51 protein-coding genes, 4 tRNA genes and 1 pseudogene (1 of these 56 cut by a window edge) are annotated in these 57,671 nt (G+C 37.8%); 26 read left to right on the forward strand and 30 right to left on the reverse strand.

Annotation, left to right across the window (positions count from 1 at the left end; genetic code table 11):
* Window positions 1-3: 3 nt before the first annotated feature.
* Complete coding sequence (locus AC4CUY_RS00860) at window positions 4-1,038, reverse strand: lipase secretion chaperone (RefSeq protein WP_419358982.1); 1,035 nt, start codon at window positions 1,036-1,038, stop codon at window positions 4-6.
* Window positions 1,039-1,176: 138 nt separating this feature from the next.
* Here AC4CUY_RS00860 and truB point away from each other — a divergent pair, with 138 nt between their 5' ends.
* From truB to AC4CUY_RS00875, 3 genes are all read left to right on the forward strand, one after another.
* Window positions 1,177-2,082, forward strand: a complete 906-nt coding sequence (gene truB, locus AC4CUY_RS00865) for a tRNA pseudouridine(55) synthase TruB (RefSeq protein ID WP_336952276.1) — start codon at window positions 1,177-1,179, stop codon at window positions 2,080-2,082.
* 110 nt (window positions 2,083-2,192) lie between these two features.
* A complete protein-coding gene (locus AC4CUY_RS00870; protein ID WP_419327026.1) occupies window positions 2,193-2,960 on the forward strand; it encodes a sulfite exporter TauE/SafE family protein in 768 nt (255 codons plus the stop codon).
* 152 nt (window positions 2,961-3,112) lie between these two features.
* Entirely contained in the window at window positions 3,113-3,574 is a 462-nt protein-coding gene (locus AC4CUY_RS00875; protein WP_336952273.1) for a hemerythrin domain-containing protein, read from the forward strand.
* 390 nt (window positions 3,575-3,964) lie between these two features.
* On the opposite strand, the gene AC4CUY_RS00880 is transcribed toward AC4CUY_RS00875, so the two are convergent.
* Window positions 3,965-4,834 carry an EamA family transporter gene (locus AC4CUY_RS00880; RefSeq protein ID WP_336952271.1) on the reverse strand — a complete coding sequence of 290 codons (870 nt, stop codon included), beginning with the start codon at window positions 4,832-4,834 and terminating at the stop codon, window positions 3,965-3,967.
* A 169-nt stretch (window positions 4,835-5,003) separates the two neighbouring features.
* Between AC4CUY_RS00880 and AC4CUY_RS00885 the strand changes: the two genes are divergently transcribed.
* Complete coding sequence (locus AC4CUY_RS00885) at window positions 5,004-6,440, forward strand: tetratricopeptide repeat protein (RefSeq protein WP_336952270.1); 1,437 nt, start codon at window positions 5,004-5,006, stop codon at window positions 6,438-6,440.
* Between the two features lie 14 nt (window positions 6,441-6,454).
* Window positions 6,455-7,174: pseudogene (locus AC4CUY_RS00890) on the forward strand (metallophosphoesterase).
* 41 nt (window positions 7,175-7,215) lie between these two features.
* On the opposite strand, the gene AC4CUY_RS00895 reads toward AC4CUY_RS00890, so the two are convergent.
* Both AC4CUY_RS00895 and serA read right to left on the reverse strand, forming a co-directional pair.
* Complete coding sequence (locus AC4CUY_RS00895; RefSeq protein WP_336952268.1) at window positions 7,216-8,088, reverse strand: EamA family transporter; 873 nt, start codon at window positions 8,086-8,088, stop codon at window positions 7,216-7,218.
* A 281-nt stretch (window positions 8,089-8,369) separates the two neighbouring features.
* Complete coding sequence (serA, locus tag AC4CUY_RS00900) at window positions 8,370-9,602, reverse strand: phosphoglycerate dehydrogenase (protein ID WP_336952267.1); 1,233 nt, start codon at window positions 9,600-9,602, stop codon at window positions 8,370-8,372.
* 373 nt (window positions 9,603-9,975) lie between these two features.
* Between serA and AC4CUY_RS00905 the strand changes: the two genes are divergently transcribed.
* The 6 genes from AC4CUY_RS00905 (at window position 9,976) to AC4CUY_RS00930 (ending at window position 16,406) form a co-directional block, all read left to right on the forward strand.
* A complete protein-coding gene (locus AC4CUY_RS00905; protein WP_336952266.1) occupies window positions 9,976-11,385 on the forward strand; it encodes an FAD-binding oxidoreductase in 1,410 nt (469 codons plus the stop codon).
* Window positions 11,386-11,537: 152 nt separating this feature from the next.
* Window positions 11,538-12,353: a DMP19 family protein gene (locus AC4CUY_RS00910; protein WP_490773556.1), complete on the forward strand. Its 816-nt coding sequence runs from the start codon at window positions 11,538-11,540 to the stop codon at window positions 12,351-12,353.
* 77 nt (window positions 12,354-12,430) lie between these two features.
* Window positions 12,431-12,802 carry a hypothetical protein gene (locus AC4CUY_RS00915; protein WP_004818679.1) on the forward strand — a complete coding sequence of 124 codons (372 nt, stop codon included), beginning with the start codon at window positions 12,431-12,433 and terminating at the stop codon, window positions 12,800-12,802.
* A 57-nt stretch (window positions 12,803-12,859) separates the two neighbouring features.
* Window positions 12,860-13,957 carry a D-alanine--D-alanine ligase gene (gene ddlA / locus AC4CUY_RS00920; protein WP_419327028.1) on the forward strand — a complete coding sequence of 366 codons (1,098 nt, stop codon included), beginning with the start codon at window positions 12,860-12,862 and terminating at the stop codon, window positions 13,955-13,957.
* Window positions 13,958-14,728: 771 nt separating this feature from the next.
* A complete protein-coding gene (locus AC4CUY_RS00925; RefSeq protein WP_419819678.1) occupies window positions 14,729-15,493 on the forward strand; it encodes a nucleotidyltransferase domain-containing protein in 765 nt (254 codons plus the stop codon).
* Window positions 15,494-15,524: 31 nt separating this feature from the next.
* Window positions 15,525-16,406 (forward strand): pirin family protein, encoded by an 882-nt coding sequence (locus AC4CUY_RS00930; RefSeq protein ID WP_336952584.1) that lies wholly within the window; start codon window positions 15,525-15,527, stop codon window positions 16,404-16,406.
* A gap of 34 nt (window positions 16,407-16,440) precedes the next feature.
* On the opposite strand, the gene AC4CUY_RS00935 is transcribed toward AC4CUY_RS00930, so the two are convergent.
* A complete protein-coding gene (locus AC4CUY_RS00935; RefSeq protein WP_490773557.1) occupies window positions 16,441-16,833 on the reverse strand; it encodes a hypothetical protein in 393 nt (130 codons plus the stop codon).
* Between the two features lie 347 nt (window positions 16,834-17,180).
* Here AC4CUY_RS00935 and craA point away from each other — a divergent pair, with 347 nt between their 5' ends.
* A complete protein-coding gene (gene craA / locus AC4CUY_RS00940) occupies window positions 17,181-18,422 on the forward strand; it encodes a chloramphenicol efflux MFS transporter CraA (RefSeq protein WP_419358969.1) in 1,242 nt (413 codons plus the stop codon).
* A 62-nt stretch (window positions 18,423-18,484) separates the two neighbouring features.
* Here craA and AC4CUY_RS00945 read toward each other — a convergent pair whose 3' ends face one another.
* From AC4CUY_RS00945 to yccS, 3 genes are all read right to left on the reverse strand, one after another.
* Window positions 18,485-18,772, reverse strand: coding sequence for a DUF3817 domain-containing protein (locus AC4CUY_RS00945; protein WP_336952259.1), 288 nt, complete (start codon window positions 18,770-18,772; stop codon window positions 18,485-18,487).
* Between the two features lie 165 nt (window positions 18,773-18,937).
* A complete protein-coding gene (locus tag AC4CUY_RS00950) occupies window positions 18,938-19,492 on the reverse strand; it encodes a hypothetical protein (protein WP_419358968.1) in 555 nt (184 codons plus the stop codon).
* Window positions 19,493-19,522: 30 nt separating this feature from the next.
* Complete coding sequence (gene yccS, locus AC4CUY_RS00955) at window positions 19,523-21,673, reverse strand: YccS family putative transporter (protein ID WP_336952257.1); 2,151 nt, start codon at window positions 21,671-21,673, stop codon at window positions 19,523-19,525.
* A gap of 183 nt (window positions 21,674-21,856) precedes the next feature.
* Between yccS and AC4CUY_RS00960 the strand changes: the two genes are divergently transcribed.
* Window positions 21,857-23,080, forward strand: a complete 1,224-nt coding sequence (locus tag AC4CUY_RS00960; protein WP_336952256.1) for a DUF2252 family protein — start codon at window positions 21,857-21,859, stop codon at window positions 23,078-23,080.
* A 45-nt stretch (window positions 23,081-23,125) separates the two neighbouring features.
* On the opposite strand, the gene sodC is transcribed toward AC4CUY_RS00960, so the two are convergent.
* The 3 genes from sodC to AC4CUY_RS00975 form a co-directional block, all read right to left on the reverse strand.
* Window positions 23,126-23,680, reverse strand: a complete 555-nt coding sequence (gene sodC / locus AC4CUY_RS00965; RefSeq protein WP_490773558.1) for a superoxide dismutase [Cu-Zn] SodC — start codon at window positions 23,678-23,680, stop codon at window positions 23,126-23,128.
* A 276-nt stretch (window positions 23,681-23,956) separates the two neighbouring features.
* Window positions 23,957-25,075: an AI-2E family transporter gene (locus AC4CUY_RS00970; RefSeq protein ID WP_336952254.1), complete on the reverse strand. Its 1,119-nt coding sequence runs from the start codon at window positions 25,073-25,075 to the stop codon at window positions 23,957-23,959.
* A gap of 100 nt (window positions 25,076-25,175) precedes the next feature.
* Window positions 25,176-25,820 (reverse strand): ParA family protein, encoded by a 645-nt coding sequence (locus tag AC4CUY_RS00975; RefSeq protein ID WP_336952253.1) that lies wholly within the window; start codon window positions 25,818-25,820, stop codon window positions 25,176-25,178.
* A gap of 129 nt (window positions 25,821-25,949) precedes the next feature.
* Between AC4CUY_RS00975 and AC4CUY_RS00980 the strand changes: the two genes are divergently transcribed.
* Window positions 25,950-26,417 (forward strand): Holliday junction resolvase-like protein, encoded by a 468-nt coding sequence (locus AC4CUY_RS00980; RefSeq protein ID WP_336952252.1) that lies wholly within the window; start codon window positions 25,950-25,952, stop codon window positions 26,415-26,417.
* Window positions 26,418-26,863: 446 nt separating this feature from the next.
* On the opposite strand, the gene AC4CUY_RS00985 is transcribed toward AC4CUY_RS00980, so the two are convergent.
* Window positions 26,864-27,487, reverse strand: a complete 624-nt coding sequence (locus AC4CUY_RS00985; RefSeq protein ID WP_336952251.1) for a class I SAM-dependent methyltransferase — start codon at window positions 27,485-27,487, stop codon at window positions 26,864-26,866.
* Between the two features lie 183 nt (window positions 27,488-27,670).
* On the opposite strand from AC4CUY_RS00985, the gene AC4CUY_RS00990 reads away from it, so the two are divergent.
* Window positions 27,671-28,261 (forward strand): hypothetical protein, encoded by a 591-nt coding sequence (locus tag AC4CUY_RS00990; RefSeq protein ID WP_336952250.1) that lies wholly within the window; start codon window positions 27,671-27,673, stop codon window positions 28,259-28,261.
* Window positions 28,262-28,339: 78 nt separating this feature from the next.
* The gene (locus AC4CUY_RS00995) at window positions 28,340-28,747 is read left to right on the forward strand and encodes a protease inhibitor I42 family protein (RefSeq protein ID WP_336952249.1); all 408 of its coding nucleotides are present in this window, start codon (window positions 28,340-28,342) and stop codon (window positions 28,745-28,747) included.
* Window positions 28,748-28,828: 81 nt separating this feature from the next.
* Here AC4CUY_RS00995 and AC4CUY_RS01000 read toward each other — a convergent pair whose 3' ends face one another.
* A complete protein-coding gene (locus AC4CUY_RS01000) occupies window positions 28,829-29,386 on the reverse strand; it encodes a hypothetical protein (RefSeq protein WP_336952248.1) in 558 nt (185 codons plus the stop codon).
* A 29-nt stretch (window positions 29,387-29,415) separates the two neighbouring features.
* Entirely contained in the window at window positions 29,416-30,192 is a 777-nt protein-coding gene (locus AC4CUY_RS01005) for a class I SAM-dependent methyltransferase (protein ID WP_490773559.1), read from the reverse strand.
* An 89-nt stretch (window positions 30,193-30,281) separates the two neighbouring features.
* Between AC4CUY_RS01005 and AC4CUY_RS01010 the strand changes: the two genes are divergently transcribed.
* Window positions 30,282-31,571, forward strand: coding sequence for a hypothetical protein (locus AC4CUY_RS01010; RefSeq protein WP_336952245.1), 1,290 nt, complete (start codon window positions 30,282-30,284; stop codon window positions 31,569-31,571).
* Between the two features lie 77 nt (window positions 31,572-31,648).
* On the opposite strand, the gene AC4CUY_RS01015 is transcribed toward AC4CUY_RS01010, so the two are convergent.
* Together AC4CUY_RS01015 and AC4CUY_RS01020 are read right to left on the reverse strand one after the other, a co-directional pair.
* The gene (locus tag AC4CUY_RS01015) at window positions 31,649-32,092 is read right to left on the reverse strand and encodes a hypothetical protein (RefSeq protein WP_419819673.1); all 444 of its coding nucleotides are present in this window, start codon (window positions 32,090-32,092) and stop codon (window positions 31,649-31,651) included.
* A gap of 121 nt (window positions 32,093-32,213) precedes the next feature.
* Window positions 32,214-33,317 (reverse strand): fatty acid desaturase, encoded by a 1,104-nt coding sequence (locus AC4CUY_RS01020; RefSeq protein WP_490773560.1) that lies wholly within the window; start codon window positions 33,315-33,317, stop codon window positions 32,214-32,216.
* A gap of 82 nt (window positions 33,318-33,399) precedes the next feature.
* Between AC4CUY_RS01020 and AC4CUY_RS01025 the strand changes: the two genes are divergently transcribed.
* Both AC4CUY_RS01025 and AC4CUY_RS01030 read left to right on the forward strand, forming a co-directional pair.
* Window positions 33,400-34,098 (forward strand): TetR/AcrR family transcriptional regulator, encoded by a 699-nt coding sequence (locus AC4CUY_RS01025; protein ID WP_056516975.1) that lies wholly within the window; start codon window positions 33,400-33,402, stop codon window positions 34,096-34,098.
* Between the two features lie 35 nt (window positions 34,099-34,133).
* On the forward strand, window positions 34,134-35,090 hold the full coding sequence (locus tag AC4CUY_RS01030) for a 2-hydroxyacid dehydrogenase (RefSeq protein WP_336952241.1): 957 nt from the start codon (window positions 34,134-34,136) through the stop codon (window positions 35,088-35,090).
* 151 nt (window positions 35,091-35,241) lie between these two features.
* On the opposite strand, the gene AC4CUY_RS01035 is transcribed toward AC4CUY_RS01030, so the two are convergent.
* Both AC4CUY_RS01035 and AC4CUY_RS01040 read right to left on the reverse strand, forming a co-directional pair.
* Complete coding sequence (locus AC4CUY_RS01035; protein WP_419819671.1) at window positions 35,242-35,895, reverse strand: hypothetical protein; 654 nt, start codon at window positions 35,893-35,895, stop codon at window positions 35,242-35,244.
* Between the two features lie 205 nt (window positions 35,896-36,100).
* Window positions 36,101-36,814, reverse strand: coding sequence for a hypothetical protein (locus AC4CUY_RS01040; protein ID WP_004818715.1), 714 nt, complete (start codon window positions 36,812-36,814; stop codon window positions 36,101-36,103).
* Between the two features lie 313 nt (window positions 36,815-37,127).
* Between AC4CUY_RS01040 and AC4CUY_RS01045 the strand changes: the two genes are divergently transcribed.
* On the forward strand, window positions 37,128-37,520 hold the full coding sequence (locus AC4CUY_RS01045) for a hypothetical protein (protein WP_336952238.1): 393 nt from the start codon (window positions 37,128-37,130) through the stop codon (window positions 37,518-37,520).
* Between the two features lie 53 nt (window positions 37,521-37,573).
* Here AC4CUY_RS01045 and AC4CUY_RS01050 read toward each other — a convergent pair whose 3' ends face one another.
* The 3 genes from AC4CUY_RS01050 to glyQ all read right to left on the reverse strand — a co-directional run bounded on the left by AC4CUY_RS01050 (window position 37,574) and on the right by glyQ (window position 41,175).
* Window positions 37,574-37,957 (reverse strand): hypothetical protein, encoded by a 384-nt coding sequence (locus AC4CUY_RS01050; RefSeq protein ID WP_419819669.1) that lies wholly within the window; start codon window positions 37,955-37,957, stop codon window positions 37,574-37,576.
* Between the two features lie 171 nt (window positions 37,958-38,128).
* Window positions 38,129-40,198 (reverse strand): glycine--tRNA ligase subunit beta, encoded by a 2,070-nt coding sequence (gene glyS, locus AC4CUY_RS01055; protein WP_419819668.1) that lies wholly within the window; start codon window positions 40,196-40,198, stop codon window positions 38,129-38,131.
* Complete coding sequence (gene glyQ / locus AC4CUY_RS01060) at window positions 40,198-41,175, reverse strand: glycine--tRNA ligase subunit alpha (protein ID WP_004718182.1); 978 nt, start codon at window positions 41,173-41,175, stop codon at window positions 40,198-40,200. Before glyQ ends, glyS begins: the two co-directional genes overlap by 1 nt.
* Before the next feature lie 914 nt (window positions 41,176-42,089).
* Here glyQ and AC4CUY_RS01065 point away from each other — a divergent pair.
* Entirely contained in the window at window positions 42,090-43,400 is a 1,311-nt protein-coding gene (locus AC4CUY_RS01065) for a tetratricopeptide repeat protein (protein ID WP_490773561.1), read from the forward strand.
* 56 nt (window positions 43,401-43,456) lie between these two features.
* On the opposite strand, the gene AC4CUY_RS01070 is transcribed toward AC4CUY_RS01065, so the two are convergent.
* The gene (locus AC4CUY_RS01070) at window positions 43,457-43,975 is read right to left on the reverse strand and encodes an exonuclease (protein ID WP_490773562.1); all 519 of its coding nucleotides are present in this window, start codon (window positions 43,973-43,975) and stop codon (window positions 43,457-43,459) included.
* A 153-nt stretch (window positions 43,976-44,128) separates the two neighbouring features.
* On the opposite strand from AC4CUY_RS01070, the gene AC4CUY_RS01075 reads away from it, so the two are divergent.
* From AC4CUY_RS01075 to AC4CUY_RS01085, 3 genes are all read left to right on the forward strand, one after another.
* A complete protein-coding gene (locus AC4CUY_RS01075; RefSeq protein WP_490773563.1) occupies window positions 44,129-45,613 on the forward strand; it encodes an FAD-binding oxidoreductase in 1,485 nt (494 codons plus the stop codon).
* Between the two features lie 439 nt (window positions 45,614-46,052).
* Entirely contained in the window at window positions 46,053-46,469 is a 417-nt protein-coding gene (locus AC4CUY_RS01080) for a lysozyme inhibitor LprI family protein (protein ID WP_419327036.1), read from the forward strand.
* 122 nt (window positions 46,470-46,591) lie between these two features.
* The gene (locus tag AC4CUY_RS01085; protein WP_336952230.1) at window positions 46,592-47,692 is read left to right on the forward strand and encodes an HPP family protein; all 1,101 of its coding nucleotides are present in this window, start codon (window positions 46,592-46,594) and stop codon (window positions 47,690-47,692) included.
* A gap of 90 nt (window positions 47,693-47,782) precedes the next feature.
* Here the strand turns inward: AC4CUY_RS01085 and AC4CUY_RS01090 are convergent, their stop codons facing one another.
* Window positions 47,783-48,043, reverse strand: coding sequence for a PspC domain-containing protein (locus AC4CUY_RS01090; protein WP_004718168.1), 261 nt, complete (start codon window positions 48,041-48,043; stop codon window positions 47,783-47,785).
* Between the two features lie 325 nt (window positions 48,044-48,368).
* Between AC4CUY_RS01090 and AC4CUY_RS01095 the strand changes: the two genes are divergently transcribed.
* Entirely contained in the window at window positions 48,369-49,040 is a 672-nt protein-coding gene (locus AC4CUY_RS01095; protein ID WP_336952229.1) for a hypothetical protein, read from the forward strand.
* Window positions 49,041-49,381: 341 nt separating this feature from the next.
* On the opposite strand, the gene AC4CUY_RS01100 is transcribed toward AC4CUY_RS01095, so the two are convergent.
* From AC4CUY_RS01100 to AC4CUY_RS01130, 7 genes are all read right to left on the reverse strand, one after another.
* Complete coding sequence (locus AC4CUY_RS01100; RefSeq protein ID WP_336952228.1) at window positions 49,382-49,576, reverse strand: TorF family putative porin; 195 nt, start codon at window positions 49,574-49,576, stop codon at window positions 49,382-49,384.
* Between the two features lie 789 nt (window positions 49,577-50,365).
* Window positions 50,366-50,441: transfer RNA gene (locus AC4CUY_RS01105), tRNA-Lys, on the reverse strand.
* 161 nt (window positions 50,442-50,602) lie between these two features.
* A tRNA-Lys gene (locus tag AC4CUY_RS01110) sits at window positions 50,603-50,678 on the reverse strand.
* A gap of 93 nt (window positions 50,679-50,771) precedes the next feature.
* A tRNA-Lys gene (locus AC4CUY_RS01115) sits at window positions 50,772-50,847 on the reverse strand.
* 92 nt (window positions 50,848-50,939) lie between these two features.
* Window positions 50,940-51,015, reverse strand: a tRNA-Lys gene (locus AC4CUY_RS01120).
* Window positions 51,016-51,209: 194 nt separating this feature from the next.
* Window positions 51,210-53,051: a long-chain-acyl-CoA synthetase gene (locus AC4CUY_RS01125; protein WP_336952227.1), complete on the reverse strand. Its 1,842-nt coding sequence runs from the start codon at window positions 53,049-53,051 to the stop codon at window positions 51,210-51,212.
* Window positions 53,052-53,258: 207 nt separating this feature from the next.
* Entirely contained in the window at window positions 53,259-56,678 is a 3,420-nt protein-coding gene (locus tag AC4CUY_RS01130) for an Rne/Rng family ribonuclease (protein ID WP_336952226.1), read from the reverse strand.
* 768 nt (window positions 56,679-57,446) lie between these two features.
* On the opposite strand from AC4CUY_RS01130, the gene AC4CUY_RS01135 reads away from it, so the two are divergent.
* Window positions 57,447-57,671: the 5' end (the start) of an RluA family pseudouridine synthase gene (locus AC4CUY_RS01135; RefSeq protein ID WP_336952225.1), read on the forward strand. The gene runs 714 nt beyond the window's last position; the window shows 225 of its 939 coding nt (coding positions 1-225); the start codon lies at window positions 57,447-57,449; the stop codon falls past the right edge of the window.

The following is a 57,671-nucleotide window of genomic DNA, read 5'->3' on the forward strand; positions in this document are numbered from 1 at the left end:
AGACTAATTCGCAAAAGGTAGTTTGCCTCCTTGATCATGCACTGTTTCGAAAGTTTGTAATCTGAGTTGTTCTTGCTGATTTGCAAATTGTTGTGCTCTTAATTGTTCTACAGCACGCTGTTTGGCTGAGTCACTCAGATTACTTTTGAGGATGTTGTCACGCGCAGCAAGGTATTGATTAACTTTGCCTTTCCAATCACTTCTTTGTACATCAAGTGTTTCTAAGCGTTGTGTCGCTTCTGGTCCCACTAGATTGGTGCGCATTTGACGAAGCTCTTCCGCAGAACCACCACGTGCCTTAATCTCCGCTGTCAATTTTCTTAAGTCTTCAAGTTGATTTAGTTGTTTTAAGTTTTCTTTCCAGTCTTCTGGAAGTTGCTCGAAAAGTTCTTTGAGTTTTTGCGCTTTTTCAGCCGTAGATAATTTTTGATTATCCATAATTTCTAGACGGTCTACAGTATATTGGTCATAGGTGTCCTGTGTACCGAATAAGCCTTGAATTTCATAATTTGAGAAGAATTTTTTTCTTAAGTTTTGAGTGTTGACCAAGATCTGCTGATAGTACTTTGCACTTTCTTTATCTGCAGTGGGTGCTGGTAAATCGCCTAATTTACTTCTGTAATCGATATAACGTGTCCATAGATTATTTAATTGCGATAACACAGGCTCTTTATAGCTGATTTTGGTATAACTGAGAAAATCTGCTTTGATTTGCTCAATGGTTTTTTCACCATATTGTGTAATGAAATATTCAAAACAATCTTTGGTCTGCTCATTAACAATTAAACGATTGGAAGCATCAGCGCGGATTTGACAATTGATTTGCGTATCTTGTTGGCTTTTACTGGCAAAGTTCTGTGCTTCAGATGCAGCGAGCTGAGTTGAAGTCAATGGTCCAGTCTGCTGCTGAAGTGCTTTTTCAGATGTTGATGTTGTTTCAGTAGACTCTGTATTGGGTTTTAGCCAAAAAATCACGGCTAAAAGAATGATCAAGAGACTACCAATGATTATCCCAATCATTTTTTTAGATAGATCCATCTAATATTCCTACAATTTTTAGTCTTTTTATTGAAAATAAAATTTGCCATAGAATTCTAAATTTCAAACAGAAAATTTGTAAAAATAGACGAATGGTTTTTGCTAAAATAGCGCATTATTCTCCGTATTCAGACCAATATGTCTTCAAAAGCTCAGAAAATACCGCGTCGCCATATCAGTGGTGTTTTTTTATTGAATAAGCCTTTGGGCATTAGTTCAAATGCCGCGTTACAAAAAGTACGTTGGTTATATCGAGCTCAAAAGGCAGGGCATACAGGAGCGCTTGATCCTTTGGCATCAGGACTGTTACCAATCTGCTTAGGTGAAGCGACTAAATTTTCACATTATTTGTTAGATTCTACCAAGCGCTACCAAACAACCATTCAGTTAGGCCATAGCACGACAACTGGTGATGTAGAAGGCGAAGTTTTACTTGAAAAAGATGTCCCTGAATTAAGCCAAGAAAGTATTCAACAGGTTCTGGCTCAATTTACTGGGGATATTCAACAAGTTCCTCCGATGTATTCAGCCTTAAAAAAACAGGGTCGTCCTTTATATGAGTTGGCTCGTCAGGGAATTGAAATTGAACGTGATGCACGGCCGATTCATATTTTTGCCATTGAGTTGCTTGAGTTTACCCCACACAGCCTGACTCTGGATATTACCTGTTCTAAAGGAACTTATATTCGTGTTTTGGGCGAAGACATTGCCAAAGCACTGGGGACATTTGGTCATTTAACATATTTAAATCGAACTCAAACTGGTCATTTTGATTTGATTCCGGAATATACCATTGAATATCTGGAAAGCCTGACTGAACAAGCGCGTGAAGCTTTGTTGCTACCTGTATATGCACCAATCGATCATTTCCCTAAAGTTCAAGTACCTGAAGGACGTGCGGAATATTTTTGCCGCGGTATGGAAAGCAATATTGAACATGTTGCCTCAACCGAAGTCTTGGTTTTTGATGCTGATAAATGTTTAGGATTGGCAGAAATTACAGATACAAAACGTTTAGTGCCTAAACGTGTTTTAAATCTTTAATTCCGTTTCATCGTTAGAAAATTACTCAGTTTAAATTTAAGCCTGATTAAGCCAAAGTACGGTTAAGTCTCCCAGCGTTAATAGACGCCTTTAAAAGATAAGTGAATGTTATGGAATTTGATATCATCCTCAGTTTGGTGTTCTTTGCCTTTTGTGCAGGGGCAATTGATGCTGCCGTTGGAGGTGGAGGGCTGATTCAAATTCCTGCATTAATGGGGGCTTTACCGCATTATCCTACTGCTACAGTTTTTGGAACCAATAAACTGGCTTCGATTTGTGGAACAGCATCGGCTGCTTTTTCATATTTAAAACAAGTCAAAATTCAGTGGAAACTGTTGGCGGTGATTGGAATCACGGCATTTATTAGCTCATTTGCTGGCGCTGCTTGTGTCTCACTTATCCCCCAAGAAATTTTGCGACCATTTGTATTGTTTATGCTGATTGTGATCGCAATCTATACATTTTTTAAAAAGCAATTTGGACAAGTCCATTTTCAACAAGAAATCACCCATAAAATGTTATTGATCGCGGGTGTGGGTGGCTTATTAATTGGCTTTTATGATGGGATATTTGGACCGGGCACAGGTAGTTTTTTCATCTTCTATTTTATTCGTTATCTGAAAGTTGACTTTTTACATGCGTCGGCGCTTTCAAAAATTGGTAATTTCATGACTAACTTTGCCGCACTGAGTTTCTTTATTCCCACTGGACATGTGTTATTTCAATTGGGTCTACTGATGGCTGTTGCCAATGTATGTGGTTCATTGGTTGGTGTGAAAATGGCGCTGAAATATGGCAGTGGTTTTATTCGAATTTTATTTTTGATTTTGGTCAGCATTTTGATTTGTCGCTTGGCCTATCAAATGTTTATTGCGTAATTTCGCAGATGCTCTCGTTAATTTTTTTGATACAAAAAAGCTTAAATTTTGTCAGGATTTTTTTTGATTAGTCTTCTAATATTGTTGGTTTCTTGATCGAAAATTACAAACCGAAGCAATGGAAGGCAAATATCATAAAAAGAGGGATTTAGATGAATATATTTGAGGCTTTGAGAGAAAGCCATATCATTCAGAAGGATTTGTCAGAACAGTTAGCGCATACCTCAGGCGATAGCCCTGAACGAAGGAAAATTTTTAATTTATTAAAAAATGAACTATTTGCCCATGCGGTTGCGAAAGATCGCTATTTTTATATGCCGTTAATGATGACGGATTCAGGTTTAAATATTACCCGTTTGGCACTTGCTGAACATCATGAGATGGATGAAATATTACAGTCGCTAGAACAAACTGATTTTAGCCACTCACGTTGGTTGGTTTTAGCGAAACGATTATCTGAAATCATCGCGCATCATATTCAACAAGAAGAACATTCTTTTTTTCAAAAAGCCGTAAAAATTTTAGATGAAAATCAAAAATTAATCTTAGCGAAGAAGTATTTATCCGAATATAAAAAGTATAAAGCAAAAGACCTTATCCGCTTGGTGGGCTAAACCTGTTGGTTATCAATTCATTTTTGTACGTTTAAATCATAGATGATTATCCTACCGTGGAGCGACATGGATGTTGCCGTGGGACGGGGGTACATGATGTATCTCTCGCCCAACATGAGCAAAAACAAAGCAGGGCTTTGTTTGCAGCGCAAGATTTGGTATCCCCTACGAAAAGTGTGGCATTCCAAATTTTTATAATTAAATAATTTATTTCTACATATCATTGATTTAATTTGGAATATTAAGTAATAAGAATTATGCTCTTGTGTCTGAGTTTATTGACAGGTTGGCTATATCATTTATTTACGCTGATCTTCTTTTCTTCCTAAAAACCGCGTAAATATGGTCGGGATTATGTATTACTGGCAGTGTGTTAGCATTGATAATGTTTTAATGAGCATTTGAGCTTTTCGCCGCTCTAAATGTTACTCCTACCGATGCAATCATAATGCAGACTAAAGCAACGGTTTGCCAAGCAGTAATATGTTCATTCAGTAATACCATACCTGAAATTGCGGCAAGAGCTGGAGATAGACTCGATAAAGTACCATAGCTCATTTTGCTTAATTGTTTTAAAGCAAGCAGATCTAAGGCATAAGGAATGGCGGTTGCTAAAAGTGCAATCAGCAAGGCTTTGCCCCAGTACTGTGTTTGTAGTAAGGCATCTGGGTTGTGAACGGCACTGATTGGCAGCATAACCAAGGCAGACAAGACGATTGCAATACTAAGCGCATGCATACCAATATTTTGTCGTACAACTTTTTGCCCGAAATAGATATAACTCGCCCAGCATATGCCCGCACCCAAAGCAAAAGCAGCACCAAGATAGGAAAAATTATGTTGTGTCGCATCTTGCCAAGGCACCATCAGTGTAATACCGATGATGGCAAGAAACACCCAAATATAGTCACCTTTTCGCTTAATCGAAAGTAGTGCCAAAGTTAATGGACCTAAAAACTCTAAACCAACTGCAATGCCTTGAGGTAATTTTCCTAAAGAGGCATAGAACAGCACATTCATCAAACAGACTGAACCACTATAGTAGAGCAGTTCATTCCATCTGAGATAAGGTAAACGTTTTATAATTTTCCAAGAACGGAACATTAAAATAATTAAAATAGAAGCAAAACATAATCTTAAGGTAACCACAGTAATCGGATCTAAAACCTCAAATAACTGTTTTGCAAATGAGGCACTGATCTGATAAGCCACCATAGATAAGACCATGAAAAGCACAGCAGTGAGTTGAGAGTTTGGCATATCTAAGGTGAAGAAAAATATTGCGCAGATTTTAACACTTTCTAGGTTTTATTTAAGTATTTCGAGAATAGATGAATGTTGATTCAACATTTCCCTTTGAGATTCAGCTAACTCATCTGTAAGATGGGGATGATTATACTTGCAATGGCACATGTGTTAGGAATAAAAGATGTCAGGAAATACGAATAAAACTGAAAATTTAGACTTAAATGGAACAGAACATTCACAAGCAGAAGCTTGGTATATCGACGTACTTAAACTAGAACAACAAGGGGTTGCTCAAAATGAGCAAGATGCCCAAGCACGTGTTGATTTGTTGGTCAATGCATCCAATCAGAATTTTGCACCTGCAAGTACCTTGTTAGGGCAGTGGCATGTTTTAGGCCGTTATCTGAATCAAAGTGTTCAGTCTGCCATTCTTTTTTTTCAACATGCAGCAAAGCTTAATCATGCACTTGCCCATTTAGAACTTGCTTATCTAGGGTTGAATAATGCCACCGATCATCTGACAAAAGCACAAGCATTAATTCATTTACAACGGGCGGTTCAACTGAATCACCCAGAAGCGATTTTTGTTTATGCCCAACAGCAATTGTCACAAGATTTACAGTTAGCTTATCAACTACTTTTAGATAATTATTTAAAAAATCAGCATCAAAATAGTTTGAAGTTTTTGGTCGAATTTTCAGGCTTTGATCCAATCAAAGTTCAAAATGAATTATTGAAAATTGCAGAAAAAGATTATTTTGCCTGTGCTTTATTGGCATTTAGTTATTTAAAACAAAACAACCCTGATGTCGCTTTTAAATATGCCAATTTCGCACAAGAAAACAATGATCCATTTGGTTGCTATGTTTGTGCACTTATCGAACAGCAAAGTGCTAAAGTGGATGCCACAGTTGTACAAGAACATTTACTTAAAGCGGCAAAAAATGGACATATTGAATCCGCCTATTTAGCCGCCGTGACGCTGTTAAAAAACTCGGAAAATGCCAAAACTGAGCAAAAGCAAAAAGAATATGCAACGCTGGCTTTTGATTTATTATTACATGCTGCGGTTTCAGGCAATGTTCCAGCTCAATACTCTTTAGCGCAGTGTTTACGTTATGGGATGGGAACTGAGAAAAATCTTGATCAAGGTATTTCTTGGTTAGAACGTGCTGCAATGCAAAACCATCCAGACGCACAGTTTGAATTGTCGATGTTATTACCGTTAGAACATGAACATCATCTCCCATTATTAAATTCAGCTGCAGAGAAAGGGCATGTGCAGGCTATGCTGTGTATGGCGATTTTTGAACAACGTCAAAACAATGCGGATGGTGCACTACTTTGGTTAAATAAAGCCAAAGAACTAAAAGTTCCACGTGCATTCTTTCTGCTGGCGCAAATGTATCAGGAAGGCAAGTGTGTCGAGGTGGATCTAAGCCAAAGTGCAGATTTGTTTAAACAAGCGGCTGATCATGGCGATATCGACTCTTATTTTGAATTATTTAAAATTTATAAAGATGGGATCGGGGTGCGTAAAGATAAAAAAACTGCCAGCAAATATTTGGATTTAGCCAAAAAAAACCAGCATATTGAAGCAGCTTCAATTGAGTTTTAATCAAAGATCAATCTATGTCTGAGTTATCGCAACACAACCTATCTCATGTTGAAACCTATACCCATCACACAGGGCGCTTGTTTGTGGTGTGAGACCTACATGGTTGTTATGATATGTTGATGCAACAGCTTGAACGAATTCAATTTGATTTTCAAAAAGATCTATTGATTGCTGTGGGGGATCTTGTTGATCGAGGTCCTGACAGTTTGCAATGTCTGCAACTGATTACTGAGCCTTGGTTTAAAGCCATTTTAGGTAATCATGAAGAAATGTGCTTACTGTCGCAGATCGATCCAATGATGAAAGATATGCATACGCATCATGGTGGAAAATGGTTTTATGCATTAAGTTCAGAACAGCAACAACAAGTCATAGATCAATTAAACACTTTACCCATACTGTTAGAAGTCATTTATCAAAATAAGAAATATGGTTTTGTGCATGCGGATATTGATGTAAATGATTGGGATGCATTTAAAGTTGCAACACGGTCTAAAAGTAGAGAGTTGGCTTTATGGGGCAGAGGGCGAATTAAAAATAAACGCTTTATGCGTTATTCAACTGTTGTTGGTGTGGAACAGGTTTTTCTAGGGCATACAGTAGTTGATTTTGTCACCAAGAAGCATAATTGCTATTTTTTAGATACAGGTGCTTGTTTTGGAAGTGAATTAACGCTTGTTGAAATAGATCAAAATGTGCCAATAGAAAACCAAGTCTTTGTGCTCAAATCATGAGTTAACACTCATCCATCATTTATTTCAATTTTCGGCATGGTTTATTCTATATCCCGTGCTTTTTGTGCGGTTACGGTGCAACCAATCGATGCACTAATGATAGTGGCTAAGGCTAACCATTGTGTCCATAATAATTGTTCATTTAAGAAAATAAATCCTGAAAATGCTGCAATTGCAGGTTCTAGGCTCATTAACGTGCCAAAGCTTAAAGCAGATAAATTTCTTAATGCAATCATTTCCAATGAAAACGGCAATGCACTTGCTAAGATCGCCAACGCAATAAAATAAATTAAATTTGAAGGTTCAAAAACTTTTAAAGGCATCCCTGAAAATAAGGCAATTGGCATTAAACACAACATACCTACAAACATCCCCAAGCATACGGTATGGTTTCCAGAAACTCCTGAAGGTCGTTGACCTGCAATAATATACAGCGCCCAGCAAGCGCCAGCAGCTAAGGCAAAGGCAATGCCAATAGGATCGAGAGTTTGCTTTGCCTGATCAAATGGAAACAGTAAAACTAGTCCAAGTATCGCAAGTCCGACCCAAATAAAATCGAATTTTTGCCGTGCATGAAATAGAGCCACACTGAGCGGGCCAATAAATTCAAACGCTACGGCGATTCCGAGCGGAATACGATGAATCGATAAGTAAAATAAAGCATTCATTCCTGCAAGGGCAATACCATAACTGATGATGGATGACCATTTCACCTGTTTAAAATTGACCTGCCAAATTTTAAAAATCACGGCTAAAATCAATGAGCCGAGTAATAAACGCATAGCGGAAATGGTTATTACTGGAAATTGATCAAATAATGTTTTTGCTAATGCACCACTACTTTGCATACTGATCATGGCAATGAACAATAAAACTATAGCTTGAAGGTGTGGTGCATTTTTAAAATTTGGCATTCTTTCTAGAATTTAGACTCAGGACTTGGCGGAAAATATCTGCAATAGACTTCTTATTTAAAACAATTTATATGAAAAAGTAATGTAATTTGAAAGCCTATTGAGTTCTAGATAGTACACTGTCTTTGTAGAGTAGAGGGAGAGAAGATGCTAAATAGTTTATTGATCAAATCATTTAACTAACGAAAGAAGTCATTTGAAAGAGAACGACCTCAACCAGATTTATAAGCCCAATAAAAAAACCACAGGCAAATACCTGTGGTTTTCTAGCTTTCGTCGTCTTAGAACAATACGCGAACGCGGATTGTGCCTTCAACTTCCTGAAGTGTATCAAGCGCTTCTTGAGATGCAGTTGCGTCTACATCCATCACCAAGTAACCCACATCACCTTTAGTCATTAATGACTGACCAGAAATGTTGATGCCGTGTTCAGCAAACAGGTTGTTAATTTTAGATAACACGCCTGGCACGTTTTTATGAATGTGCAGTAAACGGTGTTTACCTTCAGTTAATGGAAGTGCGATTTCAGGGAAGTTTACTGCAGATAAAGTCATACCTTTATCTGAATAAGCAACAAATTTTTCAGCAACTTCTAGACCGATGTTAGCTTGCGCTTCCATGGTTGAACCACCAACGTGAGGTGTTAAAATCACATTGTCTAGACCACGAAGTGGAGAAACAAACTCTTCACCATTGGCTTTAGGCTCTTTCGGGAACACATCAACAGCCGCACCAGCAATATGGCCAGATTTAATTGCATCTGCTAAATCTTCAATAACTACACATGTACCACGTGCAGCATTGATGAAGATTGAACCTTCTTTCATTTTCGCAAATTGAGCTTTTGCAAAGAAGTTACGTGTTGAAGGAACATCGGGTACATGCAGTGTAACAACATCTGCATTTGCAAGGAGTTCATCTAAAGAACCGACTTGACGTGCATTACCCATAGGAAGCTTAGTCACTGCATCATAATAAATGACGTGCATACCCATGCTTTCAGCTAAAACTGAAAGTTGAGAGCCAATAGAGCCATAACCCACGATACCTAAAGTTTTACCACGCGTTTCAAATGAACCTACAGCAGACTTGTTCCAACCACCACGGTGAGTTGAAGCAGATTTAGCAGGCACACCACGAAGTAAAAGAATAGATTCTGCAAGAACCAATTCAGCAACTGAACGAGTGTTTGAGTATGGTGCGTTAAATACAGGAATACCACGAATCATGGCTGCATTTAAATTCACTTGGTTTGTTCCAATACAGAAACAACCCACTGCGATCAATTTATTCGCAGCTGCAAAGACTTCTTCAGTTAATTGTGTACGGGAACGAATACCAATGAAGTGTGCATCTTTAACCGCTTCTTGCAACGCTTCACCCTCAAGCGCAGTTTTACGGGAATCGATATTGGTATATCCGGCAGCATTTAACGTGTCGATTGCGTTTTGATGAACGCCTTCTAACAACAAGAAACGAATTTTATCTTTAGGTAGTGAAAGATGTTGGCTCATTACGGCTCCGCTACAAAGGCCAAATTTAGTCGCAATATGATACCATAGACCTTGTTCTATAGATATTTTGATTGTGACAGGACAGTGGATATTTTATCTACGATTTCTGATAAGCATTATTCAAAAATTAAATGAAATGCTAATGCATTGATTTTTATAGTGCTTGCAGCCACTTTATACACAAAGTGTGGATAATGTGAATCAAATCTGTGCTTTATCCTCAGCAGTCATCTAGGTAAAATACTGCTAAAATCAGTAAAATTGACGATTTCAGCTGTAAAAAAATGCTGAAAAATTTTCACAGACTGATTTAAAATCTCGAATGTTATAGTACGACAACCACTTATTTACTTCTTGCTAGGTCCGCAAAACGATGAATGCTCCAGTAACGATAGCACCTGAATTATTGACCCAATTGACGCAAATCGTCGGTGAAAACCGGATTAAAACCGATGCTGACAGCTTAGAAAATTGGGGCAAAGACCATACTAAGCATTTTGATCCTCAGCCATCGGTCATCGTTTTTCCATCGAGCACAGAACAAGTGCAAGCTATTGTTCAATTGGCTAATCAATTTAATGTTGCGATTACTCCATCGGGTGGACGTACAGGTTTATCGGCAGGTGCTGTTGCTGCCAATGGTGAAATTGTCGTGAGTTTCGACAAAATGAACCAAATTTTAGAATTTTATCCAGCTGATCGTATGGTGCGTATTCAGGCGGGTGTGGTGACTGAACAGTTGCAGAACTATGCAGAAGAACAAGGGATGTATTATCCCGTTGATTTCGCTTCTGCGGGCTCATCACAATTGGGTGGTAACATTGGAACCAATGCCGGCGGGATTAAAGTCATCAAATATGGCATGACTCGTAATTGGATACTTGGTCTGACTGTGGTGACGGGTAAAGGTGATGTATTGCGTTTAAACAAAGGCATGATTAAAAATGCTACAGGTTATGCAATGCAACATTTATTTATTGGTAGTGAAGGGACTTTAGGTTTAGTGACCGAAGCTGAAATTAAACTTGAACGTCAACCACATGATCTACAAGTGATGGTATTGGGAGTTCCTGATTTTGATGCAATCATGCCAGTATTGCACGCATTCCAAAGCAAAATTGATTTAACTGCTTTTGAGTTCTTTGGTGAACTTGCGATGAAAAAAGTTTTGGATCGTGGTCATGTGCAACGTCCATTTGAAACAGAATGCCCATTCTACGTTTTACTTGAATTTGAAGCACCATATGAGCCGATTATGGATGCTGCGATGGAAATTTTCGAGCATTGTATGGAACAAGGTTGGGTGCTTGATGGGGTGATGAGCCAAAATCTTGAACAAGTTCAAAGCTTATGGCGTTTACGTGAAGATATTTCTGAAACGATTGCACCATTTACCCCATATAAAAATGATATTTCAGTATTGATTACACATGTTCCTGCTTTTATTAAGGAAATTGATACGATTGTCGCTGAAAATTATCCTGATTTCGAAATCTGCTGGTTCGGCCATATTGGGGATGGAAACCTGCACTTAAATATTCTAAAACCTGTGAATTTATCTAAAGATGAATTCTTTGCCAAATGTCAGGTAGTAAATAAGTATGTATTTGAAACTGTGAAGAAATATGACGGTTCAATTTCTGCAGAGCATGGCGTAGGCATGACCAAAAAGCCTTATCTGGATTACACGCGGACTGCTGAAGAAATTGAATATATGAAAGCCTTGAAGAAAGTGTTTGATCCAAATGGCATCATGAACCCAGGTAAGTTATTTGATCTGTAATGATTTAAATAGCTCGCTTGTACAAGCGCTTCGAGAGAAGCGCTTTTTTATTGCCAAACAAAAGATAAAATAAAGTTACATGCTTGTCGCCATTTGTTGCCGAAAATTTGTTATGTTGATTGCGCTTAAATATTGATAAGAAACTGAAAACTATGCTCATTGATAAGATTTTAATTTCTAAACAAAGTTTAGATAGTGATGATCACTCTGATGTGATTATGTCCAATATTGATACCTTAAATGGCTTATTTGAACATTATGTTGAATATGATGAAGTATCCGCAGAGGCTTTATATAGTTATTTTGTCGATTACTATCTTGCTCAAGTGAATAATGGTGGTTTTTCACAATTTGTTTATAACACAGGTTGGGATGCGTTCATGGTGAAACATGTTCGTGAAGGATTAAAAGCCATGAATGCGTCTGGGCATTCGGCTCTCTTTGAGCAAAGTGCGGATTTAATTGATCAATTTACGGATGAGCAATTAGAACAGTTCTTAGAGGGTGAATACTTTGGAGAAAATGAGCAGCGAGATATTCTCAATGCTTTTGATGACCAATTTTATGCATTGAATGATAGTGAAGATTTGATTGAAATCAATAGTCGATGGTTAAAACAGCATCCAAAGCTACAGGTTGTCGATGAAGATCAAATCTTGGCGATTATCGAGCAAGTTACAGCCAAAATTCCAAATTTAGAACAACGTAAACAGCAGGCAGCTGAAAACAGCCCCCGTTATTTTAAAATTATTCAAGCCTTATGCCAGCAAGCAGGTCAGGAACTAGATCGTATTACCATTGGTGATCCATCACATGAGTATAATGGGCAAGAGATTGTTGCTTGGCATTTTCTAACCAATGTAGGGTATTTTTATATGCTGGATCTAGGTAATCAAGCCTTGATGTTTGATGAAAATGATCAACAAATCATAGTGCTCGATGTTAGCCATATTGCAGCTGAGTCATAAAGACACAGTTTTTAAATAGTGTACGTTTAAAAAGCATAGCATCATTAGGCTATGCTTTTAGTTTTAGGGTGATCAGAATGAATCGTTTGAGTTTAATTTCAGTATTTTGTTTAGTGACTTTATCTGGCTGTGCAACAACACAAAATTTAATGAATAAAGTGGGTGGTTCAGAGACCCCATTAAGTCAGGTTTTAAATGAACGTCCTGATTTACGTAAGGATCTCGCGACTGTTGAGTTGCGCCAATATTTTAATAGTGTGGAATCACCTACTGTTGCAGAAGTGAAGTTGACTGAAACGGGTTTGATGGATGATTCAGTACGTTCTATTCGTAGCGTATATAGCTTTAAAAATATTGATGGTCAGTGGAAACGTATAGATATGCAGAAGGAATATCAGTGTTATCGTGGTAAGAACACCAAGACCTTCCAAAAGGCAAAATGTCCTTGATCAATTATTTATCGGGATTTAAAGATTTGGAAGATTAAAATCAGGGTACAAACAAAAATGGCAAAAACTAGAGTTGGAATAATTTTTGGTGGAAAATCATCAGAACATCGTGTGTCACTACAATCAGCACAAAATATCGTGGATGCAATAGATCTGCAAAAGTTTGATCTTAGTTTGATTGGAATAGACCAAGATGGTGCTTGGCGTATTTTGGATGTTACTCATTATTTAGAATATGGCCACGATCCTAAATTAATTTCTCTAGCCCCTCGTGAACATGAAGATTATTTGCAGTCAAAACAATCTCAAATCTTTGAAATTGAAAATGCGCAAGGATTACCACCCATAGATGTTATTTTTCCTATCATTCATGGGACTTTAGGCGAGGATGGTGCATTACAAGGCATGCTTAAAATTTTAGATCTACCTTTTGTTGGTTCAGATGTTTTAAGTTCTGCAATTTGTATGGATAAAGATGTCACCAAGCGTTTGTTACAAGGATCTGGGATTGCGGTTGCACCATTTTTAACTGTTCATGCTTACCAGCCAGACGCAGTGAGTTTCCATGAGGTTCAAAATACTTTAGGACTTCCAGTCTTTGTGAAACCTGCGAATCAAGGTTCTTCAGTGGGTGTCAGTAAAGTTGAAAACGAACAAGAGTTTATTGTTGCTTTAGAAAACGCATTTCAATATGACAGCAAAGTATTGATTGAAAAGTTTATTAAAGGTCGTGAAATTGAATGCGGTATTTTGGGTAATTACAATCCAAAAGCCAGTGTTTGTGGTGAAGTGGTTGTAAAGTCTAGTTTTTATTCTTATGAAGCAAAATATATAGATAATCAATCTTCTGAAGTGGTGATTCCTGCTTCAATTTCAGAAGAGGAAAGTAATAAGATTCGTGAGATTTCGATTAAAGCTTTTAAAGTTTTAGGTTGTTTGGGACTTGCACGTGTCGATTTTTTCTTGACTGAGCATGGCGATGTTTTACTAAATGAAGTAAATACTTTACCTGGCTTTACTAATAACAGTATGTATCCAAAGCTTTGGGAGGTAAGTGGAATCACTTATTCTGAATTAATTACTCAACTCATAGAATTAGCATTAGAGCGTCATGAAAATGTATTAAGAAATTCAAAATTTGTAGCTAAAGGATAATTATCTTTGGCTATTTTATATTTCTTATTGAAAATAGATAGAAATGCTGGATAAAAACGTATCAGATTTGGTACGTTTTTTATTTGGCAAATCACAATAAATGAATATTTTAATTGTAGGTAATGCTTTTGATCCTTCGCATTTTTGACTGATACAAGAAGTTGAATGATAGTCAATCTGTCAAAAAACTCATACACAAGAATATAACTTCTCTTGATTGATATTTTTAATTAAATCAATCACATGTAAAAATCAATTGTTTGATTATAAAAAAGCTTGCAATGCCACACCCTATATTCAAAGTTTAAATACCATTGCATAGGCGATGCCTCACTTTTCGTAGGTGATACCAAACCTTGCGCTGCAAACAAAGCCCTGCTTTGTTTTTGCTCATGTTGGGCGAGGGGTACGTCCAGTTACCCCCGCCCAACGGCGACATCCATGTCGCCCCACGGTAGGACAATCATCTAGGGTTTAAAAGTACAAAAAATGAATTGATAACCAACAGTTTCTAAAAGTTCATACAAAAAATAAGCTTTATTTATGATCAATGGCTTGATGTAAATCACTTGTATGAATAATTAGGAGGCTTGGCTATATATCCAACATAAAGCAAATTATGCTGGTAAGTATCATGATGAATTAAAGCGATTATTGATAAAACTTTTAAATTAAAAATAAAGGGGGAGTCGATCTTGAATTCAAAGAAAATTTAAAAAGCACTGAAATTGATGTTATAAAACCTATAGATTTACCCAAAATGTGAACACAATGAACATCCAACAAGAAATTCAAAACTTATTCCAAAACCGAGATGAACATCCACTGTTTTATATCGAAAGCGGTAGTCGTTTATGGGGCATGGCAAGTCCAGACAGTGATTACGATGTGCGTGGTTTTCATCTACCCTCCAAGGCACAATATTACGATTATCGCCAACACCGTGATTTAATCGAGATCATGGATGGCGACTTTGATTTCGTTTCATTCGACTTAAATAAAATGTTTGGACTTTTGGCAAAAAGTAATCCGACTGTTTTAGAGTGGGTACGTGCACATATTGTCTATTTCAATCAATTTCCTGAATGGGAAATTTTTAGAGATGGCTTACTTGAACGAATAGACTATAAAGCTCTGTATTATCATTACTTGTCGCTGGCTAAAGGTGGTATGCATGTCATGCAAACTGCAGATAACTTTACCTATAAAAAAGTGTTTTATTCTATTCGTGGTCTGATGTCAGCAGAGTTGGCAACACAGCAAATTATGCCTGAACTCCAGATTACGCAATTGTTTGATCAAATCGACTCCCATGATCCATTACGTCATTGGGCAGAAGATTATTTAGAAATCAAAAAACAGCAAAAAGAAAAAGCACAATTACCTGTCGCTGAACAAGCACAGATCTTAAAACTGTTAGAAGATAAAATTGAAGCCCTTAATCTAAGAACGATTGAACCTACTAATGATATTGAAAAATTAAAGCAATATCTCACCGAATATAGCTTTAATTTAAAACAACATTTTTATGGCTAATGCTTTTACTCAATCAGAGAATAGTGACACTATGAAAACCCTTGCCTTTATTCATCGTAATGACACCCGATTTGCGATAGGAGATTTTTATCCTGTACTTTCTGTATTTTCGCACTATGAATTAGGCAATACGGTTTCTCCCTTTCTGTTACTGGATCATTTAGGACCTGGTGTTTTAAAACCGACCAATTTACGCAAAGGGGTGAGTGAGCATCCTCATCGTGGTTTTGAAACGGTTACCCTGATTTTTGCTGGTGAATTAGAACACCGTGATTCATCGGGTGGTGGTGGTATTGTTTCAACGGGTGATGTGCAATGGATGACCGCAGCTTCCGGTGTAGAACACAAAGAGGTCTTTAGTGAGGTATTTTCAAAAACGGGTGGCTATTTTGAAATGGTGCAACTGTGGGTGAATTTACCAGCTAAAGATAAAATGAACCCACCACGTTATCAGAGTTTACGAAAAGCAAATATTCCAGTGATTGAACTTCCGAATAGTGCTGGAACAGTACGGGTGATTGCTGGGCATTATCAAGGACAACAAGGGCCAGCAAAAACGCATTCGCCACTTCATGTTTTAGATATTGAAATCCAAGCAGGGCATAAGGTGAGATTGCCTGCTGGCGCAGGGGAAACCACACTGGTTTATTTACGAACCGGCAAGGCATTGTTTCAAGCTGAAGATGAGATTTTTGAAGAGCAAGGGCTTGCCGTCATGTCGAGCTTAGAACAAGACTTAGAAATTACGGCATTGCAACAGTGTAAATTGCTGCTGCTGACAGGCAAACCACTTCAAGAACCCATCAACGGTCATGGCCCTTTTGTGATGAATAGCTACGCTGAAATTCTTGAAGCATATGATGATATTAAACGTGGCACATTTATCAAATCAAAAGTGCTACATGATGAATAAAGCAAACTATGTGAATTATAATTTGCTTTGATAGCTAATTTATCGATTGTTGTTTGTTTTTGAGCGCAATCAAGCCTTTGATTAGCATCGCAATCCCGACACCTACGCATAATCCCATCAAGAACTTGCCAAATATACCAAAACCCAATTCTTTATGGTTGGCTGAACTAATTGCCTTTGCCGTATCTTCAGCCGACCCAGTACTATTGGCCTGAACATCCATCAAGGCCACAAAGCCTGTATCTGTTTTACAGCTTTCAATCACTGAGCTCGAATCTTCCGCATATTTCTTTTGAACCAATTGTTCACATCGAGCCTGATCTTCAGCGCTAATATTTGGTGCAGAACTTATAAAATAAAGTCCTCCACTAATCAACAATAAAATCAGACCAATAATGATCAGTGATACAGGATTTTTATTTTTCATTTAAATTATTTATATCAGCTTAACCAGTATTTAGAGTAGCTGAAGAATAATAAATGTTCAACTTCCCCTGAAAATTTGTCTGTGTTAGACTACCCAAACTTTACCCTGTGTGTACTTCTATGAGCTTTCTTATAGATCGGGTCAAGTTAAAAAATCTCACAAATATAGTTTCAGCAATTACTTTACCTATTGAATTAGACACCTTGTGAATACGGTGTTGAACTGCCTTTATTCAACGTAAATTCCACAATTTAATATTTATATTTCAGTGCTTGTCATTGGGCGTACACTTATCTTTAAAAAAAGTAGTGTGAGCGATGCAAGCCGATAATGATATGTAGAAAACAATGCAAAATTTAGTGCAAAAACAACAAACTGCAAGTTTGAGTCGCGCTACGCTTATGTTTCCATTGGCGTTGGTGTTATTTGAATTTTCAGTTTATATCGGTAATGATTTGGTCCAACCTGCGATGCTCGCAATTACCAAGGAATTTGGTGTGAGTAGTGCATGGGCACCATCATCTATGTCATTTTATCTCCTCGGCGGGGCATGCGTCGCAGGGATACTCGGACCTTTGTCTGACCGTTTAGGACGTAAGAAAGTTTTATTGTCAGGTGTTGCATTTTTTGTTATCACCTGTTTATTAATTCTGTTTACCCACAATATTGAAAGTTTTCTTGTTTTAAGATTCTTGCAAGGTTTTGGTTTATCTGTGATCGCAGCGGTAGGTTATGCTGCGATTCAAGAAACTTTTGAAGAGCGTGATGCCATTAAAGTCATGGCACTGATGGCAAATATTTCTTTGCTTGCCCCTTTGATTGGCCCAGTCATTGGTGCTTTCCTGATTGATCATGTGTCATGGCATTGGGGATTTATTGCGATTGCTTTTTTAGCTTTTCTCAGTTGGTTTGGTCTAAAAGCCAAAATGCCATCACGTACTACCAGTATTCCCAAAAAGCCTTTGAGTTATATTTGGGATGATTATATGCAAGTCCTAAAAAACAAGACTTTCATGGGCCTGACCCTCGGTTTGCCGATGGTGGCGATGCCTTTAATGCTATGGATTGCGTTATCTCCTGTGATGTTGGTTGAAGAACTGGGACTCAGTAGTATGCAATATGGACTGGCACAATTTCCTGTATTGGGTGGATTGATTCTTGGCAATATTGCACTGATTAAAGTGATTGATCGTTTGCCGCTAGGTAAAACAGTTTTGATTGGCTTACCTTTGATGCTGTTAGGTACCTCAATTGTTGTGGCAGGAATAATTTGGCGCGAATATTTTCTTTATTGCGTTATTTTAGGGATGACCTTAGTCAGTTTTGGTGAAGGAATTAGTTTTTCAGTGCTTTATCGTTTTGCGTTAATGTCATCCGAAGTTTCTAAAGGGACTGTCGCTGCTGCTGTTTCAGTGTTGATGATGTTCACTTTCTTTTTTGTAATTGAACTGATTCGAATTCTGTATGAACAGTTCCATCTCTGGGCTTATGCGTTGTCATGCTTTGCTTTAATTACTTTGTGGTTCACTATTCCACGTAGAATAGTGAAAAAAATTATGCTGCAACGTAAAGCAAATGGTGAATTTTAAGCTCACTTGAGTTCCCCTCTCCTATAAAAGGAGAGGGAGCTTTGCTTCATAAATAAAACAGGTTAAGGCTGTTGTAATGCTTTTAATTTATGATCAAAAACAAAAGGTCCAAAAGGTAAAATTGAAGCAATCAAACCTAAAATAAATATCTTAATAGACCACTTCTGTTTTCCACAGACCATCAATAAAACTGCCAAAAAAGCAAGAAATAGCACACCATGCCCCATGCCAATATATTTTACATAGATTGGTGTATCCCAAATATATTTTAAAGGCATAGCAATAAAGAGAAGAAGGAGAAAGGAGATGCCTTCGAGAAAACCAACAATACGTAAAGATTTGATATTCATGGTCACTTAATCAAATGAGAATGAAGCTTGAGTCTAACCGAATTATCTAAACTATTTTAAAAAATGAGTAAATAAAATTGATTCATTTAAATGAATTGATGATCATTCTGGAGAATAATATTTTAGCCTCCCGACCCAAAAGTTTGCTCCGATATTCAGGATAAATTATTGTAATGCTTTGATTGCTGCATCCTGCCGTTGCTGTTCAAATTCAGTGATATAAACACAACCGATATAGGTCTTATGTTCACCTTCATCTACAACTGGATTAGATTCAGCTAAAGTCAGTTTACGCAAAGATTTTTCCATTTCTTTGGTCTCAAGATCTGTTTTTACAATTTTCTCTCCTGAGAAATAAGGCATATCTTTAAAGAAAGGGTTTTGAGAAATTTGAAACTTTTTCGCGAGAACTTGGGTGTTCGCATTTTTTAAAACAGCCAGCATCCCACCAGAAACTAAGCTAATTTGATCTGTAGATTGACCGAATACCGTAATGGGGACTTTACTGACATAGCTATATTCTTCACCTTGTTTGATCCAGCCATTCTTTTTCAAATCATCCTCAAAGTCAAAACCTAAGTCATAATAATTTTTCAGTGTCTTTTTACACTCTAAAAATTGCTGTAAGTCTTGATTAAATTGAGAATCTGCAAAAGCATTGGGCATAGCACCGATAGCCAATCCAGAAAATAAAAACGTTAGGAAAATTTTAAATTTCATGTGATGTCTCAAAATATTTTGTGATTCTTGCTATTTAATTTCTAATCGAAGTAAAGTTGTTTTTAGTTTTAACAACTCAGGTAAGGTTTCCAATAATAAACTGATTTGTTTAAGCACCAAAAGTAAATTATCTGATAAATTTTCTTGATCATTGATGTTCTGAATCTCAGTGAGCTTTGTTTCAATTAATGCTTCATTTACAGCGGATTGGTTAAGCAAAACATCATTTAACGTGTCTTTACACCACAACATCAAATCTAAAATCTGCTGATCATGCACATGTTCACGATGACTGCCTAAAGCAGAAACATAACTGAGCTGGCTATGGCTATAGACCAAATATCTAAATGCATTGTGAATTAAATCCTGATTTGGATTGGGTTCAGCACTTAAACTGGAAATCATCGTGGATAATTCAATCTGTGCATTATGTGCAGCTCGGCGTGCTTTACGATAATCAATACTATTGGTTCGGCCTTGTTGATATTGCTCAACAACCGCATCGAAATAGTCTAATGTTGCTTTGCTGCTTTTACGAATATTGTTGGAAATATCACGGAAGTTCCAGTCTGGCCAAATAAAACTGACCGCAAACCATGCGATTACACATCCCAAAATAGTATCGATAATACGTGGTAAAATAATGGTATAGCCTGCACCTTTTAAATTAAAGATCAACAAAACCATTAGGGTTGCCATTAAAGTCGCCATGGCATATTTTTTTGAACGTAAGTAGAAAAAGGATACCCCAAAAATAATAGTGAGAAGTAACTGTCCTTCTATACTAGGTATAAAATATAAAATGGGAATACCTAAAAGTACGCCTAATACAGTTCCTAAAGTGCGCAGTTTTAAACGACTTTTGGTGGCAAAATAACTGATCTGGCAGACAAATAAACTCGTGAGTAGAATCCAATAGCCATTTTTTGCGAAGGGTAGTAAGGAAATTGTGTACCCGACAGCAAACACAAATGAGATTCGCACCGCATGGCGAAACAATGCAGAATTTGGGGTTAAATGTTGTTTAATCTTGAGCCAAAGGTCTGGTAGATCATGGATATCATCATCCAATAAATTTAGATTATCTCGATGGTGGCTATAACTTTGCTGATAATTACTTTGTTCAATACTCAGATTAATAAATTGATCTTGCACATTTTTGAGATTTTTTAACACCAACAGTAAGTTTTTTACTTCTAAATTATGTGGATTTTGTTGAATCCATTCCAGCATTGAGTTTTCTAAATGTGCTAAAGCAATACTATTGTCAGGATGCGTTTGAAAGATTTGACGCTTTAAAATTGCCTCAGCAAGTTGTTGGCAATTGCGCGCTTGTAAGCGGACATTTTTTTGAATGCGATAAATTAAATCTGTGCGGCTAAAGTTCTGTTGGATCTTTTCATAGTGCAAATAATTGGAAGTAACTTGCTCATGAATATCTTGGGCCAAAAAATATAAGTTGAGCCAGTAGATGGTGTTTTTATTTGCACGAGAGGCTTTTAATCGGGTGAGTAATGAGGCTTTGGTTAAATTTAAGTTTTGCACCAACTGGCTGTTTTGCAAAGATAGGTCAAATAAAAGCTGTTCAATATTGTCGACATTATCAGGATCAAATAGTTTTGCTTTTGATGTCAAAAGCTCGGAAAGAAGATTGAAACTATTAGAGAGGTTGTCTTGTACAGCCTGTGTCGGTTTTAGCAAGTAGAAAATAATAGAGGTCAAGCCATACCATAATGTACCCATGACAAAATAACTGGGTTGTTGATACCACTCAGAATATTCACCTAAGCCAAACATGGTATAAATTGACAAGAGCACAGTACCAAATGAAATGGTGGCATAGCGTTGCCCTAAGGCACCCATTAAGATAAAAGCCCCACTGGAAAGCGACAAGTAAATTAAAAATAAAAGCTTATAGGAATGTAAAAAATCTAAAATACTGCTGACAGTAAAAAACAGCACACAGACCAAGCCTAGATTTCTTAACCGAATACTGAGTCGGTCATCAAAATCAGTGAGTGCTGTTGCAATTGCGCCAAGTGTAATCGGTACAATAAGTTGATCATAACCTAGAAAATACAGGCCAAGCGTTGTTCCAGTTAAAACAATCAAAATCTGTATGCAATAAATCAAAGTCGAATTTGATTTTATATTTTGAAAGATTTGCTGATAGCTATTCACAGTGTCTATTCAGTGGCTTGGACGTTTCAATATTTTACTCGTTTCTGATAAGGCGATATGATTTATTGCATGTAGAAATGTAAAAAAGAAACGGTAATATTCAACATTTTATATACAGTTGAGCCCTTACTTAAACGCTTAAAAAAACTCAGAATAAGTGATCAAGTACTTAAAATAGTAAAAATGCCAAGAAAGCAAAACACTGAAATAAAACAACCGCGTTACCGCAATGCTGAATTAACAGAACGTCGTAATTTAAAAATGGCAGGTTCCATCCATGCCTATGTACGAGGCAATACTGCCAAATATTATGATTGGTTAAAGCAAGCGGAAATAAGTTCGATACCACAAGGACCAGCGATTTGGATTTGTGGGGACTGCCATACCGGTAATTTGGGTCCTGTAGCCAATGCAGAGGGTAAAATTGATATTGAGATTCGTGATTTAGATCAAACCGTGATTGGTAATCCAGCCAATGATGTTATCCGCTTAGGACTATCCTTAGCGACGGCTGTACGTAGCTCTGATTTACCTGGGGTCGTTACCGCACAGATGATTGAAGCGCTTTACGCGGGTTATGTTTATGCCTTAGCACACAATGGTCAGGGGATTGGTAAATTACAGCGACCTGTCCTTGTGCATAGTGCAATGCAGAAAGCACTGAAGCGAACCTGGAAAAATTTAGCAAGAGAGCGTTTAGAAGCTTTAAAGCCAGAAATCATCTTGGGGAAACGATTTTGGCCCCTATTGAAAAAAGAACATCTCGAAATCCACAGTGTTTTTAATCAGCCTGATATTCAGGACTTGGTCACAATGATTGGCCAGCGTGATCAATCCGCTCAATTGAAAGTCATCGATTCAGCATATTGGGTTAAAGGGTGCAGTTCTTTAGGCCTATTGCGCTATATCGTACTGATGGATTCATCCAATCATATTGTCAGAGATGGGAAAGGCCTATGTTTAATGGATCTGAAAGAAGCCACAACAGCACTTGCACCACGTTATTCAAATACACCGATGCCAAAAGACAATGCAGCAAGAATTGTTGAAGGTGCAAGACACTTATCACCATTTTTAGGGGAGCGGATGCGAGCAAGTAAGTTTTTAGATACTTCGATTTTTATTCGAGAGTTATTGCCACAAGATTTAAAACTCGAAATAGAAGGGGTCAATGAAGTTGAAGCCAAAGACTTGGCTTTCTATTTGGCTTTTGTGGTTGGTCGTGCACATGCTCGACAGATGGATGATCCAGTACGCAATGCTTGGATAAAAGAGTTAAAACGCAATCAATCAAAAACCATCGAGGCACCATTTTGGCTATGGCGGAGTATTGTTGAATTGATGAGTGTACATGAGGCTGGTTATTTGGAACATTGCCGTCGTTATGCGCTTTCACATCTGAAATAAAAAAGATGTGGATAAGAGCAGACTTATCCACAATTTATGATCAAATTATTGAATCACACCACATGCTATACGATCTCCACCACCACCAAGGGGTTTTGGATGATCTGAATAGTTATCCCCGCCTGCATGAATCATGATGGCTAAGCCCTGAATATCTGCCAATTTTAAACGTGGCGCAATTAAGGTTGTTTTTGCATTTCCATTGGAATCTACATTCAGTACAGGTAAATCCCCCATATGTCCATCATTCGGGGTGCCATGACCAGTTTTTTGAGGATTGAAATGCCCACCCGCAGCTAAAGCAGCGCCTATTTTTCCATCCTTTTCACCAGGTGCACATGAACCTTTTTCATGAATATGAAAACCATGATAACCCGAAGGTAAGTGGCTAAGTTGAGTGTTGATTGTTAAACCATTTGGAGAGTCTTGCAAGCTCACTGTACCAATTTTTGAACCAATGCCTTGTGCAGATACAGCATGAATATCTACTGTTTGTAATGGTGTTTTAAGCTTAGGGTTGACCGTTGTTGTACTACATGCTGCTGTAAATAGGGTGATACATGTACAAAGTATAGAAGTTTTAAAAAAAGTAGATGTCATTGAACGCATCCAAAGTATTTGATTATGATTAGTAACTATTCAAACAAAGCCCAACAGGATAAACAATGTGAATTAAATGTCTGATTGTATGAATTTATTTAACAGAGAGTTTGATTGGTATTGATTATGTTGATTAAAATAAATGAAGAAAATCATTACGTAGTATATCTGCGATATTAAAGATAGCTATACAAGATATATTCGCCAACTCATGCTTATTGGCGAATATAGTGGTTATAACTATTGCATTTTAACGTTTACTTGCTGGCATTCAGCTTAGGATTTGGTGGGTTTATCCTCATCAATGTCATAAGCCATTGTTGCATCAGGCATGAGGCTCTCTGATTCAGTAGTTTCATGTAACCACTCACGCCAAATTGCCAAGAGAATTGCAAGAATGACAGGGCCAATAAACAGTCCAACCAGTCCAAAACTTGCTAATCCACCAAGTACACCAAACATGATCAACAAGAACGGAATCTTGGTTGCACCTGAAATAACCAAAGGTCGAATCACATTATCAGCAGTACTGACAATACAAACACCCCAAGCCATTACACCAATTGCTTCCATGGTTTGACCTTGTGAGAAAAGCCATAATGAAACTGCACCATAAGCAACAGGAGGGCCGAATGGAATCAGTGCCATCAAGAACGTCACAATGGTAAGGACCATTGGATTGGGTACACCTGCAACAAAATAACTCACACCAGCAAGAAATGCTTGAGCAACGGCAGTTAAACCAACACCATAAACCACAGCCCGAGTCGTCTCAGAAATGGTATCAAGATAATGGTGAATACGTGGACCAATTAACATTTGTAAGGCTTTACTGACTTGCTCCAAAATGGTTTGACCATCTCGGTAGAAGAAGAATAAAGACATGATTGCAAAACCTAGCTTAACCAGATTTTTGGTAATTTCGTTCAAGACGAATTTACCATAGTTCATATGGCCTTGAATCCAAAGACCAATGGTTTGTGAAAGGCTGGTAGGATCAGCATTAATTTCACGTACAGTACGGCTAACTTCTTTGCCGATGATGGGGAGTTCACGGATAAAGTCTGGAACAGTCAAATGACCTGAAGATAATTGGCGTTGGAGGTCGAAATAAAGATTTCGTCCTTCATGTTGTAAAATAAAAATGGCAAAAGTCAGTGGAATTCCAACCACCAAAACCACCAGCGTAATCATGAGTGATGCACTGAGGGTAGGTCGATTCGAACCAAACATTCTTAAGATGCGTTTGTACATTGGCCAAGTCATATAGGCAATAATACAGGCCCATAACACAGGTACAATGAAGTATTTGAGAATATCGTAACCTAGAAAAATAAGGATAAACAATAATCCAAACAATAAGATACGTTGTAAGTTCGAAGTGAAATCTTGCACGAATTACTCTAAAAATTGTGAGTGATTGACTCAATATTAACTGAAAAATAAAGTGTGGCAAATTTTAACCCTACTTTATCTGATCTTTATTGAATTGGTTTTAGAACCAATCGCTTGGATCGTCTATTAAAGCATCAAGTAAGGGTTGCCATTGTTCTTGAATGGTTAAAAAGTTCTTTTGGGTTTTATCAAAAACGTTTAAACCTTGCATCGCCAATTGGCTATAGGCAGTACGTTCGGATATCCATGCAACAGGTTTTTGTTCGATTTTATCAAAGAATTGCTGAATATCTTTCGAGCTAGAGCTGTTGGCTTTCATTCGGTTGGCAACCAGATATACAGAAACTTTGCCTTTACGAATTTTTTTAATGTCTTGGATGTGTTTAAGGAAACGTCGAGTACTGTCGATATCAAAAAAAGAAGGTTGTAGCGGAGTGACTACAGCATGGCACTCACTAATCAGTTGTTCTGCATGTTCACCAGTTAAGGCACCTGGTGCATCAATCACTAAATAATCTAGGTTTTTAGGTGCATCACCAATTGATTTTTCATGACGCCAATCCAGACTTTGAATTGTTGCTGCAGTGTTAGGGCGTTGCTTTAACCATTGCAGTGCAGATTTTTGTCCATCTGCATCAGCCAAGGCCACTTTATAGCCTTTTTGTGCAAGCGCTGTCGCTAATGTTATTGCTGTAATTGTTTTCCCACAACCGCCTTTTAAATTTGCAACAAGTATTGTTTTCATGATTGATCAATTAAGTCTGTAAGCTAACCTTCACCTTACTTTAGCATTAATTTTTAGCATATAGGTTATACATGACAAAACTTTAGTAGTTGTTTACATTGTGCAAGATATCGAGTTAAAGGAAAAAGCATGTCCATCTGGATGGCGATGTTAATTGGTGCGTGTATTGGCATCGTTTTAACCACAATCGTGTTATCAAGTACGCGTAATGGCAAAATAAAAGCAGAGTACGAACAGTATATTGCTGAGTTGGAGTTAGAGCATCAGCAGGCTTTAGCAAGCGCGCAAAAGCGTAGTGTAAATACCAGTCGTGCTGTGCTGAAAGGCAAAATGGCGGAACAACTTGCACCAATCATGCCTGAGTTTCGTTATTTACCCAGTGATGCCAAGTTCTTAGGTGATCCTATTGATTATGTCGTGTTTGATGGTTATACCGATTTTCGAGATGGTGAAGGTTTGGCAGAGGATATTGAAGTGGTGTTGATTGATATTAAGAGTGGTGGGGCACGTTTGACTAAAGGACAGCAAGCGATTGCTCAAGCAATTCATGATGGGCGAGTACGCTTTGAAACGATTCGGATTGATTTTCAAGATTAGAGGATAAAAGTGTAATTGAGTGTGCAGCTTTTGGATTAAAGCAATTGTATGGAAAAAATAAATTATTTGATTATAAAAAGGCTTGCAATGCCATACTTTACAATCAAAGTTAAAGTATCTTGGCGTAGGTGATGCCTCACTTTTCGTAAGGGATACCAAACCTTGCGCTAAAAAACCGTGCTTTGTTTTTGTTCATTGGGCGAGGTGTATGTCCTGTAACCCCGCTCAACGGCGACATCTCTGTCGTCCCAGTAGGGTAGGATAACTATCTAGGATTCAAAAATACAAAAACTTATTCATTGCTAAAAACCTTTAAAAGTTCATACAAAAACATAAGCTTCATTGATGATCAATAACTTGATGAAAATCACTTGTCTGAATAATGAGGTGGTTTGACTATCTCAAATTTTCTATTAAATTTATCTATTCTATTAAACCACGAAAGCTTAGAGCTTGTGTGCTCTGGCCATAAACATACGCCGTCCAATTTTTGGCAGATCTTCAGCATCAAAATAATATTTTTCAGAAAACTTAAAATTGGCATTTAAAAGTTCAAGTTCAATATTACGGTTTAAGTGGCAACCATCGGCAATAATCTTTTGTATAGGGGTTAAAATATCTTGCAATTTTTTTAGGGTGCTATTGTCATGATATTGAACGTGTTCAATTAGATGTAGTGTACCTTGAGGTTTTAAAACCCGATGAATTTCTTGAATGGCTTTATCTAAATTGGCAATACTGCACATAGTCCATGTACTGACGATATTCTCGACTGAATTATCTGCAAAAGGTAACTTTTCGGCACTGGCTTGAATATGTTGTACATGAAAGGGTGCATCAAATACCCGTTTCTGAGCAAGTTGGTATACATCGCGGTTTGGTTCAAGTGCATAAACTTGATCAACCTCTTGGTAAAATGGCAGGTTTAAACCTGTGCCAAAACCGATTTCTAAGACTTCACCTCGAACTTTTCCAAGTAATTCTGCACGTCCATCCATCATGCTGGGTGTTTGCATCACTTGATTGAGTAAATGCGGGAAGATACGTTGTTGGTAAAATCTATAAATCATAATTTTATGCAATTAGATGGGGATAAGCTAAATTCTAACCAAAGCATACTTTGAATATAAGACAAAAATAGGACGAAATCTCTGTATTTTGTTACCGAAACTCGATTTTTATTTTAAGTTTTTATATTAATACTAGGATTATAGATTTTGTACAATTTTTAACTGTGGTTTGAGGAGCATATTATGAGTAAAAAGTTAATCTGTGCAGCGTTGATGGCACTGAGTACTTTTCAGGTATATGCTTTTCAATCTACTGATTCCTCTAAAGTTTCAACAAGTAACCCAGCATTTAATATTGCCAATGGTTTGGCGCCAATAGATCAACATCAGAAAATTTCTGTTTTAGAACCCTTTCATGGGGAGTTTCGGATTCTCGGTTCAAAAGAATATAAAGATGATGAGCAAGCAAAATTTTCTCCAATTGATTATGCGGTAACTCGTGGTTTATTTACTGAACCTGAAATTGCCCGCCAGATTTCAATCAATCAATATGACCGTTTCTTAAATTGGAAAATGGCTCGACCACCCATTCCAGCTCAATTAGCAACTCAATTGGTCAGTAACATGCATATTATCCCGGCTAATCCTAAAATTGCTCAGCAAATCAAACAGGTAAAGCGCGGGGATCTCGTTCGCTTAACAGGCGATTTGGTCCAAGTGAATGATAAAGATTTGGTGTGGAAATCTGCTTTAGATTGGAATGGTGTGGGGGATGGGGCGTGTAAACTGATTCGTGTAAATTCTATTCAGTGGTTGGAAAAGCAAAATATCTAAATTCAAATTGAGCCACATCAGAGAAGATGATAAGGTTTGCTATAATTTTAGCCAATTTGATCATAAAGAGTGTGATAAATGAAAGGTTTAGTGGGTTTTACTTTGTTGTTTTGCAGTTTGGGCTTAGTCGCTTGTCAAAGTTCAAGTCCTACAGTGGAAGGTAAAACACATGAGTATACATTGAAACAAAAGTGCCCAACTTTGATGGATATGAAAGTAGGTGAGGTACTTGTTTTCAATGCACCTGAAAATCCTAGCACAGGTTATCAATGGCAGTTATTACAACCACTTAAAATTTTTAAAACAGAAGAAACCTATTTGCAAAATGACAGTGAAGAGGGGGCAGTGGGTGTAGGTGGAACAAAAACTTTCCGGTTTAAAGCTGAAAAACCAGGACAAGACTATATTGAATTGGTGCATATTCGTTCATGGGAGTCTTCAAAACAACCTGATCAACAATGGCGTTGTCGCATTCGAGTTTCTTAGCATTGAGTTTTAATCTTGATCAGCGTTTCTGCTTTTGTGCGATCTGTTAGCGCACAAGAGCAGATTAAAGCATTTGTTTTTTTATCTTTTATCGGTCAATTGTTTCCAATGATCAAGTTGCTCATCAGCACTTAACATTTCTCCCATACCTTTGACTGCATCACTTGGATTTTTCAGTTCCCCATCTGCAGATTGCTTTTTCTCATCATAGACTTTGGCTTGATTTTCCCAATATTGATAGCGTAACCCTTGAATATAGCGTCCTTGTTCGGTTTTTAGATCCAGCTCTTTGAGCATATTCAGTGCAGATTCAATACCATCACGTTTAAGCTGACGATCTATTTCTTCAGTAAGGCTTCCATCAGAAGCACGTTTTTTAAGATCAGCTTCTAAAGCATTATTATTTTCAGTAAATTTTTGATCATATTCTTCAAGCAATGCAATATCGTGAGCATCGTCTGGTGTACTTGGAAAGGTTTTAATCGGTTTGGTTTTCAATTGATCCATGATCTCTTGAGAGGCATCTTTGGGTTCAGATGAATTATTCTGCTGTGGGCTATCTTTAGGAGAACATGCTGCCATGAAAACGACTGATGTGAGTAAACCTGAAAGGAGTAAAGGGCGAAGTATTAAATTCATGATAAACATTCCTCATTAAAGCGTTTCGATTAGCGCAGTTTCCTAAAGTTATAAACATAGGTAACGTAAGGGAAGTCTATTTCATCTTGCGCATGTTTACCCGTATATTCCAAGACAATATGTTCGAATTTGTGTTTTAGCTTGAGTTGTTCTTGTTTAGACATCGCAGCAATAAAACTGGTGGATAATAATCGCTTGCTCACTACATTTTCTACGGTTCCAGTTTGTACTTGTGAAAAGACTTTGGCTGTTTCAAGTTGGAATAAAAATTGATTTTCAAACACCAATTTCCACTGGCCACTATGGTAACGTGGCGTGTCATCTTCGATTGTTGCGAGCAAATCTGCCAATGCTTTAACCCAGTCTATCGTCTCATCACGCTGGTTCCAGACCAAACCAAGATGACCATTCTGTTTTAAAATATGGTGAATTTCATTCAAAGTTTCAATATTGGCAAACCAGTGAAATGACTGCGCGCACAAAACAGCATCAATACTTTCAGATTTTAACGGAATTTGATCACTCTTTGCTTGAAGCGTTTGCACATCAGGATGTACTATTTTCAATTGTTCCAACATTTCTGTGACGGGCTCGACAGCAATAATATTGGTCGTTGCTTGTTTGAGGTAAGGGAGAAATTTTCCAGTACCTGCGCCTAAGTCAACAACACTTGAATCTGAGCCAAGGGCTAAATCTTCTTTTAACCATTTGACCACATCTTGTGGGTAATTGGGTCTGACTTGTTGATAAAGTTCTGCAACAGTACTGAAGCCTTTTTGAGCAGCAGGATGTAAGGAATGTGTCATATTTTGCGCTTTTTTATCTGACTAGACTCTATAAAATATGACACTTGATGCAATCAATAGGCAAGTGCCTATTTATTTAATTTCAGCCAATGATAGAGCTAATGCTCGGTGTGCGAATGGATAAGCAAATAATTTTTGAAGATGATCATATTAGAGCAATCTATTTACAAGGCGATTCTGACACTTTAGTTCTGTCATTTGGTGACTTGATTTCTAGAGCCAAAGGACTTTCCATCAATGCTGAAAAGTCTTTGATGAAATATAACTATGCTGTGGTCGGGATTATGCCAAAACAGAAGTCTTGGTTTCCTGCTTCAAGCATGGTGGCATTGTTAGAGCACCTAGATCCCATTTTAAAACAATTTAAAAATATCGTGGGTTATGGCGGTTCGATGGGTGGCTATGCGGCAATCAAATATGCCAAAGCTTTAAAAATGAATCGTGTTGTTGCCATGGTTCCGCAATATTCTATCGACCCTTTAGAGGTTGAGGACAAGCGTTATACAGATTTCTATGATGCTGAATTAAATGCGGATATGCGTATTCAGGCACAAGATATCGTTGCAGACTGTGAATACATCATTGTTTATGACCCTTATTTTGAAAATGATAAAGAACATTATTTAAAAATTAAGCCATTGATCCCTCAATTGCATACGTTACATTTACCGTATACTGGTCATGATGCGATTGCAGTTTTAGCCAACTCTGCGTTACTACATGATTTTATTGAACGTGAATACGATCAAACTTATTTTTATAAGCAGATTCGTGAAGTAAAGAAAAACAGCAAATTTTATTATCGTAGTGTGATTGCTCACTTATTGGGGACACATAACGAAGCTTTGGGTAAAATTCTAAAAGGTACAGATATTCAACTGGATAGTACTTTCTTTGATGCCAGTTTAAAGCAGACCATTACTCGTATTTTATTGACCAATAAGCGAGTGGATGAGCAAGATTTGCAGAAACTGGGTATTCAAGTCAATTTTGCTTTTGAAGATAAAACGCAGCTACAAGACAGTTTTGGCAATATTTTAGTATTTAACGTGATCACACAAAAGCTAGAAAGCTATGATCAACAAGTAATTGATGTGAATGGAAAATACATTATTCCATTACATGTTGAAAATAATGGTTTGGCACAGGTAGAAATCAAAAAGCAAACCTATTTGATTTGTATGAATGATCGCCGTGTGACCAAATTATTTAAGCAAGATGAAGCTTTGTCTTTGGATATGAATCCAATTGTGATTAAAAAAACCACAGACTTTTATGTGTTGACCTATAAAAACTTTTATATGAGTTGTGATATTCAAGGTTTGGTGAGTTTTGATGATGAAAGCTTAAATGAGTTTTGCCACTTTAAGGTTGCTTAAAGTCAGCGGTTGAGCTGAAACACCATTTGGTGTCTAACGATTTGACATTTGAGCCATTTAAATAGACAGATGCAGCTTTAGTTACATTGCTTTAAATAGGTGATTGGAAATAACGCGCTATATTTTTTAAATTCATTTTGAACCTCTAAGTCACTGACTTTATAGACTTCGCTGGAATGTTGATAAATATCAGTCACTGCTGCCAGAGAACCTTCTTCACCGTTTTTATAGTGATAACGGAAGGTTTTTTGCGTGGCATGGAGCAGTTTTTGCTTCATGGATGGTTGATGAAGGAAAGTATAATTAAACACACGATTTTCCATTTCCAAATAATATCGAGCTTGAATACGACAACCCCGATTTAATTTAATCAGTTTAAATTCATTTCCCTCAGAACTTCTAAACTCAGCTTCGTCCACGTTATTCATCGACTGTAAAACATATGCTTTTGCATAGACTGGTGAATATAAGCCAAAACAAAGCAGAGCGAGCATAAGTGACAGATAAGCTGTCCAATTCATTGTAAGATCTTTTTTTTGATTGTTTAATTCACTATAAGGCGTAATCAGGTGTTTTAAAATATAAAAGATCCATGCCAAAGGTTTTTATCAACGAATAAGACGAAGATATCAGTTATCAAGTTTAGAACCTACGATTCGCTCGTTTAAACGTCCCAAAGTCATTAAAACGGACCCCATTTGCTTGCATCACTGGATAGCAGTCTTGGGCAATGGCTTGACGAATATAAAATGGATCACGTACAACAAAATGGTGAATCGCATGTGTACCAGCAAAGTTAAAACAAAAGGCCTGTAAAGGTTTCATCCGCCAATCTGTCCAGACCTGACACTGCTGAACGATATTGCCATCTTCAACATCGCCATAATAATGCATATTGGAACTGGTAAAATGCAGACTTAAGGTGCGTAAGAAATTTGGTGCTGCAATGCTAACGGCATAAAACTTTGTGGTTTTGTCTGCAAGTCTCCATACGCTATTTTTAGGTTGCGCTATGCCCGCGGCTTTCATTGCCAATTTGGCAGCATTGATCAATAAGAAACCATGCCATAAGGCATAATGAATTTGTCCAAAGGGTGCATAACTCGCAGAAAGTTTTGCTTTTAATTTGAGTTTAGCGGCTTGGGATAAATGCTTTTGCGCATGAATAAAACGCTTGGTGGTTTTCATCATGGTGATGGGGCGTAAATAGATCGCCAACATATTGTCACCAGTCATCAGCAAACGTTTTAAGCCCCATTGATCACCATTGTTAATACCGCGTTCTTCTAAATCTGTTTTAGTACCCGATGATTTGTGGTGATGTAAATGTACCTCGCGACGTATCCACGGGTTCACGGTACTAGGGCGAAAGGCGTAAACGGCTGCCAACATGGCATCATTGATTTTTTTGTTTTTACGGTAATACATTTGGTGAATAAGATCATGCTCTAGTTCATGTAAGAGCGACATCCAAAATGCAGAAAGCGGAATTGCCACGTACCAAGGCATTTTCCCACGAGTGTATTGTGTTATATTGAAAATAATCCCTGTTACAGCTGTTGCAAGGATGGCTAGGCCAATTTGGTCTTGGTGCTGAACCAGCCAAGGATGACGTTCGCGTAATTGATTTCCAGCTTCCAAAATTGCTTTGCGAATTCGGTGGCTACGTTGTTCATCTTCTGGATCAGCAAAAAGTTTAGTTTTGCTTTGTATGGACATTTGTACATCGGAAAGGGGTAAATTCATCTCCGGTTTCCTCTATATTTTTGTAGTACTACAAGGAAGTTTTTAAAACCAACATTTGTTGGTTTTTATGAGAGATTATCTGATGATTAAAATAACGTCAACGTCAGTTTTAAAAAAAATGACGAAAAAGGTGAGTCAACCAAAACAAGAACGTTCCCAAAAAAGAATGGATAAGATGCTGGCAACCACGCAAGAGTTACTGTTATCCATTGGAATTGAAAAGATTTCGATTCCCGAGATTGCCAATGCATCTGGCGTTCCACGGACCAGTATTTATCAATTCTTTCCGACGAAATACGATATTTTTCGTCACATTGCACTGACGCATTTAAACGATTTAGTTAAACAACTCGGACAGGCGGCTGTTCGAGTGTTGACGGAAAATCCAAATGCACCGATAGAAGTATACGGGCAGTTACTCTCAGAAAGTATGATTCGTACCACAGCCAAATATTTTAATGAATCTGAAACAGCAAGCTTGTTGATTTTAAGTGGACCTTTTACCCGCCAAGCTTATCTAGAATACCAAATAGAATTAAAAAAAGTCAGTCATGGCGTACGAAAAGCACTGGAAATGATTAAAGTGGATGAATATGTACCTCAAGAGCCAGATACATTGACGATTTTAATGGAATTGGTTTTTACTTGTATGAAGCATGGTTATTACAACGAAAGCTATATTTCTGAAGCCATTATTCAAGAGGCCTACCGTATGACCAATGCATACTTACTGGCTTTAAAGAATAATTCTTTTGGTTTTCCAGAAGCATCTGCTTCATAAGCGTAAAACTGGCTCTCTATCATTAAGGAAAAGCAATGAAAGCTGTATTTTTAGATTATGAATCTTTAGATAAACAGGATTTGGATTTTAGTCAGCTAAAAGCAGCTTTTGATGACTTAATACTTTATCCATCGACCACAGCAGAGCAAGTTCTAGCACGCATTCAACATGTAGACGTGGTGATCAGCAACAAAGTGATTGTGAATGCTGAGGCGATGGAGCAATGTAAAAATTTAAAATTAATTTTGATTTCGGCCACGGGGACCAACAATATTGATTTAGATTTTGCACGATCAAAAGGTATTGTCGTGTGTAATTGTCAGGGCTATGGCACATCTGCAGTTGCACAGCATACACTGACGTTAATGTTGGCATTAGCGACATCTTTACTCAAATATGAGCATGCAGTTAAACAAGGCGAATGGAACAAATCGCCAATTTTCTGCTTACTGGATTTTCCAATTGTTGAATTATCTGGGAAAACTCTTGGCATCATTGGTTATGGTGAGCTGGGTCAAGCGGTTGCCAAGTTGGCAGAAGCTTTTGGGATGAAAATTTTGGTCGCATCATTACCCAATCGACCAACGCATAAGGATCGAATACCTTTTGCCGAATTGCTTGCGCAAGTCGATTTTCTTTCTCTGCATTGTCCTCTAACAGATGAAACACGTGATTTAATTGATAGCCAAGCATTTGATAAAATGAAAAAATCTGCATTTTTAATCAATTGTGCCCGAGGTGGTATCGTTAATGAACAGGCTTTGGCCGATGCATTGAGACAAGGCAAAATTGCAGGTGCGGCAACTGATGTACTTTCTGTCGAACCGCCGACACACGGAAATGTATTACTAGCAGAAGATATTCCAAACCTGATTATCACACCGCATAGTGCGTGGGGCAGTGTAGATGCACGTCAACGTATTGTGAATCAAATGCTTGAAAATGTTGAAGCATTTAAGCAGGGTAAAGTGATTCGTCAAGTGAATGAATAAAGGCCCTAATTTAAAAGCACAATTAAAAAAAGGTGCGATTAAAAGGTAGAGTTAAAAACATTATTAAATAGCGATATTCGTTTTACTGCTATCACCTTGAGCATAGGTAGCGCAAGGTGTGGCGTGCTAAGAATTAAGTGTGTTTAACTGATTATCTTGGTACACCAACCTCATCATCTGTTGAACTTTGCGTATTGGTTGATTTGGTATCTTTTAAACCTGTGGTATTGGTGTTGACATCACGCTTTTGCTTCTCGATTGGTAATGACTGTTTTTTAATTTCAGGTTCTTCTTGCCCATTGTTGGGTAATTGATTTTGAACTGCGGGTTGAACAGGTTGTGTGGTGATCGGCGTATTTTGAACGTTTGCTGTAGTTGCAGCAGTTACAGTATTCGTCGTATTGGGTGTGGTCGAAGACTGACTTAAACTGCCTTGTTCAATCGGTACATTTAAACTAGTTTTACCCATTACTCGATCTTTGGTTTGCTCAACCTTTTTTACCGCAGTATCGATGCCTTGGCGGGTACTATCACGAGCCTCGGTGGCTTTTTCAGTGGTATATTTTTTGGTATTTTCAATGGTTTCATCCAAAGACGGTTTAATTTTTTGAATTCCTTTTTCGGTCGCATCACCTACTTTTTCAGCGGTATTCTGTACAGCTTCACCGGTCTTATGTGCCAATACTTTAAAAATATTTGGATTATCACCATATGGCTGGGTTTGATTTTGAGTATTGGTTTGCGCATAGAGTGATGGTGTTGCAAGTATTGCAGTGATCACACATAGACTTTTGATCATCTTCATGATGTTTTGATCCCTTTATGATGATTGTAGCGATTCGCTCAGTGTTGATTGGGGTTATCATACTGTTTTATTTAGATAAAAAGTAAAATTGAAAGAAGAATCCTACAGCAAGAAAACATATGTATACATTGCATAGCATATTACTGGCTGATGTATAAGAAAAGCTCACCTGAGTGAGCTTTTCTAAATGGGCATTAAGTTTAAATTATTTTGTAGCAACCTTAGCGTCTGTAGATACGGCGACTTTAGCGCTACCTACTGGTGTTTTTACATGGGTTTGTGAATTTACTTTTGCACCTGTATTTGCTGGTTTAGGTTTAACTAGATCTTTGGTTTTCTGCCAAGTTTTACTTGTTGCTGATTTGGTTTTGTCTTTTACTTTAACCGCTGCTTCTTTGGTGTTATGCCCAGCTTCAGAACTTAGTTTTTTGGTATTCTCCCACGCACCTTTCGTTGCAACTTTACCTTTGTCTATGCCTGTTTCCACACCCGTTCCAACTTTATCAGCAGCATGTTTAGTGCCGTCCCATGCATCTTTAGAAACATCACGGGTCTTATCGACACCTTTTTCTACACCTGTCCCGACTTTATCAGCAACATTTTTAGTGCCATCCCAAGCGTCTTTAGACACATCACGGGTCTTATCGACACCTTTTTCAATTCCTGTACCTACTTTAGCAGCAGTATTCTTAGTGCCATCCCAAGCGTCTTTAGACACATCACGGGTTTTATCAACACCTTTTTCAATTCCATTACCAACTTTATCTGCAGTGTTATGGATACCTTGACCAATGTTGCTTAGAATGCCTCCATTGGTTCCGACTTCAGCAGAAGCATTTGCACTTACATCTGTATTGGCAAAAAGAGGAGAGCTGGCAAGAAGTGCTGTGGCGATCACTGTTGTTTTAAGCATTTTCATAATTAGTTTTATCCTGTACCTGAATGAGTTCAAGTTTGAGTGTTGCCTATAATAATGTGAAATATGTATAAAAATAGTCTTTGAGATAAAACAGCAACAGCTTATCTACAGAGTTTTAACAATAGTGTAAGAATTGTGAATGAATGTTACGACTAAACGTGTTTGGGAGTCTTTGCAATTTTTATTTTTTAAATTCTGATGCTTATAAGAATGTGAGAATGATGATAAAAGAATTTTCTGTAATAATTTCCAGCTTGTTATTAAAACAAAAACGACATAAGCTTTGGGTTAAATTGTTGATTTAATCATCATAATGAAAAATATAATAATCCTGATATTTCTCACCTTTATATTGAGTTTAAAACCGAGTTTTGCCTGTGGTTGTGGCGATGAACTGTCTTCCAGCCATCAAATAATGGGTTGGGGCATTATGGGCGCGGTATTTTTAATTTACTTGATTCCAAGCTTTTATTTTGCAAAATATTTTAAGAAATATCAGCTATTTATTGGGCATTTGATTTTGCCCCATGTGCTAATAATTGCAATGCTATACACAATGATGAATTCGTTTAAATTGGGATTAAATCCAATTTATTATTGGTTTGCTAATTACCTTCCAAATAGTTTCATTTTTGCTGTGATTGGATTGATTGGCGTTCTCATTTGGATATATCCTGTGAATTATGTGGCTAAAAGAGCGAAATAACTTTGTATTTAGCCCTTTTAGCTTCAACGAAGTATTAAAGCGAAGTACTGAGATTAATTACATTTTTCAAGATTTGATATTTTAAAGTTATTTTTAAGTGAGTTGAAGTTTTTTTGCTTTTCAGCATCTTTTGGGTCAAAAACAGTTTGTTTATTTTCGACTTCAGCATCTACATTTGAAAATGCAGAGATGAGCTGATCACCTTTAAAAATCCAATGTTCTGTGGCTTTACCCGTTTCAAAGTTGCCAGTAAATTCGATGACACAGTTGTCTGTTTGTTTGATGAGTTTGGCAAGGTTATGTTTTGTGCTTGGTTCAGCAGAGATATTTTTATGTTGTTCTAAAACAGTTGGAGCGTTTGGATTGGTGAGTGTGGTTGAGCAGGCGGTGAGAGTGATCACTATTAAAGGTATAGATAATAATATTTTAGAATTCATATGCTTTTGATCTTAAACTTAACTTGATCAATTGAGTCTATACAATGTATTGGGAATATTTAGTTTTAGATTGTTAATTTTTATTGTTATGTTTTCATTTATTTATGCGTTTTGGAAAGCGAAAACTAAAAATAAACCCGCTCGGAAGCGGGTTATAATTTATATTTCTACTTAGTGCTGTAACACCGAAATATCTGCAACGCTTGTAAACAAGTCACGTAACTGTGCAAGTAAACGTAAACGGTTTGCTTTGAGTTCTGCATCATCTGCCATCACCATCACATTCTCAAAGAATGCATCAATCGGTGCACGAAGCGCAGCCAACTTAGAAAGCGCAGTGGTGTAGTCTTTCGCGTCCAAAAGTGGTTGAACTGCAGGTTTGATATTTTGAATCTCGGTATAAAGCGCCTTTTCAGCATCTTCAACTAATTTAGCTTCAACAATCTCACCTGTAGGTGCAGCTTCTTTTGCCAAGATATTGGCAACACGCTTATTGGCAGCAGCCAAAGCAGCAGCTTCTGGCAAGTCACGGAAATGATTTACCGCCGTCACACGCTTATCAAAATCAAGTGGAGATTTTGGCGAAAGTGCTTGAACAGCTTGAATCACATCAACAGCAACACCTTGGTCTTCGTACTTAGCACGGTAACGACCTTCAAGGAATGCGACAGCATCGGCTAAAGTCTTCGTATGATCTTTCAATACATCACCATAAGCAGCCAAAGCAAGCTTGATCAGTTCTTCAATCGAAACATCAAGATTATTTTCAATCACCAAACGTAAGATACCAATCGCAGAGCGACGTAAAGCAAATGGATCTTTCGAACCCGTCGGTGCTTGACCAATCCCGAAAATACCTGTGAGGGTATCTAAACGATCAGCAAGGGCAATGGTTGTACCTGTTTTCGTTTTTGGTAGAACATCGCCAGCAAACTTAGGTAAATATTGCTCACCTAAAGCTTCAGCAACTTCATCATTTTCGCCTTCAATACGTGCGTAATAAGTTCCCGCGATTCCTTGAAGTTCAGGGAATTCACCGACTAACTCTGAAGTTAAGTCGCATTTTGCAAGCAGTGCAGCTTTTTCAGCATCAGTAGGATTTGCACCCGTGATTGCAGATAACGCCACAGCCAATTTTGCAATACGTTCAGACTTGTTCCAAAGTGTGCCCAATTGTGCTTGGAAGACCATATTGGCTAATTTTTCTTTGCGAGAAGCAAGTGGTTGCTTTTGGTCTTGTAAGAAGAAAAACTCTGCATCAGACAAACGAGGGCGTACCACTTTTTCATTACCCTCAATGATTTGAGTCGGATCTTTAGACTCAATATTGGAAACAGTAATGAAATAAGGCTGTAATTTATGCGCTGCATTGACCAAGCAGAAATACTTCTGGTTGTCTTGCATCGTGGTAATCAAAGCTTCTTGAGGTACGGCAAGGAAACGTTCTTCAAAGCTTGCACGTAACGCAACAGGCCATTCAACCAATGCAGTGACTTCATCACGCAGGTCCGCAGGAACGATGGCAATCGCATTAACTTCATCAGCCAAAGCTTTAACTTGTTGGTCAATGATCGCTTGACGCTCTTCAAAAGAAGCCACGACATGTGCTGCTTTTAATTTCGGCAAATAATCATCTGAGTTGGTTAATGAAATCGCTTCAGGGGCATGGAAACGGTGACCATAGGTCAGATTGCCCGCTTTATGATCCTGAATCGTTGCATCAATCACATCATTGTCTTTTAACAAGACCACCCATTTCACTGGGCGAACAAATTCAGTCCGGCTTGCCGCAGAACGCATACGTTTTGCGATGGGTAAGTTATCCAGTGCGGTTTGTAAAATTTGTGGAAGTAAAGCGTCAAGACTTTGACCTTTCACATCTTTTAAATAACAAACTTTTTCAACTTTACCCGCTTGGAAAGTTGATACTTGATCCGCAGTAATGCCTTGACCACGCATAAAGCCTTCTAAGGCTTTGGTTGGTTTGCCTTCTGCATCATAAGCTGCTTGTAGGGCAGGACCATCAAAACGCTTTTGAGTGTCTGCTTGTGCACCATCGACATTGACAATTTTTAATGCCAAACGACGTGGTGCTGCATAAGCTTCAATTGAATCAAATGCCAAACCAGCGTCTTTTAAACCTTTAACCGTTTCAGCTTGTAATGCATCACGTAAGGTCTTTAAGCTTTTAGGTGGTAATTCTTCACAGCCAAGTTCGAATAAAACGGTATGTTTAGACATTATTTATTCTCCTCAGCTTTTGCTTCTGCTTCAACTTGTGCCTTTAACTGTGCAAGCACTTCGTCACGTAAATGCGGTTCAGCCATTGGGAAACCGAGTTTGGCACGAGCAGCCACATAGCTTTGTGCAATAGAGCGTGCCAAAGTACGCACACGTAAAATATAACGTTGACGTTCAGTGACAGAAATAGCACCACGTGCATCGAGTAAGTTAAAGCTGTGTGATGCTTTGATGACTTGCTCATATGCTGGAAGTGGAAGTTCCGCTTCCATTAAACGGGTTGCTTCAGCTTCATAAAAATCGAAGAGCTCAAACATTTTTTCAACGTTGGCATATTCAAAGTTATAAGTTGATTGCTCTACTTCGTTTTGATGGAATACATCACCGTAGGTGACTGTACCAAATTGGCCTTTGGTCCAAACTAAATCATAAACTGAATCGACGCCTTGTAAGTACATTGCTAGACGTTCAAGGCCGTAAGTGATTTCACCTGTGACTGGGTAGCATTCAACCCCACCAACTTGTTGGAAGTAAGTAAACTGAGTCACTTCCATACCGTTTAACCACACTTCCCAACCTAAGCCCCAAGCGCCCAATGTTGGAGATTCCCAGTTGTCTTCTACAAAACGAATGTCATGTGTAAGCGTGTCAATACCAATCGCTTCTAAAGAGTCTAGATACAGTTGTTGGATATTGTCAGGATTCGGTTTAAGCACCACTTGGAATTGATAGTAGTGTTGTAAACGGTTTGGGTTTTCGCCATAACGGCCGTCTTTAGGACGACGTGAGGGTTGAACGTATGCTGCGTTCCATGTTTCTGGCCCAAGCGCACGTAAGAATGTTGCAGTGTGGAATGTCCCTGCGCCCATTTCCATATCGTAAGGTTGTAACACCACACAACCTTGTTCAGCCCAGTAGTTTTGTAAGGCAAGAATTAAGCCTTGGAATGTATCAATATGCGATATGGCGCGACTCATGCAGCATCCACTATAAGTATTAGAAAAAATTGGTTCTAAGTATAAGGATTTTGGGGAGGTGTGGCAAAGGTTAGTCTATAAATATTGATTCTTATCGCAGATCAACTTATGTGCATTTTTTCAGATTTTCTTTTGAGATAAAACTTTTCATTTCTTTGGCCTCTTTTCTTATTTTCATTTCCTCAATGTGCTCTTCAATTTTTGCATCTGAAGCATCGCTATTGATTACGGGTTCCGAGCTTGAATTTTCAGATATTAAAATGAGATCTTCCCTAAAAAAAGCCCAATCTTTTTCTATTGTGGGTGTTTTTTTAGAAGTGGTTTTTGCTTTTAAGATACAGATTTTATCTTTTTTAATTAGGGTAAGTTAAAGTGTGCTTGATGGTTCGCCCGTCATTGCAATTTGCTTTGTTTCTAAAATTACGGGTTCATTTGATGTACTACATGCAGCAAGGAAAAACGAAGAAGCTAAAATGATGAAATGGGTTATTTTGTTCATTGGTAAAATTAAATAAGTTAAATTATATATTTGATATTAACATAAAAAATTTATATTCATGAACTTTGTAAAGGTGGAGAGCGCTTCAAAAGCTGAATGTCGGAAGTTCATCATGACGATGTCACAATGCTTCATTCAATGTTAAGTAAATGAATTATTTAGAAATCATAGGGGCGAATTTAGAGGATGATAAAATGCACAAGATCATTATTGGGCTGTAACAAAATTAGAAAGGGCTAATTAAAACTTAATTTTCAAACTGCAGGGTTTTTCAATGCTAGCGGTTCTTGTCAAAATATTGAATAATTTGTTTTAAAATAAAATTAACTAATTGAATTATTTTATATATAATTTGAAAAATACTTTTTTAAAAATTTATAAATTTAATTTTTATATCAAAATGAGCAATCTTAATATGAAAAAATTCAATTATTTTATGTGCATAGCGACTTTAGGTTTTATATCTACAACATCAAGTTATGCAGTAAATATAGAAGAAGCCCCTTGTTTCGCCCCACAAACAGCGCCTATTTTTAAAGAGTTTTATCAAATAAATAAAGGATTTGATCAAAAAGTATTGTGGGAGTTGTATGTTCAATCACCCATAGAAGGTTATCCAAATGCAAAAATGATTAATCAAACTTTAGAGACTTTATTTGGTCAATTGGGGCTCTCAGAAGAACAGAAAAAGCAGATGAAACCGACCCAAAAAGATGTATCTGAAGTAGAGCCTGAAGAATTAGAAGCCTATAACCTAATGGTTAAAGCACAAAAATTATATTACGGCGATAAAGTTGCTATTGATCAACAACAGGCTTTTGAGTTGCTGCTTGATGCAGTTGGAAAGAGAAATTCAGAAGCCTATATTTTCTACCCTGTACTTAATCAGCATTGTGCTGATCCAGATAGAAAAGAAACAGCAGTTCGTATATTTCATACCATCGAAAAACACATGGGGGATAATGATGATTATCCAACTCCAATATGGGCATATTTAAGTTATGCCTATGCGTATGGTATAGGCACAGAGGTGAATGAAGCAAAGGCTTTAAAATATTGGAAAAAAGCTTGGCGTATCTATTCGTTACAATTTGATGCAGGTGGTTTTGTCGGTTTTATGATGGGACAAATGGCAGAACAAAAGCCTTATTTAAAAGCACATTTGGGTGAAGCTATGAATTATTACAAAATTGCGACCCGAGCAGATGAAAATAACATTCCAGCACAACAGGCAATTGTAAGATTATTAAAAACGGATAAAAAGTTTGAAGATCTGACTTATGAAATAGAGTTATTTGAAGAAACTGAAAACGCAAAGCATGATCAAGACCCAAAATCTGCTTATTTTACTTTGTCAGAATTATATGCTCAGGAGCAGTGGAAAATTTACAATCCTCAACTTTCAATGGAGTGGTTGGCAAAAGCAGCTGAAGCAGGGCATGAACGCGCACAGTTGAACCTACCACTCTATTATGAGCAAGGGAATTTGATCAAGGCAGATCCAAAAAGAGCGATGGAGTTGTATCAAAAATATTATGAACAGGACAATATATTAGTGGGTATCTACTTTTTAGATCGTTTGGAAAATGGAATCAAAGGCATTGCTAAAAATCCTGAAAAAGCGAAGTTAGTTCGTGAAGATTTAACTAAAAAATATCATGCTTTAGGACAAACAGGTGAGATTCCAAAACCTGAAGATTTGCGATTAATGCAGCGAATGTATTAAAAACTTTCTTTAGCAAAGATTAGTCTTGAGTCATGGCTCACTAATCTGAGCTATATCTAAAACTTAATGTTCAATCCATAATCCTTTTTCAATGCCAATAAAGCCTCAGCATTGCCTTTGGCATCGTCAACAGGGTTATGGGTATGTGCTGTTTTGCGTAAATGCTTAAAACTTTGAAAGCTATCTTTGACCAGTCCTTTATACAAACTGCCTAAATTTTGTGAACTAAATCCAAACGGATTACTGCCAGTAAAATGATGAAAGTACCAACAGACAAACATCCAGTCAAAACCATTATTATCGCTAATAAAAATAGGGCGATCTTTACTGACTTTGCTCACCCACTTGGCAAAGTCTTTCATAACATGCTCAGGATTGTTAAAGCTTAGGGTATCTTCACGACTAAAGCCTGAAACTGCGAGAGCTTGAGGAATATAATTCTCGGAAATTGGTTTAAGTAAACCGTAGAATTGTTGATGTAAGTGATCTTCGACCAACACTGCACCTAGCGCAATCATTGAGTAATCACCGGGAATTGGACCCTCTGCTTCGATGTCCACCTTAATATAAGCCATATATTTTCCTTATTTTAAGATATTGTTTTTATGCTGGAAGTCATTATAAATGATGATTTTAATCGCTGACAAACTTTATCGGTATTTTGCTTTTTTAATATTTATAGCTTATAAATTATTGAATAAATTTAAAACATTTTTAAATCATTGATTATGCAAAAAGTACAGAAAAACAAACTTTGGCTAAGCCTTCTCCTTATTGTATTGGCAGTTATTTCTATTCCTGCAATTCACCTTTTTAAAACAAAAATCAATGAGCAACAAGGAATTGAGCATATTCCTACAGGCTATCGGGATGATGCCAGTCATCTTAATTTGACAAAAGTGCATAAAATTGTGGATGTTGAAAGTACACCCGAAGTGATTCAACGACAGCTTAAAACTTTGCTTAAATATGCAGCTGAACATCATCTAAAAGTCTCGATTGCAGGGGCTAAGCACAGTATGGGCGGGCATACGATTTACCCTGATGGTATAGCACTGAATATGTTGCCCTATAACCATATGAGCTTTGATGAGAAAACTAATATTCTCACGATTGGCTCGGGTGCAACATGGGAAGAGGCCCTTCGGTATCTAGACCGCTATGGCAAATCAATCGCAGTGATGCAATCTTTTAGTAATTTCTCGATTGGCGGTTCGATCAGTGTCAATGGGCATGGATGGCAAAAGAATTCACCCCCGATTTCATCCAGTGTTGAATCATTTACCTTGATGAATGCAGAGGGAGATATTGTAAAATGTAGTCGTACAGAACATCCTGAACTATTTAAATTGGTAATTGGTGGCTATGGATTATTTGGCATTATTCTCGATGTAAAATTAAAAGTTGTTGATAATGTTGCTTTAACATTTCAATCAATTTCAGTTTTACCTGAAGACTATGTAAAGGCGTACCAAAAGATTGTCAGTAATAATCCAAATGTACAATTTGCTTATGGTCGTTTACGTATTTCAGATAAACATTTTTTACAGCAGGCAACCTTAAACTATTTTGAAAAAATTGATAAAAAACCTTTGGCATTATCACAACAACAAAGTAAAAATGCTGAAACCAAGCGAATTGTGTTTCGTGGTTCTGTTGATAGTGAATACGGCAAACGGCTACGTTGGGATCTAGAAAGTAGTCTGAATTCAGTATCGCCTTATGCGACATTTAGTCGTAATGAAATTCTAAGTGAAGATGCCGCCTTGATTGAAAATAAAGATATCCATTCAACCGATCTATTGCATGAATATTTTATTCCAAAGCAGCACTTGGCTCAGTTTATTCAAGATCTCAAGCCCGTTTTAAAAACTAAAAAAGTGGATCTACTCAATATCACGATTCGTGAAGTTGAACATGATCATGATGCATTTATGAATTATGCCCGAGAGGATGTTTTTGGCTTGGTGTTTCTGTTTAATCAAAAGAAGACTGCACAACAAGAGCAGGATATGCAACAACTGACTCAGCAATTGGTTGATATTACACTTAAAAATCAAGGCACATTTTATTTGCCTTATCGCTTACATGTGAGTCGCGACAAGATGCGTTTAGCCTATCCGCAAACGGATGCTTTTTTTAGTTTGAAGAAAAAATATGATCCAGAGGAGATTTTTAGTAATCAGTTCTATCTACATTATCGTGAGTCGTGAATGATGGTCTGGAAAATACTTTTAATAAACCCCAATAACAGCACCCTGCAAATACAGAAATTGCATAAAAAAACCAATCGCTCAATAGTTTCCATAGTGGTGTAGGCAATGATCCAGTAAAAACAAGATAGCCAATGATGTTGACAATTAACCACATCAATAGTGAACCGACGAAAATACTGAAAAAATTAAGCCAATACTGATGTGCAAGCCAAAGTGAAATGACAGAAGCAACTGGAATGACTATAACGCAATAAATCAGATAAACGATTAAGCTAATACCAAATATTGTGAGTAGAGACTGTATATCATATTGATGATTCATAAAAAGGAAAAACGCGACCAATAGGATTAAGCTCAGACTGGGTGCTAAAAACAAAGCCTTTAAAATCGATTTATTGCTATATTGAGCCATGATCAAAACAACAAAGGAATAAATATGATAAAAGCATGCATAATCATGATGATTTTATCTACAACTATTTGTTCAATATCGGCTTATGCAGAACAGAGTGTTGCTTCACCCGATGTATATAACCAATGTGTTGAACAAACTATCGAAAAACTGGCTTTAGGAAACATCAACAATGCTGTGGTTGAATCGTGTAGTAATCAGAGTAGGGCATATTATGAAAAGGAAATTGTCAAAGTTCTCGATCAGATCAAAAAACAGAGCCAGATAGACCATCAGCAAGAACGTTATAACGATATCATGAAATCACAACGCTTATGGAAAGCTTATGTTGATCAGGAGTGCCAAAATGCTGGAAGCTATATTGGTTCACCCATGTATGAGTTTTGTCCAATGCAAGAATATGGGAAAAGACTTGATCAATTGACTGAATATGCTCAGTGAAAAATCAGTGGATGAGAAATATCCTTGGAAAATTTATCCATTTAAGATAGATAATAAATATATCTTATAATCACAACATCGTATAATTCACACTTTAAAACGTGTTAAAGCGCAGGACTGTCGTGTTTCATACGCAACTTGAATGGTTAAATACCTTAAAACCCAATTTTAAAGTTTTACCGCTAAAAGATCGTTTAGTCTGTGGTGTTGGTGCACTGCTTGGATTAGCAGTGTCATCATTGGTCAGTTGGTATGTACTCGGTGGATTTAATGCATGGTATATCGCACCGATGGGCGCGTCCTCGGTATTGCTCTTTGCTGTACCCGCAAGCCCTTTATCACAACCCTGGAATATGGTGGTGGGGAATACCATCGCAGGTTTAGTCGGCGTGACTTGTACCATCTTTATTTCCAATCCAACCGAGGCATTTAGTGTTGCTGTTGCATTGTCGATCTTCTTGATGATGAGTACAGATTCATTGCATCCGCCAAGTGGTGCGGTGGCGATTACTGCCGTGTTGGGTGGCGCTTCTATTCATCAGTTGGGTTATCAATTTATCTTTTACCCAGTATTACTCAATTCAGTCTTGCTGCTGGTGATTGCGATCATTTTTAATCGTATGTTGGGAAAGCAATATCCACAAGTTGCACAGCTCAATACACGTTCTAAGGATCCAACGCCGACACAGAAAGTCACCATTCAACCGCAAGATATTCAAGATGTGTTAGAACAACAGACACAGCTTTTAGATATTAGTGAGTATGACTTACAAAAAATCATTTTAGAAGCACAAGAAAAGGCCAATGCAAGGGCAGTACATCAATACCTTTGCCAAGATATTATGAGCAAAGATGTCATGAGCCTAGATGAGCAAGATGATATTCATCAAGCTTTAGATAAGTTTAAACGTGTGAATTTGATGAGTTTGCCAGTGATCAATACTGATCGGGAGTTGGTTGGTACATTGGCATTGTATGAAATTGTAGAATGGTTTAAACGCGCTGCTGATGCTCGTGCCCCTTGGGAAAATTTGGTCAAACAAATTATGAATCGACAAGTGGTCACTGTACAGCCGATGCAACCAATTCAAGACTTGGTGCCTTATTTCGTTGAACGCTCTTTTAATTATATCCCTGTAGTTGATCATCAAAAAATGGTCGGGATCATTAGTCGCGCAGATATGATCGCAGCATTGCAGCAACAACTAAATAATGCACAATGATACTATAAAAAGATGCGATATAAAAAAAGCTACAGCAGTTTGGGGGAACTGTTGTAGCTGAAAAGGGTAATACCTTTAAATCAAATTCAATTAATGGGTCTTCTCTTCATAAATAGTTCGTACAGGGCGCTCATAGCTTTGCGGTTCATTTAGCTGCAATTTTTGTTTGGGCATAATTAACCAAAGCACCAAATACACCAGAATACCTGGAAAAGCTGCGCTCAAACATGAAACGATCACGAAAATAATTCGCAGCAATGTTACATTCCAACCAAAACGTTCAGCAATACCGCCCATTACACCGGCGATCATATTGTGACGGCTTGAACGATATAAACCAGAATTGGCCATTTAAATCTCCTTAAAATAATTCATCATCATTCATGATTAAAAATTTAAAAATGAATTTATATTATTAAATAGTGGCGTTTCTGTTTGATTCTTCAAGTGAATCACCGATTAAAATTGTTAAGACTGTGTAACAGGGCCACTTAAATCATTAAAAATAATGTAAAAAGTGTCCAAACCTCTGTAGTGGGTGGTTGAGACAAATACGTTTTTTATACTTTTGTAAAAAATACATCATTAAGATTTCGAGAACTGGTGTAACACAATAATATATACGTAGGTTAATATTTGATGTTGCTGGTGCTGTGCAATTGGGTTATTTGGATTTATGTATTTAACTTTTCATAAAGTAAATTTTTTTCGAATTCTAGGTATCAGTATTTGTACAGTACTGAGTGCTTGTGATTCCTCAAAATCAAATGATAAACAACAAGGTACATCTGACACACAAAATTCATCGAGTGAGCTTGCGTTACAAGAAACACCGCAACATGCTCATTCAAGCGAAGGAAAAAAACTAACAGACCTTGCGGGTCAAGCAACTCTACCTGCTGTAGTAGATATGCAGAGTCAAGATCAGCAAAGTGGGGAACTTCCTACAAAAGCTGAGGCATTTGTGGGGCGTTATCATGTACAAATGAGCTGTGAAGATCCATTCGCCAAATGTGATAAAGGCAGTGCAGAGTTTATTATTAACTTACTTCCAGACGGCACTGCACATCGCACCTTTGTTTATATGGGGAAAATAACATACGAAAATAATGATATAAAATCGAATCGTGCTTATCAAAAAAATACTTGGATCTATGATGAGCTAAATCATGAAATCGTGATTAACCGAATTGAAGGGATCCAGTTCTATTATAAAGTGGATGAACAAAATGATTTGGTGATGGATATTGATAAAATTATTAATGGAACTGAAGAAAATCGGCTCTATTTTAGTCAACACCATACCGCACCAACAAAAGCCTATGTGTTAAAGAAATTTGATAATTAAAATATTAGTAGTTAAATAATTGATAATTGAAAAGCTAAACAATCAAAAATAAGATCAAACAATGAGCCTTTATCTAGAATGATAGAATAACCAATACTTGAAGTCAGACCAAAATCTGTTTCAGCCAATGGTACTGAATAGCCTAAGGTTAAGTTCTATGCATGACCTATAAATTCAATTTAGTCATTACTATAATTAATATGGGTTAAGAGACTATCTTTACCCCAAAATACGTTATCAAATGTTAAACGTGCTGAAAACTCATGCCATGCTCAATCTGACCAACCTAGGTAGTTAAATGGGTTATAGCTCAAATCTAGTAGAGGTTTAATTTGTTTAGATCAATTTAATGCCGTGTTATAGTCAATATATGAGGTAAATTCAAAATGTAGTGATGCTGAATCACCGAAGTCCGTATCGGCAGTAAAGATTCCACCGTATAAATCCGAGTCATGTGACAGTACAAAGCTTCCTTGTAGCGTAGGATCATTAGATTGGTTAGACCACGGAAACGTAGTCTGTTGCGAGTGCGGCATAACCACTTAAGCTAAGACCCGCTGCATGTTCCATTTCTGTGGACACAGCAGAATGGGTTACCATTGTTGTCAGTATTACCGATAAAATTATTGGTTTAATCATATTGATTTACTTTTCGTAAAAATTCTTTTTATTTAAACGTCATTTTTCAACTACAGATTGTTGATTGGTTTTTAACCCATTGTTTTACTCAATTCAAGTGATATTCAAGCAGATGTATATATCGATATTGAATATTGAACAAATACAGGCTTGGGATACTTTTTCTTTAATTTGTTCATGGTTATTCTGGCCTTAATTTTTTCAAAATATTAGATGATCTTGATTTGAAATTTTAAGGTGATTTCATAAATAATTTTGATTTCTTTGCGATGGAGTAACTACTACACTATTCAGTCTCTTTTAGCCCTAATTTAAAAAAACTTAGGGCCTGATACTGAATATAAAATTTAACCCAATTCACAGATTGGTTATAACTTTTTTATTTATGGGATAGATTCCTTATGTCCATAACATCTATGGAAAATAGTAAGATTCAGGCAATTCTTGAAAATCTGTGTCACGCTAATATACGTGATTGATTTACGATCTGGTTGGGTTGTGTCATTTGATTACGATTGTAGGTTTGGCTATTTATAGTTGAATCAGTTGACTCAAATTTAAGTTTATATTTTTGAGTATTAATTTTTAGTATTGATTGAATGATAAAACAATAAATTTGATGACATCGTGCTGTTGTAAAAAATTTAAGTGGACTTATTTTAATGAGGATAAGTTTGTTAAAAATCTGGTGGGTTGTGTGGGGTTCGAACCCACGACCAATAGATTAAGAGTCTACTGCTCTACCAACTGAGCTAACAACCCTGAACGTGTCTAAGCCATAGTTAAACGAGAACAAATGATGAAGCAAAATTTTCGAGGGTGGCGAAGCATCTAATGCAGATGTTTGGTTTTGGTCGGAATATTTGCAGGTTTCGTTTCTATTGTAGTACTTTAACCGTACAGAAAGAAGCCCTAAGAAAGAATGGTGGGTCGTCCGCGATTCGAACGCGGGACCAACGGATTAAAAGTCCGCTGCTCTACCAGCTGAGCTAACGACCCTGAGGGAGATGTGTAAAGCGCGATGCTTTACCCGACATTAGTGAAAATCGAGAATTTTCTATCGGTATCTATTTACAGGTTAAAACATAAAGATGGTGGGTCGTCCGCGATTCGAACGCGGGACCAACGGATTAAAAGTCCGCTGCTCTACCAGCTGAGCTAACGACCCTGAGTGAGGACGTGTAAAGCAGTGCTTTACTCGATATTTGTGAAAATTGAAAATTTTCTATCGCTATCCATTTACAGGTCAAAACAATTAAGTGGTGGGTCGTCCGCGATTCGAACGCGGGACCAACGGATTAAAAGTCCGCTGCTCTACCAGCTGAGCTAACGACCCTGAACCTTCATCCAAGCTAGGCTTGAATATGTAGTGCAAGAAAACTAAAAAGTTTTTAAACACCACTTTGTTTTGATGGAGCGTATTTTAGCAAGATATTGATAGAGCGCAAGTAAAAATTAAGAAAGTTTGCAACGTTCGGTTATAAATAACACAAAATGAACTAAAAAAGCCCTGAAATCAGGGCTTTTAGTTTAGAAACGGTATTTATAAGCTTCTATATTGGCAAAAACCTCTGGAGTGACATCGCAATAGGCATTGGCACTTGGCAGTAATACCAATATACGATCAGAGGTTTTTTCAGGATTAAAGGATTGTTCCTTTAATTTATTTTTCTGATATTTAAATGTACCCGTCGTTTCTACAATTTGTTGGATACGTAAAAATACTGGAACTGCATAGGCTGGCAAGTTCTTTTTAAACTCGGCTGCAAGCTGGCTTAAATCCTGTTCAGTCAGTTCTTCCCCATCATGTAAAGTAATGGCAGCCATACCTGCTCGACCATTGGTATTTGGAATTTCAACGCCGTAAACTACAGCTTCTGTAATTTTAGGGTATTCACTACAAATATTTTCAACTTCAGTGGTCGAAACATTTTCACCTTTCCAGCGGAAAGTATCACCAAGGCGATCGACAAATTGAGCGTGTCGGAAACCAATATCACGAACCAAGTCACCAGTAATAAAGTAAGAATCGCCCTTTTTAAAGACATCTTTCATGATCACTGACTTGTTCTTTTCAGGATCTGTATAGCCATCAAAAGGGGAACGCTTGGTGATTTTACCAATCAATAAGCCTACTTCACCTTTTTTGACTTTTTGACATATACCATGACTGTCGCGAATGGCTTCATTTTTTTCTTTATCAAACTGGACGATGGCATAAGGTGTAGGTGAGAAGCCAACAGTATTGTTAAAATTAAAAACATTACTGAAGCCTACATTTCCTTCACTAGAGGCATAAAGTTCTAAAATTTCTTCGATACCAAAGCGTTCTTTAAATTTGCCCCAAATATTTGGACGCATACCATTACCGATCATTTTAGTGACACGGTGCGTATGATCAAGTTCTGAAGCAGGTGCATCCATGAGGTAGCGGCAAAGTTCACCGACATAACCAATTGCCGACGCATTAAACTTTTTGACATCAGACCAGAATGCAGAGGTAGAGAATTTACGACGGATTGCCAAAGCTGAACCGCCTGCAATTGCACCACACCAGCACACTACCATACCTGTTGCATGGTAAAGCGGTAAAGTGCAGTACATCACGTCATCTTCACCTAAGTTTAAGACATGACCATATGTTCCGTAGGCCAATGTCCAACGACTGTTGGTAAATACCACAGCTTTAGGTAAACCGGTTGTGCCAGAGGTATAGATATAAAACAAGCCATCTTTCCCTTTGACACTTTGTGTAGTCGAAGGATTGAATTTTGGAAATTGTTGAATTTTTTCAGCGAGATTGATAAAGCCTTGAGGTGCTGTACCTGGTTCTTGCATTGTATTTTGATCTGCAAACCAATGTAGACGGTCTAGAGCAATGTTTAAGTCTTGACGAATCTCATCTACCGCAGCACGGCATTCTTCACCGACGATCACCGCAACAGGATTGACCAAGTTGATACTATGTGTCAACACTTTACCTGTTTGTGAGGTATTGACTAAAGCTGTTGTTACGCCAATTTTTGCCAGTGCAATCACGGTCGCAATCAGTTCAGGACGATTTTCGATCATCACCGTGATCGCATCGCCTTTTTTTATGCCAATAGAAAGATAAAAGTGTGCAATTTGATTGGCCCAGTTATTCAGCTCTTTATAACTATAGCGTTGATCTTCAAATAATAAGGCATCACCATAAGGATTGCGTTTTACAGCACGTTCAAAAGCAAGACCTAGCCCAGCAGGCGTATTGGGTGTTCTGATATAAGCTTGTTTAAGTCCAGTCAGGATATTGGGAAGCTTATTGATGAGCTGTGGTAAGCGCTCTGCGACATCAGTAAATCCGATGAGATCGGCCTGTGTTGTTTGACTCATATCAATCCTATTTATTTTTCGTAATCCAATACAATTTTTAGAGTATCATCGACTCACATTACATTTGTCTTTTTAATCGTATAAGACTAGTGCAATCAACCTAATCTGACAAATGTCCTGATAATCTCTTCAAAATAGCAAAAAAACCTAGCCATCGAAATGACTAGGTTCTCTTTAATCGCTACATTTTAAGCAAATTTTTACACATTACTCATCCGCTGGTGGTGTCGCTTTTTTTGGCGGACGGCCACGAGGGCGACGAGGACGGGCCGGTTTTTCATCTGTTGCCACATTGTCTGCCTTTTGGGCATCTTCATCTATGCCAACTTCAGCAGTCGTATCTAAAGCAAGTGATTGTTGTGGCTTTTTCGCCTTTTCAGTTGCAACAATTGCTTTTTCAACTGGCTTAGCTGGGGCTTCTTTGACCACTTCAACTTCCGCAGGCGCTGTTTCAACTGTAGTTTCTACGGGTGTTTCAGCTTGCACTTCTTCTTTTTGAGTAACCACAGGTGCTGCTTCAACTGGGCTTGCTTGAGTCTCAGTTTCCACTTCTTCTGGTTGTTGCTCAAGTTCAGCTTGATGCTCTTGCTTTGCTTGTACAGCTGCTTGTTTTGCTAAACGACGACGTTCACGAGGATCATTCGCTACACGGCGATCATTCTCAGGCTTTGGTGGCGTTAAGTCTAAGACATCAGCAGGTTGTGCTTCTGGCGCTGCTTTAGAGATAGCAACATCACGTGTTACAGGCTGCTTGGTTTGTACATCGGTCTTTTCTTCCACAGTTAAGGTCGCTGAATATTCTTCAGTAAACTTAACCAATGCACGATTGAATGTTGGAATTAATCCAAACTGTTCAATCAATACCGCACAGTCATCACCATAAACATGACGAATCAAAGTTCCCACTGTGTACTGATTTAATGTCGGTACTTGAGATGGTGCGATTTTAGGGGTTGTTGCTTTTGCTTGAGCAGCATCACGTTGTTGACGGCGTTTTTGACGCGGGTCATTGCTGGCACGTTGCACAGGCTGTTCTACTCGAACCTCTGCTGCAGGTGTTTTTGCTTCAGTAGTTACGGTCTGACTTTCTACAGCAGGCGCAATAGTTGGTTGAGCGTCTACAGTGCGAGGTGCTTTAGCAACAGTTTCAGCTTTTTCATTGCGATCATGGCGCTTCGGTTTGTTGCTTGCTGGCGCAGCAACTTGTTGCGGGTTTAATGCCACAATTTCACTTTGAGCTTGATCAAGATTGACCACTAAAGCTGTTTCAAGAGCTGCATGCTTCGGTGTGTCAATGAGTTCAACTTTAGGTTGTTGCTCTTGAGTTTGATTATGCTCTACTGGCGCATTGTTGTTTGGCGCTTGTTGTTGCTCATCATTAAACACGCTGCTATCGCGATGACGATTTGGGCGGTTTGGACGTTGCTGATGGTTACGATCACGACGTGGAACCGCTTGTTCAGCAGGGGTTGCTTCAGCATTTTGATCATGCTGTTGACGTGGCTGCTTTTGCTGACGACGTTGATCACGTTGTTCCTGACGCTGTTCTTGGCGTTGCTCTTGACGAGGCACCTGAACCACTTCTTCAATCACTTGATGTTGATCAGTATTTTGTTCACGTGGCTCTTTATGCTTGTTACGATTTTTGTTTTTATTGTTGTTGTTACGCGGTGCTCTTTCTTCTTTCTCGCCCTGTTTTTCATATTCACGCGGTTCTTGTTTTTGAACAGGTGCATGTGAAAGATAAGCATTGGTTTCAGGAATAACCTGAGCTTCAATCGCTGTTGGAGCAACATTATTATTCACTTGACCAAATTGACCACGGCTTATAGCACCGCCATTAATCATTTGTTCAATTGCCGCAGCTGCATTGTTTGCAGAACGTGATTGGTCAACTGTTGCCGCTTGCTTTTGGACAAACAGATTTTCTAACCAAGCACATGGGCTTGAAGCTGGTTGAGCAACTTGTGCTTGAACCGTTTGTTGAACTTTTTGTGGTTGAGCAGGTTGTTGTTTTCTATTTTGCTTATTGTTTTGCGCTTGAGCCGGTGCAGTATTGTGTTGCGTTTGCTCTTCTTCCAAATGCCACTCAGATGACTCATAGCCCAATTCTTTTTCGCTTGAACGTGTAGCTTCAGTACGCTCATAGCTTGTTGGCGCAAAACCTTCAGGGTTATATGAGATTTCGTAATGTGGAGTTTCTAAATGTGGATGTGGCAATACAGTCACACGAACATTTGACGTTTGTTCTAAGTAAACCAGACTGTGACGCTTTTCATTCAACAAGAATGCTGCAATTTCAACAGGCACTTCAACTTGAACCTCACCTTGACGTTCACGTAATGCTATCTCTTCAACTTTACGCATAATTGAAAGAGAAAGTGAGCGTAAATCACGCACCATGCCTGTGCCATGACAGCGAGGGCATACATAACCAGTAGCTTCTTCAAGAGATGGGCGTAAACGTTGACGGCTCATTTCCATTAAACCGAAACGAGATAATTGACCGAACTGGATACGGGCACGATCACTTTGCGTCGCTTCACGAAGTTTGGCCTCAACCATACGTTGGTTGCGTTCTTTGGTCATATCGATAAAGTCGATCACAACCAAACCACCAATATCACGTAAACGTAATTGGCGAGCAATTTCTTCCGCTGCCTCTAAATTGGTACTGAGTGCAGTTTCTTCTACATCATGCCCACGTGTTGATTTCGCTGAGTTGATGTCAATTGAAACAAGTGCTTCAGTTTGGTCGATCACAATTGAACCGCCTGAAGGAAGTTTAACTTCACGTTCATAAGCTGTTTGAATTTGACTTTCAATACCAAAATGCGCAAATAACGGTTCATTTAAAGTATAGGTTTTTAACTTATCCAATTGATTTGGCATAACCGCTTTAACAAAGTTATAGGCTTCGTTATAGGCTTGCTCTGAGTCAATTAAAATTTCTGCAACATCATCACGTAAATAGTCACGGATAGCACGTGTCACAACACCCGCTTCTTGATGAACAAGCATTGGTGATGGACCAGAGTTTGCAGTACCTTGGATTTGAGCCCAAAGATCTAGCAAATGTTGAAGGTCAAGTTGAAGTTCTTCTTGTGAACGCCCAATCCCTGCTGTACGAACAATCACGCTCATACCACGTGGGGTATTTAATGACGCCAACATTTCTTTAAGTTCTTCACGAACTGAACCCGAAATTTGACGGCTAATACCACCACCTTTCGGATTGTTCGGCATCAATACTAAATAGCGACCAGCAAGAGATATATAGGTTGAAAGTGCCGCGCCTTTGTTGCCACGCTCTTCTTTTTCAACTTGAACGAGAAGTTCTGTGCCTTCAGTGATGAGTTCACGAATATTTGAAGTTTGGCGAGGATCTGCTTTGTAATAAGTATTGGCAATTTCGCGCATTGACAAGAAACCTTGACGACCTGCTCCATACTCTACAAATACAGCTTCTAGAGAAGGCTCTACGCGAGTGACATGGCCTTTATAGATATTGGCTTTCTTTTGTTCACGTGTACGGTTTTCTAAATCGAAATCGTAAAGACGGTGACCAGTGATGAGTGCAACGCGAACTTCTTCGGCATGTGTTGCATTAATCAACATACGTTTCATGGGTGTAACACCTAATAGTGATTCACACCAACAACTCGCTATCTTTTTAAGTGAAGCGAACATCTAAAATATTGGATCAATGCCCAAATCACGGATACATCCAATATGATTTGAGTAATTTACCCACTTGTTTTGAGCAAGGTTGGGTTTGATACCTGTATTGATGCTGCAATACTTCTTTAATCTTTGCACGATTAAAGTTTTGAGGTTTTCACTGGCACTTAAGTGGTGCATTGGATGACTGATTTGATTCGTCTTTCACTATCACATTGCTCGAAGAGCATCTCAACTTTTGTGAGAGCGTCTTGATACGGAATTATCATCGTACCTTTACAAATTGTGCAGTTCCAATGCCTCAAACACTTATGTCCTGAATAACACTCTACAGCGACTTGCCTGATGTGCATCAGTTTATGTTTAAAAACCAACGTCTGGGTTGGCGACATATATTTTTAAACAAACTGATTTCTGTACTTTAAGTACAATTAAACGCAACAGTTTGTCTTTTTGCCGATATAATAAAGCCTTCGGCGTCGGCATATTCTTTTGGGACCTTTCCGCATCTGTCGTGAATTTTATCGTATGTGTCACGCTTTCATTTTTAAAAAAGGGTGGCACTAAATTTCACTTACGGTGGTATCCGTGCGCTGACTATAGCAAACCTTGAATCATCTGCCTATGGGCTATATGCTTATTTTGTATGAAAAGCATAGTCTAAATGATCAGTTTTTAATCAAATTTTAGTTTTTTATTGGATCACCTAACTGTATGAATTCTACGCAACAATGGCAAAATGTAACTTGGTTTGAAGTAGACGAGCATCAAGAAGGCCAGCGCATCGATAATTTCTTATTTACTCGCCTGAAAGGTGTGCCGAAAAGCCGTATTTATCGTTTAATTCGTGAAGGTCAAGTGCGGGTCAATAAAAAGCGTATAAAAGCAGAAACTAAGCTGGCAATTGGCGATCAAATCCGTGTTGCACCTATTCGCTTT

The sequence above is a fragment of the Acinetobacter sp. 778_lipA genome (assembly GCF_058242985.1).

What these genes read in the sequence shown, in the direction of transcription:
- AC4CUY_RS00860 (WP_419358982.1), bottom strand. Translation starts at nt 1,038, where the DNA reads ATGGATCTATCTAAAAAAATGATTGGGATAATCATTGGTAGTCTCTTG.
- truB (WP_336952276.1), top strand. Translation starts at nt 1,177, where the DNA reads ATGTCTTCAAAAGCTCAGAAAATACCGCGTCGCCATATCAGTGGTGTT.
- AC4CUY_RS00870 (WP_419327026.1), top strand. Translation starts at nt 2,193, where the DNA reads ATGGAATTTGATATCATCCTCAGTTTGGTGTTCTTTGCCTTTTGTGCA.
- AC4CUY_RS00875 (WP_336952273.1), top strand. Translation starts at nt 3,113, where the DNA reads ATGAATATATTTGAGGCTTTGAGAGAAAGCCATATCATTCAGAAGGAT.
- AC4CUY_RS00880 (WP_336952271.1), bottom strand. Translation starts at nt 4,834, where the DNA reads ATGCCAAACTCTCAACTCACTGCTGTGCTTTTCATGGTCTTATCTATG.
- AC4CUY_RS00885 (WP_336952270.1), top strand. Translation starts at nt 5,004, where the DNA reads ATGTCAGGAAATACGAATAAAACTGAAAATTTAGACTTAAATGGAACA.
- AC4CUY_RS00895 (WP_336952268.1), bottom strand. Translation starts at nt 8,088, where the DNA reads ATGCCAAATTTTAAAAATGCACCACACCTTCAAGCTATAGTTTTATTG.
- serA (WP_336952267.1), bottom strand. Translation starts at nt 9,602, where the DNA reads ATGAGCCAACATCTTTCACTACCTAAAGATAAAATTCGTTTCTTGTTG.
- AC4CUY_RS00905 (WP_336952266.1), top strand. Translation starts at nt 9,976, where the DNA reads ATGAATGCTCCAGTAACGATAGCACCTGAATTATTGACCCAATTGACG.
- AC4CUY_RS00910 (WP_490773556.1), top strand. Translation starts at nt 11,538, where the DNA reads ATGCTCATTGATAAGATTTTAATTTCTAAACAAAGTTTAGATAGTGAT.
- AC4CUY_RS00915 (WP_004818679.1), top strand. Translation starts at nt 12,431, where the DNA reads ATGAATCGTTTGAGTTTAATTTCAGTATTTTGTTTAGTGACTTTATCT.
- ddlA (WP_419327028.1), top strand. Translation starts at nt 12,860, where the DNA reads ATGGCAAAAACTAGAGTTGGAATAATTTTTGGTGGAAAATCATCAGAA.
- AC4CUY_RS00925 (WP_419819678.1), top strand. Translation starts at nt 14,729, where the DNA reads ATGAACATCCAACAAGAAATTCAAAACTTATTCCAAAACCGAGATGAA.
- AC4CUY_RS00930 (WP_336952584.1), top strand. Translation starts at nt 15,525, where the DNA reads ATGAAAACCCTTGCCTTTATTCATCGTAATGACACCCGATTTGCGATA.
- AC4CUY_RS00935 (WP_490773557.1), bottom strand. Translation starts at nt 16,833, where the DNA reads ATGAAAAATAAAAATCCTGTATCACTGATCATTATTGGTCTGATTTTA.
- craA (WP_419358969.1), top strand. Translation starts at nt 17,181, where the DNA reads ATGCAAAATTTAGTGCAAAAACAACAAACTGCAAGTTTGAGTCGCGCT.
- AC4CUY_RS00945 (WP_336952259.1), bottom strand. Translation starts at nt 18,772, where the DNA reads ATGAATATCAAATCTTTACGTATTGTTGGTTTTCTCGAAGGCATCTCC.
- AC4CUY_RS00950 (WP_419358968.1), bottom strand. Translation starts at nt 19,492, where the DNA reads ATGAAATTTAAAATTTTCCTAACGTTTTTATTTTCTGGATTGGCTATC.
- AC4CUY_RS00960 (WP_336952256.1), top strand. Translation starts at nt 21,857, where the DNA reads ATGCCAAGAAAGCAAAACACTGAAATAAAACAACCGCGTTACCGCAAT.
- sodC (WP_490773558.1), bottom strand. Translation starts at nt 23,680, where the DNA reads ATGACATCTACTTTTTTTAAAACTTCTATACTTTGTACATGTATCACC.
- AC4CUY_RS00975 (WP_336952253.1), bottom strand. Translation starts at nt 25,820, where the DNA reads ATGAAAACAATACTTGTTGCAAATTTAAAAGGCGGTTGTGGGAAAACA.
- AC4CUY_RS00980 (WP_336952252.1), top strand. Translation starts at nt 25,950, where the DNA reads ATGTCCATCTGGATGGCGATGTTAATTGGTGCGTGTATTGGCATCGTT.
- AC4CUY_RS00985 (WP_336952251.1), bottom strand. Translation starts at nt 27,487, where the DNA reads ATGATTTATAGATTTTACCAACAACGTATCTTCCCGCATTTACTCAAT.
- AC4CUY_RS00990 (WP_336952250.1), top strand. Translation starts at nt 27,671, where the DNA reads ATGAGTAAAAAGTTAATCTGTGCAGCGTTGATGGCACTGAGTACTTTT.
- AC4CUY_RS00995 (WP_336952249.1), top strand. Translation starts at nt 28,340, where the DNA reads ATGAAAGGTTTAGTGGGTTTTACTTTGTTGTTTTGCAGTTTGGGCTTA.
- AC4CUY_RS01000 (WP_336952248.1), bottom strand. Translation starts at nt 29,386, where the DNA reads ATGAATTTAATACTTCGCCCTTTACTCCTTTCAGGTTTACTCACATCA.
- AC4CUY_RS01005 (WP_490773559.1), bottom strand. Translation starts at nt 30,192, where the DNA reads ATGACACATTCCTTACATCCTGCTGCTCAAAAAGGCTTCAGTACTGTT.
- AC4CUY_RS01010 (WP_336952245.1), top strand. Translation starts at nt 30,282, where the DNA reads ATGATAGAGCTAATGCTCGGTGTGCGAATGGATAAGCAAATAATTTTT.
- AC4CUY_RS01015 (WP_419819673.1), bottom strand. Translation starts at nt 32,092, where the DNA reads ATGAATTGGACAGCTTATCTGTCACTTATGCTCGCTCTGCTTTGTTTT.
- AC4CUY_RS01020 (WP_490773560.1), bottom strand. Translation starts at nt 33,317, where the DNA reads ATGAATTTACCCCTTTCCGATGTACAAATGTCCATACAAAGCAAAACT.
- AC4CUY_RS01025 (WP_056516975.1), top strand. Translation starts at nt 33,400, where the DNA reads ATGATTAAAATAACGTCAACGTCAGTTTTAAAAAAAATGACGAAAAAG.
- AC4CUY_RS01030 (WP_336952241.1), top strand. Translation starts at nt 34,134, where the DNA reads ATGAAAGCTGTATTTTTAGATTATGAATCTTTAGATAAACAGGATTTG.
- AC4CUY_RS01035 (WP_419819671.1), bottom strand. Translation starts at nt 35,895, where the DNA reads ATGAAGATGATCAAAAGTCTATGTGTGATCACTGCAATACTTGCAACA.
- AC4CUY_RS01040 (WP_004818715.1), bottom strand. Translation starts at nt 36,814, where the DNA reads ATGAAAATGCTTAAAACAACAGTGATCGCCACAGCACTTCTTGCCAGC.
- AC4CUY_RS01045 (WP_336952238.1), top strand. Translation starts at nt 37,128, where the DNA reads ATGAAAAATATAATAATCCTGATATTTCTCACCTTTATATTGAGTTTA.
- AC4CUY_RS01050 (WP_419819669.1), bottom strand. Translation starts at nt 37,957, where the DNA reads ATGAATTCTAAAATATTATTATCTATACCTTTAATAGTGATCACTCTC.
- glyS (WP_419819668.1), bottom strand. Translation starts at nt 40,198, where the DNA reads ATGTCTAAACATACCGTTTTATTCGAACTTGGCTGTGAAGAATTACCA.
- glyQ (WP_004718182.1), bottom strand. Translation starts at nt 41,175, where the DNA reads ATGAGTCGCGCCATATCGCATATTGATACATTCCAAGGCTTAATTCTT.
- AC4CUY_RS01065 (WP_490773561.1), top strand. Translation starts at nt 42,090, where the DNA reads ATGAAAAAATTCAATTATTTTATGTGCATAGCGACTTTAGGTTTTATA.
- AC4CUY_RS01070 (WP_490773562.1), bottom strand. Translation starts at nt 43,975, where the DNA reads ATGGCTTATATTAAGGTGGACATCGAAGCAGAGGGTCCAATTCCCGGT.
- AC4CUY_RS01075 (WP_490773563.1), top strand. Translation starts at nt 44,129, where the DNA reads ATGCAAAAAGTACAGAAAAACAAACTTTGGCTAAGCCTTCTCCTTATT.
- AC4CUY_RS01080 (WP_419327036.1), top strand. Translation starts at nt 46,053, where the DNA reads ATGATAAAAGCATGCATAATCATGATGATTTTATCTACAACTATTTGT.
- AC4CUY_RS01090 (WP_004718168.1), bottom strand. Translation starts at nt 48,043, where the DNA reads ATGGCCAATTCTGGTTTATATCGTTCAAGCCGTCACAATATGATCGCC.
- AC4CUY_RS01095 (WP_336952229.1), top strand. Translation starts at nt 48,369, where the DNA reads ATGTATTTAACTTTTCATAAAGTAAATTTTTTTCGAATTCTAGGTATC.
- AC4CUY_RS01100 (WP_336952228.1), bottom strand. Translation starts at nt 49,576, where the DNA reads ATGCCGCACTCGCAACAGACTACGTTTCCGTGGTCTAACCAATCTAAT.
- AC4CUY_RS01125 (WP_336952227.1), bottom strand. Translation starts at nt 53,051, where the DNA reads ATGAGTCAAACAACACAGGCCGATCTCATCGGATTTACTGATGTCGCA.
- AC4CUY_RS01130 (WP_336952226.1), bottom strand. Translation starts at nt 56,678, where the DNA reads ATGAAACGTATGTTGATTAATGCAACACATGCCGAAGAAGTTCGCGTT.